General features: G+C 73.6%; 51 protein-coding genes (2 of these 51 only partly in view). 35 read left to right on the top strand and 16 right to left on the bottom strand.

Annotation, left to right across the window (positions count from 1 at the left end; genetic code table 11):
• From O7542_RS18445 to O7542_RS18415, 7 genes are all read left to right on the top strand, one after another.
• A protein-coding gene (locus O7542_RS18445; RefSeq protein WP_281604951.1) for an ornithine cyclodeaminase family protein crosses the window boundary here: on the top strand, positions 1 to 703 show its 3' portion. The gene continues 221 nt to the left of window position 1, outside the view; the window shows 703 of its 924 coding nt (coding positions 222–924); its start codon lies off the left edge, out of view; it ends in the stop codon at positions 701 to 703.
• Between the two features lie 50 nt (positions 704 to 753).
• Positions 754 to 2,256, top strand: coding sequence for a 30S ribosomal protein S12 methylthiotransferase RimO (gene rimO, locus O7542_RS18440; protein ID WP_043325775.1), 1,503 nt, complete (start codon positions 754 to 756; stop codon positions 2,254 to 2,256).
• Between the two features lie 47 nt (positions 2,257 to 2,303).
• Complete coding sequence (pgsA, locus tag O7542_RS18435) at positions 2,304 to 2,885, top strand: CDP-diacylglycerol--glycerol-3-phosphate 3-phosphatidyltransferase (protein ID WP_030503388.1); 582 nt, start codon at positions 2,304 to 2,306, stop codon at positions 2,883 to 2,885.
• A gap of 71 nt (positions 2,886 to 2,956) precedes the next feature.
• Positions 2,957 to 3,502: a CinA family protein gene (locus O7542_RS18430; RefSeq protein ID WP_166455493.1), complete on the top strand. Its 546-nt coding sequence runs from the start codon at positions 2,957 to 2,959 to the stop codon at positions 3,500 to 3,502.
• Positions 3,503 to 3,712: 210 nt separating this feature from the next.
• Complete coding sequence (locus O7542_RS18425) at positions 3,713 to 4,153, top strand: helix-turn-helix transcriptional regulator (protein ID WP_043325770.1); 441 nt, start codon at positions 3,713 to 3,715, stop codon at positions 4,151 to 4,153.
• Between the two features lie 127 nt (positions 4,154 to 4,280).
• The gene (locus O7542_RS18420; RefSeq protein ID WP_281604950.1) at positions 4,281 to 5,129 is read left to right on the top strand and encodes a PspA/IM30 family protein; all 849 of its coding nucleotides are present in this window, start codon (positions 4,281 to 4,283) and stop codon (positions 5,127 to 5,129) included.
• Positions 5,130 to 5,145: 16 nt separating this feature from the next.
• Complete coding sequence (locus tag O7542_RS18415; RefSeq protein ID WP_113971771.1) at positions 5,146 to 5,919, top strand: hypothetical protein; 774 nt, start codon at positions 5,146 to 5,148, stop codon at positions 5,917 to 5,919.
• Positions 5,920 to 6,467: 548 nt separating this feature from the next.
• Here the strand turns inward: O7542_RS18415 and O7542_RS18410 are convergent.
• Complete coding sequence (locus tag O7542_RS18410; protein WP_281604949.1) at positions 6,468 to 10,094, bottom strand: multicopper oxidase domain-containing protein; 3,627 nt, start codon at positions 10,092 to 10,094, stop codon at positions 6,468 to 6,470.
• Positions 10,095 to 10,263: 169 nt separating this feature from the next.
• Positions 10,264 to 11,055, bottom strand: a complete 792-nt coding sequence (locus O7542_RS18405) for a DNA-formamidopyrimidine glycosylase family protein (RefSeq protein WP_281604948.1) — start codon at positions 11,053 to 11,055, stop codon at positions 10,264 to 10,266.
• Between the two features lie 108 nt (positions 11,056 to 11,163).
• Between O7542_RS18405 and O7542_RS18400 the strand changes: the two genes are divergently transcribed.
• Complete coding sequence (locus O7542_RS18400; protein ID WP_281604947.1) at positions 11,164 to 12,414, top strand: hypothetical protein; 1,251 nt, start codon at positions 11,164 to 11,166, stop codon at positions 12,412 to 12,414.
• A gap of 103 nt (positions 12,415 to 12,517) precedes the next feature.
• Here the strand turns inward: O7542_RS18400 and O7542_RS18395 are convergent, their stop codons facing one another.
• Genes O7542_RS18395 through O7542_RS18385 form a run of 3 tightly spaced genes read right to left on the bottom strand, consistent with a single transcriptional unit; the run spans position 12,518 to position 18,633 of the window.
• Positions 12,518 to 13,351 (bottom strand): SAM-dependent chlorinase/fluorinase, encoded by an 834-nt coding sequence (locus O7542_RS18395; protein WP_064447099.1) that lies wholly within the window; start codon positions 13,349 to 13,351, stop codon positions 12,518 to 12,520.
• Positions 13,348 to 13,851 (bottom strand): GNAT family N-acetyltransferase, encoded by a 504-nt coding sequence (locus O7542_RS18390; protein ID WP_281604946.1) that lies wholly within the window; start codon positions 13,849 to 13,851, stop codon positions 13,348 to 13,350. Before O7542_RS18390 ends, O7542_RS18395 begins: the two co-directional genes overlap by 4 nt.
• A 30-nt stretch (positions 13,852 to 13,881) precedes the next feature.
• Positions 13,882 to 18,633 carry a DEAD/DEAH box helicase gene (locus O7542_RS18385; RefSeq protein ID WP_281604945.1) on the bottom strand — a complete coding sequence of 1,584 codons (4,752 nt, stop codon included), beginning with the start codon at positions 18,631 to 18,633 and terminating at the stop codon, positions 13,882 to 13,884.
• Positions 18,634 to 18,811: 178 nt separating this feature from the next.
• Between O7542_RS18385 and O7542_RS18380 the strand changes: the two genes are divergently transcribed.
• The 10 genes from O7542_RS18380 to O7542_RS18335 all read left to right on the top strand — a co-directional run bounded on the left by O7542_RS18380 (position 18,812) and on the right by O7542_RS18335 (position 29,081).
• Positions 18,812 to 19,132, top strand: coding sequence for a hypothetical protein (locus O7542_RS18380; protein ID WP_030504176.1), 321 nt, complete (start codon positions 18,812 to 18,814; stop codon positions 19,130 to 19,132).
• 231 nt (positions 19,133 to 19,363) lie between these two features.
• On the top strand, positions 19,364 to 22,198 hold the full coding sequence (locus O7542_RS18375; RefSeq protein ID WP_281604944.1) for a Na+/H+ antiporter subunit A: 2,835 nt from the start codon (positions 19,364 to 19,366) through the stop codon (positions 22,196 to 22,198).
• Entirely contained in the window at positions 22,195 to 22,674 is a 480-nt protein-coding gene (locus O7542_RS18370; protein WP_043325764.1) for a Na(+)/H(+) antiporter subunit C, read from the top strand. The genes O7542_RS18375 and O7542_RS18370 overlap by 4 nt, the downstream gene beginning before the upstream one ends.
• The gene (locus O7542_RS18365) at positions 22,671 to 24,176 is read left to right on the top strand and encodes a Na+/H+ antiporter subunit D (protein ID WP_043325762.1); all 1,506 of its coding nucleotides are present in this window, start codon (positions 22,671 to 22,673) and stop codon (positions 24,174 to 24,176) included. The genes O7542_RS18370 and O7542_RS18365 overlap by 4 nt, the downstream gene beginning before the upstream one ends.
• Positions 24,173 to 24,823 (top strand): Na+/H+ antiporter subunit E, encoded by a 651-nt coding sequence (locus tag O7542_RS18360; RefSeq protein ID WP_209960431.1) that lies wholly within the window; start codon positions 24,173 to 24,175, stop codon positions 24,821 to 24,823. Before O7542_RS18365 ends, O7542_RS18360 begins: the two co-directional genes overlap by 4 nt.
• Complete coding sequence (locus tag O7542_RS18355; protein WP_013284715.1) at positions 24,820 to 25,083, top strand: monovalent cation/H+ antiporter complex subunit F; 264 nt, start codon at positions 24,820 to 24,822, stop codon at positions 25,081 to 25,083. Before O7542_RS18360 ends, O7542_RS18355 begins: the two co-directional genes overlap by 4 nt.
• Positions 25,080 to 25,415 (top strand): monovalent cation/H(+) antiporter subunit G, encoded by a 336-nt coding sequence (mnhG, locus tag O7542_RS18350; protein WP_069089343.1) that lies wholly within the window; start codon positions 25,080 to 25,082, stop codon positions 25,413 to 25,415. Before O7542_RS18355 ends, mnhG begins: the two co-directional genes overlap by 4 nt.
• Before the next feature lie 163 nt (positions 25,416 to 25,578).
• Positions 25,579 to 26,934, top strand: coding sequence for a hemolysin family protein (locus O7542_RS18345; protein WP_043325755.1), 1,356 nt, complete (start codon positions 25,579 to 25,581; stop codon positions 26,932 to 26,934).
• Entirely contained in the window at positions 26,931 to 27,995 is a 1,065-nt protein-coding gene (locus tag O7542_RS18340) for a hemolysin family protein (RefSeq protein WP_043325753.1), read from the top strand. The genes O7542_RS18345 and O7542_RS18340 overlap by 4 nt, the downstream gene beginning before the upstream one ends.
• A 156-nt stretch (positions 27,996 to 28,151) precedes the next feature.
• Entirely contained in the window at positions 28,152 to 29,081 is a 930-nt protein-coding gene (locus tag O7542_RS18335; protein WP_166455485.1) for a sporulation protein, read from the top strand.
• A 61-nt stretch (positions 29,082 to 29,142) separates the two neighbouring features.
• On the opposite strand, the gene leuE is transcribed toward O7542_RS18335, so the two are convergent.
• Positions 29,143 to 29,805 (bottom strand): leucine efflux protein LeuE, encoded by a 663-nt coding sequence (gene leuE / locus O7542_RS18330; RefSeq protein WP_043325749.1) that lies wholly within the window; start codon positions 29,803 to 29,805, stop codon positions 29,143 to 29,145.
• Entirely contained in the window at positions 29,802 to 31,049 is a 1,248-nt protein-coding gene (locus tag O7542_RS18325; protein WP_281604943.1) for a bifunctional pyridoxamine 5'-phosphate oxidase family protein/GNAT family N-acetyltransferase, read from the bottom strand. The genes leuE and O7542_RS18325 overlap by 4 nt, the downstream gene beginning before the upstream one ends.
• A 38-nt stretch (positions 31,050 to 31,087) precedes the next feature.
• On the opposite strand from O7542_RS18325, the gene O7542_RS18320 reads away from it, so the two are divergent.
• Entirely contained in the window at positions 31,088 to 32,425 is a 1,338-nt protein-coding gene (locus O7542_RS18320) for an aminotransferase class I/II-fold pyridoxal phosphate-dependent enzyme (protein ID WP_281604942.1), read from the top strand.
• A gap of 81 nt (positions 32,426 to 32,506) precedes the next feature.
• Positions 32,507 to 33,205 (top strand): UdgX family uracil-DNA binding protein, encoded by a 699-nt coding sequence (locus O7542_RS18315; RefSeq protein WP_281604941.1) that lies wholly within the window; start codon positions 32,507 to 32,509, stop codon positions 33,203 to 33,205.
• 1 nt (position 33,206) lies between these two features.
• Here O7542_RS18315 and O7542_RS18310 read toward each other — a convergent pair whose 3' ends face one another.
• The gene (locus O7542_RS18310) at positions 33,207 to 33,857 is read right to left on the bottom strand and encodes a 4a-hydroxytetrahydrobiopterin dehydratase (protein WP_210869344.1); all 651 of its coding nucleotides are present in this window, start codon (positions 33,855 to 33,857) and stop codon (positions 33,207 to 33,209) included.
• A gap of 148 nt (positions 33,858 to 34,005) precedes the next feature.
• On the opposite strand from O7542_RS18310, the gene O7542_RS18305 reads away from it, so the two are divergent.
• The 9 genes from O7542_RS18305 (at position 34,006) to rny (ending at position 42,416) form a co-directional block, all read left to right on the top strand.
• Positions 34,006 to 34,464, top strand: coding sequence for a hypothetical protein (locus O7542_RS18305; protein WP_166455481.1), 459 nt, complete (start codon positions 34,006 to 34,008; stop codon positions 34,462 to 34,464).
• Between the two features lie 20 nt (positions 34,465 to 34,484).
• Positions 34,485 to 35,627, top strand: coding sequence for an acyl-CoA dehydrogenase family protein (locus tag O7542_RS18300; protein WP_166455480.1), 1,143 nt, complete (start codon positions 34,485 to 34,487; stop codon positions 35,625 to 35,627).
• Between the two features lie 67 nt (positions 35,628 to 35,694).
• Positions 35,695 to 36,993 (top strand): MFS transporter, encoded by a 1,299-nt coding sequence (locus O7542_RS18295; RefSeq protein ID WP_166455479.1) that lies wholly within the window; start codon positions 35,695 to 35,697, stop codon positions 36,991 to 36,993.
• 4 nt (positions 36,994 to 36,997) lie between these two features.
• A complete protein-coding gene (locus O7542_RS18290) occupies positions 36,998 to 37,198 on the top strand; it encodes a DUF3046 domain-containing protein (RefSeq protein WP_030504158.1) in 201 nt (66 codons plus the stop codon).
• Between the two features lie 185 nt (positions 37,199 to 37,383).
• On the top strand, positions 37,384 to 38,433 hold the full coding sequence (recA, locus tag O7542_RS18285) for a recombinase RecA (protein ID WP_013284729.1): 1,050 nt from the start codon (positions 37,384 to 37,386) through the stop codon (positions 38,431 to 38,433).
• Between the two features lie 11 nt (positions 38,434 to 38,444).
• Positions 38,445 to 39,137, top strand: a complete 693-nt coding sequence (locus O7542_RS18280) for a regulatory protein RecX (RefSeq protein WP_166455478.1) — start codon at positions 38,445 to 38,447, stop codon at positions 39,135 to 39,137.
• A gap of 88 nt (positions 39,138 to 39,225) precedes the next feature.
• Positions 39,226 to 39,618 (top strand): 3-keto-5-aminohexanoate cleavage protein, encoded by a 393-nt coding sequence (locus O7542_RS18275; RefSeq protein WP_281604940.1) that lies wholly within the window; start codon positions 39,226 to 39,228, stop codon positions 39,616 to 39,618.
• Between the two features lie 66 nt (positions 39,619 to 39,684).
• Complete coding sequence (locus O7542_RS18270; RefSeq protein ID WP_240925450.1) at positions 39,685 to 39,930, top strand: 3-keto-5-aminohexanoate cleavage protein; 246 nt, start codon at positions 39,685 to 39,687, stop codon at positions 39,928 to 39,930.
• A 719-nt stretch (positions 39,931 to 40,649) separates the two neighbouring features.
• Positions 40,650 to 42,416 (top strand): ribonuclease Y, encoded by a 1,767-nt coding sequence (gene rny, locus O7542_RS18265; protein WP_030504155.1) that lies wholly within the window; start codon positions 40,650 to 40,652, stop codon positions 42,414 to 42,416.
• A gap of 56 nt (positions 42,417 to 42,472) precedes the next feature.
• Here rny and O7542_RS18260 read toward each other — a convergent pair whose 3' ends face one another.
• Genes O7542_RS18260 through O7542_RS18245 form a run of 4 tightly spaced genes read right to left on the bottom strand, consistent with a single transcriptional unit; the run spans position 42,473 to position 45,868 of the window.
• Entirely contained in the window at positions 42,473 to 43,441 is a 969-nt protein-coding gene (locus O7542_RS18260; protein ID WP_104114431.1) for an amino acid ABC transporter permease, read from the bottom strand.
• Entirely contained in the window at positions 43,438 to 44,145 is a 708-nt protein-coding gene (locus O7542_RS18255; protein WP_043325733.1) for an amino acid ABC transporter permease, read from the bottom strand. The genes O7542_RS18260 and O7542_RS18255 overlap by 4 nt, the downstream gene beginning before the upstream one ends.
• Before the next feature lie 36 nt (positions 44,146 to 44,181).
• Positions 44,182 to 45,060, bottom strand: coding sequence for a glutamate ABC transporter substrate-binding protein (locus O7542_RS18250; RefSeq protein WP_043325728.1), 879 nt, complete (start codon positions 45,058 to 45,060; stop codon positions 44,182 to 44,184).
• A 52-nt stretch (positions 45,061 to 45,112) separates the two neighbouring features.
• Positions 45,113 to 45,868, bottom strand: a complete 756-nt coding sequence (locus O7542_RS18245) for an amino acid ABC transporter ATP-binding protein (protein WP_030504151.1) — start codon at positions 45,866 to 45,868, stop codon at positions 45,113 to 45,115.
• A gap of 198 nt (positions 45,869 to 46,066) precedes the next feature.
• Here O7542_RS18245 and selD point away from each other — a divergent pair, with 198 nt between their 5' ends.
• Both selD and O7542_RS18235 read left to right on the top strand, forming a co-directional pair.
• Positions 46,067 to 47,056 carry a selenide, water dikinase SelD gene (gene selD / locus O7542_RS18240; RefSeq protein ID WP_064447111.1) on the top strand — a complete coding sequence of 330 codons (990 nt, stop codon included), beginning with the start codon at positions 46,067 to 46,069 and terminating at the stop codon, positions 47,054 to 47,056.
• 212 nt (positions 47,057 to 47,268) lie between these two features.
• Positions 47,269 to 47,748: a hypothetical protein gene (locus O7542_RS18235; RefSeq protein ID WP_043325725.1), complete on the top strand. Its 480-nt coding sequence runs from the start codon at positions 47,269 to 47,271 to the stop codon at positions 47,746 to 47,748.
• A gap of 79 nt (positions 47,749 to 47,827) precedes the next feature.
• Here the strand turns inward: O7542_RS18235 and O7542_RS18230 are convergent, their stop codons facing one another.
• Entirely contained in the window at positions 47,828 to 48,055 is a 228-nt protein-coding gene (locus O7542_RS18230) for a DUF2277 family protein (protein WP_043325723.1), read from the bottom strand.
• 52 nt (positions 48,056 to 48,107) lie between these two features.
• Between O7542_RS18230 and miaB the strand changes: the two genes are divergently transcribed.
• Positions 48,108 to 49,607, top strand: coding sequence for a tRNA (N6-isopentenyl adenosine(37)-C2)-methylthiotransferase MiaB (gene miaB, locus O7542_RS18225; protein WP_064447112.1), 1,500 nt, complete (start codon positions 48,108 to 48,110; stop codon positions 49,605 to 49,607).
• Between the two features lie 94 nt (positions 49,608 to 49,701).
• On the opposite strand, the gene O7542_RS18220 is transcribed toward miaB, so the two are convergent.
• Together O7542_RS18220 and O7542_RS18215 are read right to left on the bottom strand one after the other, a co-directional pair.
• A complete protein-coding gene (locus O7542_RS18220; protein WP_210883302.1) occupies positions 49,702 to 51,324 on the bottom strand; it encodes a cellulase family glycosylhydrolase in 1,623 nt (540 codons plus the stop codon).
• A 331-nt stretch (positions 51,325 to 51,655) separates the two neighbouring features.
• Complete coding sequence (locus tag O7542_RS18215; protein WP_064447113.1) at positions 51,656 to 52,864, bottom strand: DUF349 domain-containing protein; 1,209 nt, start codon at positions 52,862 to 52,864, stop codon at positions 51,656 to 51,658.
• 205 nt (positions 52,865 to 53,069) lie between these two features.
• On the opposite strand from O7542_RS18215, the gene O7542_RS18210 reads away from it, so the two are divergent.
• The 3 genes from O7542_RS18210 to dapF are packed head-to-tail and all read left to right on the top strand — an operon-like array spanning position 53,070 to position 55,568.
• A complete protein-coding gene (locus O7542_RS18210) occupies positions 53,070 to 53,789 on the top strand; it encodes a hypothetical protein (RefSeq protein ID WP_210883300.1) in 720 nt (239 codons plus the stop codon).
• On the top strand, positions 53,786 to 54,691 hold the full coding sequence (miaA, locus tag O7542_RS18205) for a tRNA (adenosine(37)-N6)-dimethylallyltransferase MiaA (RefSeq protein WP_104114425.1): 906 nt from the start codon (positions 53,786 to 53,788) through the stop codon (positions 54,689 to 54,691). Before O7542_RS18210 ends, miaA begins: the two co-directional genes overlap by 4 nt.
• Before the next feature lie 7 nt (positions 54,692 to 54,698).
• Positions 54,699 to 55,568, top strand: a complete 870-nt coding sequence (dapF, locus tag O7542_RS18200; RefSeq protein ID WP_281604939.1) for a diaminopimelate epimerase — start codon at positions 54,699 to 54,701, stop codon at positions 55,566 to 55,568.
• A 350-nt stretch (positions 55,569 to 55,918) separates the two neighbouring features.
• Here the strand turns inward: dapF and O7542_RS18195 are convergent, their stop codons facing one another.
• Positions 55,919 to 56,785, bottom strand: partial view of an IS110 family transposase gene (locus O7542_RS18195; RefSeq protein WP_141707693.1) — the 3' portion only. It continues 357 nt past the right edge of the window; 867 of the gene's 1,224 nt are visible here — the last part of the coding sequence; its start codon lies off the right edge, out of view — the gene reads right to left on this strand; its stop codon occupies positions 55,919 to 55,921.

The raw sequence follows: 56,785 nt of genomic DNA, 5'->3' as shown, positions 1-56,785 counted from the left end.
GAGCGGTCAACTGGTCGTGCTGCACGACGCCACCACCGGCGCGGTACGCGCCATCGCCGTCGGCGAGGAGCTGGGCTCCCGGCGTACCGGAGGACTCGGTGGCGTGGCGGTGGACGCCCTGGCCCGCGCGGACGCCGCCACGCTCGGCGTGGTGGGCTCCGGCCGGCAGGCGTGGACCCAGGTCTGGGCCGCCGCGGCGGTCCGGCCGCTGCGCGAGGTGACCGTGTACAGCCGCTCGGCGGCCCGGCGGGAGGCGTTCGCCGCCCGGGTCCGCGCCGAGCTGGGCGTGCCGGCCCGCGCCGTCGGCTCGGCCGCCGCCGCGGTGCGCGACCGCGACGTGGTGGTGCTCGCCACCACCAGCACCGTCCCGGTGATCGACGCCGCCGACCTGGCCCCCGGCACGCACGTCAACACCGTCGGCTTCAAGCAGACCGACCGGCACGAGTTCGGCCCCGACCTGCTCGACGCCGCCGACCTGCTGGTCACCGACTCGCCCGGGCAGGCCGCCGCGTACGTGCCGCCGATGCTCGCCGCCGTCGAGCCGTACGCCGGTCGGTTGCGCGACCTGGGCGCGGTGCTGGCCGGGGCGGTCCCCGGCCGGACCGGCGCGGACCAGATCTCGGTCTTCTGCTCCACCGGTCTGGCCGGCACCGAGGTGTTCCTGCTCGACCGGCTGGCCCGCGTGGCCGCTCCCGTCCGCTGAGCGTGCCGGACGGGCGGCGTGGCGGTACGGAACCGGCCCGGTACCCTCGGATGGTGTCTGCCACCTCCTCCACCCCGCAATCCGACGGGCGCCGGGTCGCCCTGCTGACCCTCGGCTGCGCCCGCAACGAGGTCGACTCGGAGGAGCTGGCCGCCCGGCTGCACGCCGACGGATGGCAGGTCACCACCGACGGCGAGGGTGCCGACGTGGTGGTGGTGAACACCTGCGGCTTCGTCGAGAAGGCCAAGCAGGACTCGATCCAGACGCTGCTGGCCGCCGCCGACACCGGCGCGAAGGTCGTCGCCGCCGGGTGCATGGCCGAGCGGTACGGCCGTGAGCTGGCCGACAGCCTCCCCGAGGCGCAGGCGGTGCTCAGCTTCGACGACTACCCGGACATCGCCGCCCGGCTCGACTCGGTGCTCGCCGGTGAGGCGATCGGCGCGCACACCCCCCGCGACCGGCGGGAGCTGCTGCCGCTGACCCCGGTGAAGCGCCGCGACGCGGCGGTGTCGCTGCCCGGGCACGGCACCCCGGCCCGGGTCGCGCCGGAGACCGACGCGCACACCCCGGCGCACCTGCGGCAGGTGTTGCGGCACCGGCTCGACACCGGCCCGGTGGCCTCGCTGAAGCTCGCCAGCGGCTGCGACCGGCGCTGCGCGTTCTGCGCCATCCCGGCGTTCCGCGGGGCGTTCGTCTCGCGTACCCCGGACGAGCTGCTCGCCGAGGCCGAGTGGCTGGCCAAGACCGGCGTCCGCGAGCTGGTGCTGGTCAGCGAGAACTCCACCTCGTACGGCAAGGACCTGGGCGACCCGCGCGCGCTGGAGAAGCTGCTGCCGCAGCTCGCCGCGATCGACGGCATCGTGCGGGTCCGCGCCAGCTACCTCCAGCCCGCCGAGACCCGGCCCGGCCTGGTCGAGGTGATCGCCACCACGCCCGGCGTGGCCGCGTACTTCGACCTGTCGTTCCAGCACTCCAGCGAGCCGGTGCTGCGCCGGATGCGGCGCTTCGGCTCCACCGACCGGTTCCTGGAGCTGCTCGCCTCCGCCCGCGCGCTGGCGCCGGACGCGGGCGCGCGCAGCAACTTCATCGTCGGCTTCCCCGGCGAGACGAAGCAGGACGTGGCCGAGCTGGTCCGGTTCCTGACCGAGGCGCGGCTGGACGCGATCGGCATGTTCGACTACAGCGACGAGGACGGCACCGAGGCCGCCGGACTGGCCGGCAAGGTCTCCGCCGCCACGATCAAGCGGCGGTACGACAAGCTCAGCGCGCTGGCCGACGAACTCTGCTCGCAGCGCGCCGAGGAACGCCTCGGCGCGACGGTGGAGGTGCTTGTGGACTCGGTCGCGGACGGCGTGGTGGAGGGGCGGGCCGCCCACCAGGCGCCCGAGGTCGACGGCTCGACCACGCTCGTCGCGCCGGTCGGCGGCGGCGTCGACCTGGCCGCGTTGCGCCCCGGTGACCTGGTCCGGGCCACCGTCACCGCCACCGAGGGCGTGGACCTGGTCGCCGTACCGGATGAGATGATCTCGGCGGCGCCCGGCGCGGTACGGTGACGGCGGGCCCGGACGAAGCGGGGAAGCCACGTGGGGCGATGCGGGACATGACGGGAGCGGAGTCGACGGCGGCCGCCCCCGTACCGCTGCTCAACGCGGCGAATGTGCTGACCGGCGCGCGCCTGGTGCTGGTGCCCGTCTTCGCGGCCACCGTGGTCGCGTCCGCGATGACCCACGCGGGCTGGCGGATGGCCGCCTGCCTGATCTTCGTGGTGGCGTCGGCGACCGACCTGGTCGACGGCTGGATCGCCCGCCGGTTCGAGCTGGTCACCTCGCTGGGCAAGGTCGCCGACCCGATCGCCGATAAGGCGCTCACCGGCGCCGCGCTGGTGCTGCTCTCCGTCTACGACCGCCTGCCCTGGTGGGTGACTGTGGTGATCCTCGCCCGTGAGCTGGGCATCACCGCGCTGCGCTTCTGGGTGATCCGGCACGGCGTGATCGCGGCCAGCCGGGGCGGCAAGGTCAAGACGGCGCTGCAGATCCTGGCGATCACCTGGTACCTCTGGCCGATGCCGGAGGCGCTCGCCGCGATCGGCCCGTGGATCATGGGCGCGGCGGTGGTGGTCACCGTGGTCACCGGGTTCGACTACATCGCCCAGGCGTTGCGGCTGCGGCGTCCGGCCCGTTGACCCGGGCAGCCGGCTCGTCGCTCCGGGCGGCCGAAGAGTAAGCCGCCCTGGCGCGGGAAGAGAGGGCGGGCATGGACACCGACGAGAGACACCAGCGGCCCGCCGGCAACCCGGCGGCCTCCGTCGTGCACCGCCTGCACGAGTGCGGCCAGACGCTGGCCACCGTCGAGTCGCTGACCGGCGGGCTGCTCGCCGCGGCGGTCGTGGAGATCGCCGGGGTCAGCTCGATCTACCGGGGCGGCATGGTGGTCTACGCCACCGAACTCAAGGCGACGCTCGCCGGCGTACCGGAGGACCTGCTGGCCGAGCGCGGCCCGGTCGATCCCGACGTGGCCGCCGCCCTGGCCGAGGGCGGACGGCAGCGGTGCGGCGCGGACTGGGGCCTGGCCACCACCGGCGTCGCCGGGCCGGAGCCGCAGGACGGCAAGCCGGTCGGCCTGGTCTACGTGGCGGTCGCCGGGCCGGACGGCACGCAGGTGCGCCGGCTCGACCTCGACGGCGGCCGCGACCACATCCGCTCGGCCGTGGTGATCGAGGCGCTGCGGCTGCTCGCCGACCGCATCCAGCTCCCCGAGGACGCCGACGCCACCGAGGCGGCGGGGGTCGGCCCCCGATGAGCCGGCCCGGCGCCGACACGCCCGGCCGCGGGCCCGCCGGCCGGCCGATCCGCACGGATTTTCAGAGGCGGGGTGGGATGTCGTCGTGGCAACCAACGGGTACGGTTGCGGGAAGGCTCCGACGGTCGCCGTCGGCGCCGGAGCGGTCTCCGCGTCCGGTGCCCGGCGCGGCTCGGCCGGGCATGGTGGTCCCGTCCAGGGGGAGGTGCGATGGTCCTGCTACGCCGGGTGATCGGTGACGCGCTGCGGACACGCAGGCAGGGGCAGCACCGCACCCTCCGCGAGGTGTCGTCCGCCGCCAACGTCAGCCTGGGCTACCTGTCCGAGATCGAACGCGGCCAGAAGGAACCGTCGAGCGAGCTGCTGGCCGCCATCTGCGACGCGCTCGGCGCCCGCCTGTCGGAACTGCTGCGCGAGGTGAGCGACACCGTCGCCCTCGCCGAGCAGATGCCCGGCGTGCTGGTCCCGGTGGCCGACGAGCCGGCCCCGGTGGCCACGGCCGCCGTGCGTAAGGCGACCAACCGCGGTGTCCGGCAGGTCACCACCGACGGCGCGGTCGCCGTCCAGGTCCGGCAGGACTCGCCGCTCAAGGCCACGCTGCGCAGCACCCGGGTACGCCCCGCGGAGCGGGACGTGGTCTGCGCCGCCTGACCCCGGCTGTCGCGTCGTGGGCGGTGCTGGCGTCCGCGTCGTACTGTTGATCAGGAGCGTACGGGTGCCGGAGTGGCGTCCGGCTGGAACGATGTAGGCGCGACGCTACTGAGGGGACGAGGCGGAGATGGCTAACCCGTTCGTCAAGGGTTGGAAATACCTGATGGCGCTCTTCGGCGCGAAGATCGACGAGCACGCCGATCCGAAGGTGCAGATCCAGCAGGCCGTCGAGGAGGCGCAGCGCCAGCACCAGGCGCTGGTGCAGCAGGCGGCCGCGGTGATCGGCAACCAGCGCCAGCTGGAGATGAAGCTGTCCCGGCAGATGACCGAGGTGGAACAGCTCCAGGGCAACGCGCGGCAGGCGCTCGCAGTGGCCGACCAGGCCCGGGGCCGGGGCGACGAGGCCGAGGCCGGGCGCTACGAGCAGACCGCCCAGATGCTGGCCACCCAGCTGGTCTCCGCCGAGCAGGCCCTGGAGGACCTCAAGACGCTGCACGACCAGGCGCTCGGCGCGGCCGCCCAGGCCCGCAGGGCGGTCGAGAACAACTCAATGATCCTCCAGCAGAAGCTGGCCGAGCGCACCAAGCTGCTCAGCCAGCTGGAGCAGGCCAAGATGCAGGAGAGCGTGGCCCGCTCGCTGGAGTCGATGTCGTCGCTCACCGCACCCGCCAACACCCCGTCGCTCGACGAGGTCCGCGACCGGATCGAACGCCGCTACGCCACCGCCATGGGCCGCGCCGAGCTGGCCGGCAACTCGGTCGAGGGCCGGATGCTGGAGATCCAGAAGGCCACGCTCGACTCGGCCGGATCGGCGAGACTGGAACAGATCCGGTCGAGCATGGCCGGCGAGCAGCTCGGTGGCCGGCAGGAGACCCCCGCCGTCGGGCAGCCGGCCGACCCGGCCGCCGCCCGGCTCGACGAGATCCGGGCCAGCATGAGCCGGGAGCGCGGCACCGGGGAGAGCACGACCGGCTGACGGAGGGGCGAACACCATGGCCGACGAGCGGGCCCGATATTTCCGCAGGTTGCGCAGGCTGCGCAACTCGGCGCGACGGTGGAGCGTGCTGGCCGGCGGGCTCGGCGGCGCCGCGGCGGTGCTCACCCCGTACGCCGGACTGGGCCTGCCGGACGCGGCCTGGGCCGGCGCCGCGGGCAGCGCCATCGCGATCGCCGCCTGGCGCTGGGCCGACCACCGGGCGCTCGCAGCAGTGCCGGCGCCGCCCGCCCTCGACCCGGCGGAGGCCGCCGCCCGCTCCCGCGCCCGGCTGGTCGCCGCCGTCGAGCGGCTGCCCGTCGGGCCGGGTGTCCTGGCCGAGGTACGCCGGGTCCGCTCCCGCATGGCGCTGCGCGGCACCGCCGCGGCCGAGCCGTGGGCACGGCTGGACCGGGCCGCGCTCACCCTGGCCGGGCTCGCCGGACGGCTGACCGGTCTGGCCGAGCCGGCGGTCCGGGAGGCGGCCGAGGCCGATCGTTCGCTGCGTGAGCTGGCGAACCGGGTGGCGGGCGTGGAACGCGCGGCGAAGCTGACCCCGCAGAGCACGCTGGACGAGGTGCACGCCACGCTGGTGGCCCAGTTGGAGGACGGGGTGGCCGCGTACGAGCGGCTGGTGGTGGCCGCCGCCGGCTACGTCGCCGAGGACGCCCGTCCCGACACCGCGCACCCGGCCGCCGCGCGGCTGACCGAGGCCACCGACCTGCTGCACGGGGTGGCCTCCGCCCTGGCCGAACTCCGCACCCCCCTCCGAGCCCCCCAGCCCGGACGCTGACCGCCCCCGCCGCACGCCGATCCCCCGCGCGCTGATCGTCCCGCGCGATTGTCGTCCCGCGCGTTGATCAAGGAGTTTGTGTCCTGAGGCGGGCCGAATCCGTACACCAACTCCTTGATCACCGGCGCGGACAGGGGGCGGGCGGAGGGCTTCGGTCTGCCCGGGCGGGCAACTCGCGGTCAGGCACCCCCACACCCGCCCATCGCCCCGCCAGCGCCGGTGATCATGAGGTTGGCGGTGTTGTTGATCTCGGATTCCGCCGTCAACCTCATGATCGTGCGGCCCTCGTTCGGCTAGGGCGGGCTTCCTTTCCCGTGCTTTGACCCTCGTGCCTGTGGGCCGGTGATCAAGGAGTTCGTGTCCTGTGGAGGGCGGGAAATGGACACAAACTCCTTGATCAACGGGCGGGGTTGCCGACCGAGGCGGACCGGACCGTGTCGGGGTGAGCGCAGGGCGTTGCTCCCGCTCGCGCCGGTGATCATGAGGTTGGCGGTGTTGTTGATCTCGGAATCTGCCGTCAACTTCATGATCGACCCTGAGAGGGAGGGCTAGGTGGGGGTGGTTATGGGGGTTGGTGGGGTCCAGGGGGACGTGCCAACCACGTTCGTCGTGCGTACTCGGTAGTAGTAGGTGGTGGAGCGCGCCAGGCCGGTGTTGGTGAAGCCGCGGCCGGTGACGCGGAACGTGGCCGGCTCCCTGGTGAACGCGGCGTCGGTGGCGCGCTGCACGATGAAGCCGGCGCCCGGTCCGGCCGGCGTCTCGGCCGACCAGCTCAGCGTCACGGTGGCGGTGTCCGGTCCCGGCGCGCTCGCGATGACGCTCACCGCCGTGGGCGTCGTCGGCCGGGCCGGGGTGGTCACCCGGGCCACTGTCGACCAGGGGGACGCCGCGCCGAGGTACGTCGTGCGTACCCGGTAGTAGTACGTGGTGTCCGGCGCGACGGCCGGGTCCACGTGGTTCTCGCCCACGGCGATGGCAGTGGTCCCCGGGCCGCTGCTGAACGTCGGGTTGGTGGCGCGCTGCACGTCCACACCGGTGGCGAAGGAGTGGTTCGCCCAGCGCAGCGCCACCCGCAGTGGCGCGGTCGGCGGCACCGCCGCGGTGAGCCGGGCCGGCGCGGCCAGACGCACCGCCGCCGGTACGGCATTCGACCAGGACGAGCAGCTCACCGCGTTCTCGGCGCGGATCCGGTAGTGGTAGGTGACGCCGGGGGTGACTGTCGCGTCGGTGTAGCGGGTCGCGGTGGCGGCCACGGTGATCTCGGTCAGCCCGGCGGTGAAGGCGCTGTCGGTGGCGCGTTGCAGCAGGTGGCTGGTGGGCACCGGGCGGCTGCCGTTGCCGGTCCAGGTCAGCGCGATGGCGGGCAGCGCGGTGGCGCTGCCGGGCGCCGGGGTGGCGGTCAGCCCGGTGGGCGCCTTGGGTGCCACCCGCAGCACCAGTGGACGGCTCATGCCCTGGTCGCGCAGTCCCGCCGAGCGGGTCTGCCAGCGGTACTCCCAGCCCAGGTTGACGAGTTGGTTGACCACCGTGGCGGGGCGGCCGTCGGCCGGGCTGACCGGGCTCGCGTCCAGCCGCGCGCCGGCGGGCCGGGACGGGTCGAGCAGCCGTACGCTGTCGCTGATCTTGAACGGCAGGGGCGGCGGTACGGGACGCAGCGCCACCACGACGTCCTCCCGGGGGTTGACCCGGACGGTGTCCTTCCAGCCCAGCTCGCCCGGCTCGGGCGGGCGCAGCGTGCCGTCCCAGCCGACCCGGTTGACCAGTTGCACGTCGCAGCCTTCGATGTGCACCGGATGGGTGCGCGGCGCGTCGCCGACGATCCGCCACAGTTGCGTGCCGTCGCCCGGCGCGCCGACCGGTACGGCCGGGTCGGTGGCGTGCAGCACCTCGGTGGCGGGTTCCACCGGGCCCAGCGGCAGCGTGGCCGGCAGCAGCGGCCCGCTGACCGGGTGGCCGACTCCGAGCCGGCCCACCGCGCGGCCGTGCCGGGGCTCGAACACCTGCCCGACCGACTTCACCGCCAGCGGCAGCGTGACCGGGGCCGCCGCGCCGGGCGGGGTGAACGTGACCGAGCCGTCCCGCGCGCCGACGAGCGTCGGACGCGGGGTGTGGGTGCCGAACGCGGCGTCGTACGCCGGTTGCGGCACGATCGGCGGCGGCTGGCTGTGCGCGTACGCCCCGGGTAGCCGGTCGGCGAGCCGGCGCGTGTCGTACGGCTGCGCAGGGCTGCCGGTGACCCGGATCTGGAGCAGCGTGCGGGTGTTCGGGCCGTAGCCGGGCCGGGTCGGCGGCAGCCCGCCCGAGCCGGTCCGGTCGGGCGCGCCGGTGTGGTGGTCGTAGCGCGGGTCGAACCGGGGCAGCGGCGCGGGGCAGTCGTTGTAGAGGATCAGCGTGCTGCCCGGCGGCACGGTGGCGAAGTCCACGATCACGTCGGCCCGCTCGCCGGGGGCCAGCAGCAGCGCGTGCCCGTCCACGTTGAGCACCGTCGGGTCCTGCCTGTCGTAGCGGTAGTCCACCGGCCGGTTGGCGAGCACCACCGGGGCGGGGAGCAGGCCGCTCTCGTTGCCTATCTGGATCAGGTCGGGTCCGGCGGCGGCCGGGTCGGGCACGCCGCCGTCGCGCCCGTCCACCGGCCAGTACGCGGGCCGTCCGGGCGCGCGTACCGCCTCGACCATCGGCACCTCGCCGGCGTCCGGGTCGGCCGGGCTGCCGTCGTCGGCCCACATCGGGCCGTCCGAAGCGGCCCGGTAGAGCTGCAGGTTGAGTGCCCGGTCCGCGCAGGCGTTGAGGATCCGGAACCGGTACGCGCGCGGGGCGACCTCCAGGTACGGGTAGGCCACGCCGTTGACGAGCGGGGTGTCCCCGTACGCCTCGGGCACCGCCGACGGGTGCGGCACGGCGGGCGCCAGCGGCGGCTCGTCCGGGTCGGCGTCGGGGTCGTGGTGCGGGTTCGGCACCGGGGCGACCCACGGGCTGGCCCCGCCGTCCGGGTCGTGGGTCCACGGGCCGTAGTCCCAGCGGCCGGTGGGGTTGCCGCCGGTGATCCGGTACGGGTTCTGCCGGGGCTGGTAGACGTGCGGGTGCCAGAGGCTGCCCTTGGCGCCCCAGCGGTCCCGGTCCCAGGTCGGGTCCTGGGCGGCGAGTTGCGCGTCGTCGGGTACGAACGTCTTGTCCTCGATCACCAGCGGGAACTGTTCCGCGGGCAGCACGCCGTCGTCCACGAGGCGGTCCTCGGCGGGGTCGGTGAGCAGGTACAGCGCGATCTGCCCGGAGTAGACGGTGAGCCGGGACAGGCCGAGCGTGTTGTCGTGCAGCCACATCAGCCGGCCGCTCTGCTCGTTCGGGAAGTACAGCGTGGTGGCGCCCGCGCCGGGCGGCGGCATGTCCGGCACCGGGGTGACACCCACCCCGGCCGGGTACGGGGTGATCTCGCCGGCCGGGGTCACCCACTGCCACGGGTTGCCGGCGCTGATCCACCCGGTCTGCGCGCCGGACAGGTGCGGCACGGCCCGGTTCTGCGGGTACGGCGCGGGACCGTCCAGCGGGCCGGCGCCGGCCCCGTCGACGGTCTCGTCCACCGGCAGGAACAGCTCGCCCGCCCGTCCGGTGGGGAGTTGGTTGATGAACTTGATCCGGACCGGGCGGCCCCGCCGCGCGACGATCATCGGGCCGAGGTGCCAGGGGCGGTCCGGTGGGCTGACCGTGTTGTGGCCGGCGGCGTCGGTGCCCAGGTTGAGCTGCCGGTAGCCGCGCAGCCGGGTGGCCGGCAGGTCGCGGTGCAGGCGCTGCGCGTACTCCTGGAGGCCGATCTCGTAGTAGTCGCAGCCCGGCCAGGTGATGGTGTCCGGGACCGCTACCGGCAGGCGGGCGCCGAGCCCGTCGGTGGCGGGCTGCCCTGGTAGCGGCAGCGGGTCGACGAACTTGCGGATGCCGGTGCCCGGCGCCGGGCGGCCGTCGGCGTCGAGCGTGGGCAGCGGGCTGGCGGCGGTGTTCGGCACGGGGCCGAACAGGCGCGGGACGGCGGCCGGGTCCAGGCTCGCCGGGGTGGCCCCCGGCTCGTCGTCGCCGGCGCGCGCGGCGGGAACGCCCCGCGCCGCGGAACCGGCGAACGCGGTCTCCTCGGCGACTCCGGCCCGGTCCGGCCGTCCCGGCCGGAGTCTGCGGAACAGCACCATGGCTCTCCCCGGGGTCGGGGCGCGCCGGCCGACACCCCGGCGTGGCGGGCGTACGCGCTGCTGACGATCGGTGAGCGGTCAATCGCAGCATGCGACGCCACGGGGGTGGGACGGAAGTACCCAATCGTCCCTATCTCGGCGATCTTTGGCGTTTCGTGGAAGTTCCACGTCAGGAACGGTCGGGCTGGCAGACCGGGCACCAGTAGGTGACCCGTTCGCCCAGCTCCTCCTTGCGGATGGCCGTCCCGCAGCGCCGGCACGGCTGGGCCCGGCGGCCGTAGACGTAGCTGGTCCCGCCCCGGCGCAGCACCCCGGTCGTGCTCTGCGTCCAGCGGCCCCGGTTCGCCGCGAGCAGCCGCTGCGCCAGCGCGACGGTGCCCGGCAGGTCCGGCACCGCGCCCACCGGCGTCCACGGGGACACCCCGCGCAGGAACAGCACCTCGCACTTGTAGAGGTTGCCCACCCCGGCGAGGTTGCGCTGGTCCAGCAGCGCCTCACCGATGGTGCGTTCCGGCTCGGCCGCGAGGCGGCGTACCGCCTCGTCGGCGTCCCAGTCCGGGCCCAGCAGGTCCGGGCCGAGGTGACCGACGAGCGACAGCTCCTCGGCCGTCGGCACCAGCGCCAGCTCGTGCAGGTGGTAGCCGACGGCGACCGCGCCGGGGGAGCGGAGCACCACGCGGATCAGGTGCGCCGGCCGCGCCGTCCAGCGCTCACCCGGGGTGTACGCGCGCCATGCGCCGTCCATCCGCAGGTGCGAGTGCAGCGTCCACTGCGCTGCGGTGGGCGCGGTGAGGCGCAGCAGCAGGTATTTGCCCCGGCTGGCCGACTCGCGCACGGTCCAGCCGGTCAGGTCGGTGGCGGCGAGCTGCGGCACGCGGAAGTCGGACCCGGTGAGCCGGGCCCCGGCCAGCGCGCGATCCAGGACGCGCGCCGTGTTCCAGACGGTGTCGCCTTCGGGCACCCCGCCATTGTTCCCTACCGAACAGAATTCGCATGTGTCGCCATTTGTACTGAGGTTCCACTTGATCAGCGGAAACGCAACGATCAGGGGGTTCTGAGGAGAATGCTGATGGCTCATTCCGGACGTCGTATCGTCGTCGCCCTGACTGCCCTGCTCACCGTGGCCGCCGGACTGCCCGGCACGCCCGCGTCGGCCGCGCACCCGTCCACCGCCGTGCCGGCTCGCGCCGGCGCGCCCGACCCCGAACGCTGGTCCGTCGACCTCGCCGTCGCCGGTGGCGACGACGTCAACGTCGCCTGGCGTTCCGGCCGCCTCCGGCTGGCCGATCCCCGCCCCTCCGCCCGCACCCGCCCGGCCGCCGTGGGCGGTCCGGTCGCCGAGGGCATCCTGCTCTCCGCGCCGCGCGTCCTGGACCGGCCCGCCACCCGGGTACGCGCCCGGCTCACCGCCCGCACCGGCGACGGGGGTACGGCGGTGGCCCAGGTGCGCGGCTGGCGCGCCCGGGGCTGGACCGAGTGGCGCGACGCCGCCGAGGCCGTGTTCGACGAACCGGTCCGCCGGGTGCAGGCGCGCGTCGTGCTGACCACCCGGGACGCCGCCTCGGAGGCCACAGTCACCGGGCTGACGCTCGCCGCCGACTCGGCCGCCACCACTGCGGTCCAGCCGGCCGCTCCGCTCACCTACCGGGTGTACGCGACCCGGATCGGCCTGGTCGGCGGCACCACCGCGAACGGGCACACCGTACGCGCCCGGGACCACTTCGCGGCGCTGCCCAGCCGGCGCGGACTGTCCCCGCGTGGCACCGGCGACTACACGGTCAAGGTCTGCACCACCAGCGGAAGCCGCTGCGAGTACGCCCCGGTCTGGGACGTCGGCCCGTGGAACACCCGCGACGACTGGTGGAACCCGTCGTCGATCCGGGAGAACTGGAAGGACCTGCCGCGCGGGCGGCCCGAGGCCCAGGCGGCGTACCAGAGCAACTACAACGGCGGGCTGGACCAGTTCGGACGCACCGTGCGCAACCCGGCCGGGCTGGACCTGGCCGACGGGACGTTCTGGGACGGGCTGCGGCTCACCGACAACGCGTGGGTGGACGTGACGCTGCTGTGGACAGGTGGCGGGGCGCGAGCGGTCGTCGGCTCCGGGCCGCTGAACCTGCGCGCCGGGGCGGGCACCTCGTACGCGAGCCGTGGCCTGGCCGCCACGTACGCCCAGGTGCCGGTGCAGTGCTACGTGACCGGGCAGAAGATCACCGGTACCTATCGCACCACGACGAGGTGGTACCGCCTGGTCGGCGGCGCCTACGTCAGCCACGCGTACCTGTCCTCGATCTACGGCGGCACCGTCCCCCGCTGCTGACCCTGCCCTCTCGCCCCCTGACCCCCGTTGATCTTGCAGTTTCGGCCCTTTCGGTGGGGCATTTGTCCTCTGTGCCGGGGCGCCAACTGCAAGATCGCGGGGGTCAAGGGTGGGGGGTGGTGAGGGTGAGGAGGGCGCCGGGGGTGGTGTGGAGGGTTTCTGCGGCTCGGCCGCTGTTCACCGCTACGGCGACCAGGCCGGCGGAGTCGACGTAGACCACCAGGGCGCCGGGCGGGGCGTCGCCGAACGTGCGGCCGTGGACCGCCTCCCGGCCGTTCACCAGCACCCGGGGCGGCAGGCCGTCGAGCAGCGTGCCCGGCGCGGCGAGCTGGACGTTGCCGAAGTGGTCGACGGTCAGCACCTCGGCGGTGAGGCTGCCCGGCTCGGCGCGGACCACCGGTTCCGGCAGCCGGACCAGCGTGCCCGGATCCACGGCCGGACCGGCCTCGGCCAGTGGCGCGCCCAGCGCCAGCCGCGCGGCGACCGGCGCGAACACGTCCCGCCCGTGGAACGTGCGGGAGACGGCCGGGCCGAGCCAGTCCGGGTTGGTCAGCTCCACCGCCGCGCTCACCCCGCCGAGCGCCTCGGCGGCCGGAAGCAGCAGCCCGTTGTCCGGCCCGACCAGCAGCCCGCCGGGCGCGGCCAGCGCGATGCCTCGGCGTGCGGTGCCGACACCCGGATCGACCACCGCCACGTGCACGCCCCACGGCAGGTACGGCACTGTCTGCGCGAGCACGGCCGCGCCCCGGCGTACGTCGGCCGGCGGCACCAGGTGCGTCACGTCGATCACCCGGACAGCCGGGGCGAGCCGGGCCAGCACCCCGTGGCACGCCGCCACGAACCCGTCGGCCAGCCCGTAGTCGGTGGTCAGCGAGACACAGCTCGGAACGTCGCCCGGCGTGGCGCGGCCCTGGCCCGCGGAGACCGGGCCGCTCATCGCTGGTCCGCCCCGGTCAGGCGCCGGGCCAGGCGCAACTCGTCGTGCAGCGGGATGCCGTCCGCCCCGACCTCCGGGATCGTCGGCTTGACCGCGCGGGCCCGGTCGACAGCGCCCGCGTCCACAGCGACGATCCGCAGCCCCCGGCGCTGGTAGAAGCGCAGCGCGCCCAGGTTGTCGTTCGTCGTGACCAGCCAGATCCGGTCCGCCCCGGCGGCGGTGGCCGTCTCCTGCGCGGCGGCCAGCAGGGCGGTGCCCGCGCCGTTGCCCGGTGCCGCCGCGGCCAGGCTGACCACTTCCAGCCCGTCGGCGTCGACCCGGTACGCCAGCGCCCCGGCGAACCCGCCGGTCTCGTCCACCGCCACCAGCGCGGGCAGGTCACGCAGGTCGTAGCGGGTGTCGTGGACCACCACGATCGGCCCGCCCCACTCCCGTTCGTGCAACGCCGCCAGCGCCACGCGGTCCTCGTCGCGCGCCTGGCGTACCCGGATCGAGGCCATCGGCACACCCTAACCGGGGCGGCCGGGCCCTCAGCCGCGCAGCCGCAGGCCGCGCGGGGTGGCGCGGAAACCGGCGGCGGTGAGCGCGTCGCGCAGCGGGGACGCGTGCACGGCCTCGCCGTCGGCGCGTTCCACCGAGATCGCGCCGAGCGCGCCGGAGTGCACCGCGTCGGCGAGCGCCTTGCCGGCGGCGCCGAGCGTGTCGGTGTCGTCGGTGAACGACAGGATCGTCCGGCCGCCCCGCTCCACGTAGAGCACCACGTCACCACCGACCAGGACGACCAGCGCGCCCGCCTTGCGCCCGGCCCGGTGCCCGGTGGCCGGTGCCGCGCCGTCCCCCGAGTCGACCACGCGCTCGGGCCAGGGCAGCGCCGCGCCGTACGGGTTCGCCGGGTCGGTGGCCGCGAGCACCACCGCCGGGCCGCCCCGGCCCTGGGAGTCGTCGGCGAGCGCCCGGATCCGGTCGACCGCGCCGGGCACCGCGAACTGTGCCGCGCCCAGCCCCTCCACGAAGTAGCCGCGCCGGGCCGCCCCGCGTTCCTCCAGCGCGGACAGCACCGGGTAGACCCCGGCGAAACCACCGGTGACCTGTTCGGCCACGACCGCGCCCCGGGTCACCACGCCGTGCCGCTCCAGCAGCAGGTCGGCGAGCGCGGCGGCGCGCCGGGTGGGATCGCTGTCGCGTTCGGGCAGCCGGGACCAGCGACCGGCCATTGTGGGCGGGCCGCCCCGGCTGGGCAGCGCCACCCGGCCGGGCCGGCGGTAGCGGGTGCGCGGCGCCGACGGCCGGGACCGGTGCGCCCCGCCCGCGCCGAGCGCGGCCCGCAACGGGGCGAGCGTGTCGTTCGTGAGGTGACCGGCCCACACCAGGTCCCACACCGCGCCGGACAGGGCGGCGTCGTCGGTGGCGCCGACCCGGTCGGAGAGCGACCGGAAGAACAGCGCCTGCCCGTCGGCGAGCGCGTCGAGCACTGATTCGTGCAGCGGGGTCAGCGTCAGCGCCTCGTCCGGCGGGGGAAGCAGCAGCGGGGCGACGTCGGCGTACGCGAGCGTCACCCACCCGTCGCCGCCGGAGATCGCGCCCGCGCCGGCCCACACCACCTCACCACTGGCGCACAGCTCGTCGAGCTGGGCGGGGGAGTAGTCGGCGACCCGGGCGGGCAGCACCAGGCGTTCCAGCGCGGACGCCGGCACGTTCACGCCCTGCAACTGTTCGAGGGCGGCGGCGACCGCCTCGACGCCCCGGGCCGACGAGCCGACCTGCTGCCAGCGGGGCAGGAACGTGGCGAGCGCGCGCGGCGGCACCGGTTCGATCTCCCGGCGCAGGGCGGCCAGGGAGCGGCGGCGCAGCAGGCGCAGCACCTCCGCGTCGCACCACTGCGTGCCCACCGTGTCCGGGGCGAACTCGCCGGAGACCACCCGGCCGTTCGCCGCGAGCCGCCGCAGCGCCTGTTCCACCACGAACACGCCGAGCCCGAACCGGGCCGCACAGGTGGCCGCCGCGAACGGGCCGTGCGTGCGGGCGTACCGGGCGACCAGGTCGGTGAGCGGATCGGCCACCGGCGCGAGGTACGCCTCGGCGACCCCGACGGGCAGCGCCACGCCGAGCGCGTCGCGCAGCCGGGCGGCGTCCTCCACGACCACCCAGCGGTCCTCGCCGGCGATCCGGACCCGCAGCACCCGCCGCGCCGCCGCCAGCTCGTCGGCCCAGGACTCCGGCACGCCCCGCTCGGCCAGCTCGGCGCTGCTCAGGTCACCGACCACGCGCAGCAGCTCGACCACGTCCTCCGGGTCGCGGGGCCGACGCTGCTCGGTGCGCCAGCGCAGTTGACGGGCGGTCTCGGCGAGCACCTCCGGGTCGAGCAGCTCCCGCAGATCGACCCGGCCGAGCAGTTCGCCGAGCAGCCCGGAGTCGAGCGCCAGCGCGGCGGCCCGCCGCTCGGCCAGCGGGGCGTCGCCCTCGTAGAGGAACGCGCCGACGTACCCGAACAGCAGCGACCGCGCGAACGGCGACGGGCGCTCGGACTCCACCTCGACCAGGCGTACCTTGCGGGCGGCCAGGTCACGCATCAACTCGGCCAGAGCGGGCTGGTCGAAGACGTCCTGGAGGCACTCGCGGGCGGCCTCCAGCGTGACCGGGAAGTCGGCGTACTCGCGGGCCACGTCGAGCAGTTGCGCGGCCCGCTGGCGTTGCTGCCACAGCGGCTGCCGCCGCCGGGGGTCACGCCGGGGCAGCAGCAGCGACCGGGCCGCGCACTCGCGGAACCGGGACGCGAACAGCGCGGACGTGCCCACCGACTCCTCGACCAGCTGGGCGATTTCGTCCGGCTCGAACACGACCACGTCGGCGCCGGGCGGCGTCTCGGCGGTGTCCGGCAGGCGCACCACGATGCCGTCGTCGGAGGGCATGACCTGGGCGTCCACGCCGTACCGCTCGGCCAGCCGGCGGCCGATCGCGAGCGCCCACGGCCCGTTGACGCGCGCGCCGAGCACCGAGTGCACGGCGAGCCGCCAGTCGCCCAGCTCGTCGCGGAACCGTTCGACCACCACCGTCCGGTCGTCCGGCAGCGACCGGGTGGCCGCCTTCTGCTCGCGCAGGTAGTTCATCAGGTTGCCGGCGGCCCAGTCGTCCAGCCCACCGGCGCGCAGCGCCGCCACCGCGTCGGCGTCTGACTGCCGCAGCAGCGCCCGGACCCGGGCCCCGATCGCCCGGCCCAGCTCGACCGGACGGCCGAGCTGGTCGCCCTTCCAGAACGGCATCCGGGCCGCCTGCCCCGGCGCGGGGGAGACGAGCACCCGGTCCGGGGTGATCTCCTCGATCCGCCAGGACGACGAGCCGAGCAGGAACACGTCACCCACCCGGGACTCGTAGACCATCTCCTCGTCCAGCTCACCCACCCGGGCGGCCCGCTCGGCGCCGGCCAGGAACACACCGAACAGGCCCCGGTCGGGGATGGTGCCGCCGCTGGTCACGGCGAGCCGCTGGGCGCCGGGCCGGCCGGTCAGCACGTCGGTGGCGCGGTCCCAGACCAGCCGCGGCCGCAGCTCGGCGAACGCGGTGGACGGGTAGCGCCCGGAGAGCATGTCGAGCACCGCGTGCAGCGCCGAGTCGGGCAGCTCCGCGAACGGCGCCGCCCGGCGGACCAGCACGGCCAGGTCGCCGAGCCGCCACGGCTCCAGCGCCACCATCGCGACGATCTGCTGGGCCAGCACGTCGAGCGGGTTGCGTGGGTAGTGCAGCTCCTCGATCGCCCCGGCGCCCATCCGCTCGGCCACCACCGTGCAGGAGAGCAGGTCGCCCCGGTGCTTGGGGAAGACGACGCCGCGCGAGACCGCGCCCACCTGGTGCCCGGCCCGCCCGACCCGTTGCAGCCCGGCGGCCACGCTCGGCGGCGCCTCGATCTGCACCACCAGGTCGACGGCGCCCATGTCGATGCCCAGCTCCAGGCTGGACGTGGCCACCACGGCGGGCAGGCGCCCGGACTTGAGCGCCTCCTCGATCTGCTTGCGCTCCTCCCGGGACACGCTGCCGTGGTGCGCCCGCGCGATCACCGCCGGCGCCCCGGTCGCCGCGCCGGACTGCGCCATCACCTCGGCCGGCTGCCGCGGCGCGCGCACCGGCCCCACCGGCCCGCCGAACGCCTCCGCCCCGCGCCGGGCCCGGCTCCCGTCGGCCGGCCCGCCGCCGGACATCGGGCCGAGCCCGTCGGCGTCGTCGAGCCCGGCCTCGTCGCCGGCCGGCGGGCCGTCGACGCCGGGCAGCAGATCGGATACGCGCACCGGCTCCCCGCCCCGGGCCACGCGGCTGCCATCCGGGGAGGACGCCGCCTCCAACTCCTCGGCGGCCAGCTCGTTGAGGCGGGCGCAGAGCCGTTCGGCGCTGCGCCGGGAGTTGGTGAACACGATCGTGGACCGGTGCGCGCGGATCAGCGAGAACACGCGTTCCTCGACGGCCGGCCAGATCGAGGGGCGGCGGGGGGCGAGCCCGCCGAGGTCGTCCTCCGGTGGCTCCTGCTCGTCGAGGCGCGTCATGTCCTCCACCGGGACCTGGACGCTCACCTCGATGGTCTTGTCGGCCGGCGGCTGCACCACGTCGACCGGGCGGGCGCCGCCGAGGAAGCGGGCGCACACGTCGATCGGCCGGACCGTGGCGGAGAGCCCGATCCGCTGGGCGGGCCGCTCCAGCAGCGCGTCGAGGCGTTCCAGGGACAGCGCGAGGTGGGCGCCGCGCTTGGTGCCCGCGACCGCGTGCACCTCGTCCAGGATGACCGTGTCCACGCCGCGCAGCGATTCGCGGGCGGCGGAGGTGAGCAGCAGGAACAGGGACTCGGGCGTGGTGATGAGGATGTCCGGCGGGGTGCGGGCGAAGGCGCGGCGCTCGTCGGCCGGGGTGTCCCCGGTTCGCATGCCGACGGTGACGTCGGGCGGGGCCAGGCCGAGCCGGGCGGCGGCCTGGCGGATCCCGGTGAGCGGGGCACGCAGGTTGCGTTCGACGTCGACGGCGAGCGCCTTGAGCGGGCTGACGTAGAGCACGCGGCAGCGTCGGCGGGGGTCAGCCGGCGGCGGTTCCTTGGCGAGCCGGTCCAGTGACCAGAGGAAGGCCGCGAGCGTCTTGCCGGAGCCGGTCGGCGCGACGACCAGGGCGTTGCGCCCGGCGGCCACCGAGTGCCAGGCGCCCTGCTGGGCCGGGGTGGGCGCGGCGAACGCCGCGGTGAACCACTCCCGGGTCGCCGCGCCGAACTCCTGGAGCACCCCGCCCGACCGGGTCACCTCGTCCGCCACGACCCCATCCTGCCGCGCAGGTGTGACATCCGGCCGCCTCGCCGGAGCGATCTGTCCCGGCGACGACGCTCAGGGAGGGAAATGGGTGGTTATTCCGTTAAGTCTTACTTAACTGGTTGCTTGTGCACTGCAACATAAAGTAACTTCACTCGCGATGCGGCGTGGGCTGGAGGCGTGGATGACCGTCGAGGAACGAGGCTTCGGGCCCGGCACCGACCTGCTCCTCCGTCAGGTCGACGGCCGGCTGGCCGCGCTCCGCGCCGGGTTGCGCGGTCCCGACCTCGAACTGGCCGAGGAGCTGGCCCGGCGGCTGCGCGAGATGATCCTCGCCACCGCCCGTTCCAGTGCCGCCGACCGGGCGCGCGTGCGGGCCGCCGTGCACTACTTCGTCCAGCGCCGGGAGAGCCGCGACGCCCGGCTGCCGCTGCGGTCCCTCGCGGTCGCCCAGCGCGCCGTCGACCGGGCCGCCCGCCAGTTGGACTCCACCGCCCTGTCCTGACCGGCCCACCCGACCTGACCGGTGCCCGAACTCCGCGTTGATCAAGGAGTTCGTGTCACCGCACCAGCCTGCTCCGGACACAAACTCCTTGATCACCGCGAGAAGGCGGGTGGGGTGGGGGGGGAGATGGGTGGCTTTTGGGGAAAAGGGCGCGGTTGGGGTTGGTTGTGACGTCTGATCGGTTGTGTCCCAGCGTGTTCCGGCGCGCTGTCACCTCGACCGGGAGTACGCGTGCTCGTCCTGCTGATCGTGCACCTGGTGGCGGCGCTGCTCGCCCCGCTGCTGGTCCGCCGGTGGGGTCCACGCGCCTGCCTGCTGCTCGCGCTCGCCCCGGCCGCCACCGCGGTCTGGGCGGCGGCCCACACCGGGGCGGTACGCGACGGCGGCGCGGTCGTCGAGACGTACCAGTGGATCCCGGAGCTGCAGTTCGACGTGGCGCTGCGGGTCACCACGCTGTCCTGGCTGATGCTGCTGCTGGTCGGTGGCGTCGGCGCGCTGGTGCTCGTCTACTCCGCCCGCTACTTCGAACCCGGGTCGGTCGGGCTGGCCCGGTTCGCCGCCGTCATGGTCGCCTTCGCCGGGGCGATGCTCGGCCTCGTCGTCTCCGACGACCTGCTGCTGCTCTACGTCTTCTGGGAACTGACCACCGTCTTCTCGTACCTGCTGATCGGGCACAGCACCGAGCGCCGGTCCAGCCGGTGGGCGGCCGCGCAGGCGCTCACCGTGACCACGCTGGGCGGCCTGGCGATGCTCGTCGGGTTCCTGATGCTCGGTCACCACGCGGGCGGCTACCGCTGGTCGTCGGTGGCGTCCGCGCCGCTGCCCGGCGGCGGATACCTGGCGCTGGCGGTGCTGCTCGTCCTCGCCGGCGCGCTGGCGAAGTCGGCGGTGTTCCCGTTCAACGCCTGGCTGCCGGTGGCGATGGCCGCGCCGACACCGGTCAGCGCGTACCTGCACGCGGCGGCGATGGTGAAGGCCGGCATCTTCCTCATCGGACTGCTCGGCCCGGCGCTCGCCGCGGCCGGACCGTGGCGGCCGGTCACCGTCGTCGCCGGGCTGCTCTCGCTGGTCCTGGGCGGCTGGGCGGCGCTGCGGCAGACCGACCTGAAGCTGCTGCTGGCGTACGGCACGGTCAGCCAACTCGGACTGCTCGCCGTGCTGTTCGGGGCGGGCACCCCGAAGGCGGCGCTGGCCGGCGTGGCGATGCTGGCGGCGCACGCGCTGTTCAAGGCGGCGCTGTTCCTGGTCGTCGGCATCCTCGACCACGAGGCGGGCACCCGTGACCTGCGGGACCTGTCCGGGGTGGGCCGGGCCGCGCCGTGGCTGGCGATCGTCGCCACGCTCGCCGCCGCCTCGATGGCCGGCGTGCCGCCGCTGCTGGGGTTCGTGGCCAAGGAGTCGGTGCTCGCCGCGTTCACCGGCGACCCGCTCGTGCTCGTCGTGCTGGTGGCCGGCAGCGCGCTCACCGTCGCGTACAGCATCAGGTTCGTCTGGGGCGCGTTCGGCACCCGGCCCGGCGTCGCGGACACGGAGGTGGCCCGGCCACCGGCCGCGATGCTCGTACCCCCGGCGCTGCTCGCCGTGGCCGGGCTCGCCGCCGGTCCGGCCGCCGGGTGGCTGAGCGGCCTGTTCGAGCCGTACGCGGAGTTGTTCGGACCGGTCGAGGAGCATCTGGCGCTCTGGCACGGGCCGACCGCGGCGCTCGGCCTCTCCGCCCTCGTGCTGGCCGGCGGCGCGGCGCTGCACCTGGTCCGCGGCCCGCTCGCGCCCGCGCTGGCGCGGCTGCGCTCGCCGGTGAGCGGCAACCAGGGGTACGAGTGGGTGACGCACGGCTTCGACCGGCTCGCCATCGAGGTCACCGGCGCCACCCAGCGCGGCTCGCTGCCGCAGTACCTCGGTACGGTGCTGCTCGCGCTGGTGTTCGTGCCTGGCGGGGCGATGCTCGCCACCGCGCCGTGGCGGGTCGAGCTGGCGGTGTGGGACAACCCGGCCCAGCTCGTGGTCGCGGTGGTGATCGCGGTGGCCGCGCTGCTCGCGGTCGGCGCGCGTCGCCGGCTCACCGCGATGCTGCTGGTCGGGGTCACCGGCTACGGCACCGCGATGATGTTCGTCCTCTACGGCGCGCCGGACGTGGCGCTGACCCAGTTCCTGGTGGAGACCGCCACGATCGCCGTGTTCGTGCTGGTGCTGCGCCGGCTGCCGGAACGCTTCTCGGCGCGTCCGCTGCGCCGCAGCCGCTGGGTGCGGCGCGGCATCGGGATCGCCGCCGGCGTGGTGATGGCCGGCCTGGCGCTGACCGCGGCCGGAGCGCGCCGGGCGCCGTCGATCTCCGCCGACTTCCCCCAGCTCGCCCTCGTCGAGGGGTACGGCCGCAACGTCGTGAACGTGACCCTGGTGGACATCCGGGCCTGGGACACCATGGGGGAGATCTCGGTGCTCGTGGTGACCGCGACCGGTGTGGCCAGCCTGATCTACGAGCGTTCCCGCACCGGGCCGCGTCCGCGCCGCCCGCGGCCGGTCGCGATGCGCGCCGGTGACCGGCGCACGGTGTGGCTGCGCGGCGGGCAGACGCTGCCGGAGCGGCGGCGCTCGATCGTGTTCGAGGTGGTCACCCGGCTGATCTTCCACACCGTACTGATCTTCTCGCTGTTCCTGCTCTTCTCCGGGCACAACGCCCCCGGTGGCGGTTTCGCCGGCGGCCTGGTGGCGGGCCTCGCGCTGGCCCTGCGCTATCTGGCCGGCGGCCGGTACGAGCTGGCCGAGGCGGCGCCGGTCGGGGCCGGCACCGTGCTCGGCGCGGGTCTGGGCATCTCGGTCGGCAGCGGGGTGCTCGGGCTGGCGCTGAGCGGCGACGTGCTGCAGAGCGTCAAGGTCGGCCTGTGGCTGCCGGTGATCGGCGACTTCTACCTGGTCACGTCGCTCTTCTTCGACATCGGCGTCTACCTGGTGGTGGTCGGGCTGGTGCTGGACATCCTGCGCAGCCTGGGCGCCGAGGTGGACCGGCACGTGGAGGCCGCCGGTGAGGCGGGACGCGGGTTGATCGTCCAGCGGGACGGCCCGACATGACCAGGGGCGCGGCCGGTCCGACGCTGGTGCTGGTGCTGGCGGTCGGGGTGCTCGTCGCCGCCGGTGTCACGTTGCTGCTGGAACGCAGCCTGACCCGGATCCTGCTCGGCATCATCCTGCTCGGCAACGGCGTGAACCTGCTCATCCTGCTCGGCGGGCGAGCCGGCGCCGCACCGTTCGTGGGCTCCTCCCCGCAGGGTGAGATGAGCGACGCGCTGCCCCAGGCCATGGTGCTCACCGCAGTGGTGATCACGTTCGGGCTGACCGCGTTCCTGCTCGCCGTCGCGTACCGCAGCTGGTACACCAGCGGCGACGACGAGGTGCAGGACGACCTGGAGGACCGGCAGATCGTCCGGCTCGCCGAGAGCAACGAGGTGTCGACCGCGGACCACGGCGGCGAGGGCCCGGACGACGACCCGGAGCAGGTGGACCCGGAGCCGGCCCGCCGGCGGCTGCGCCGGGACGGTGAGACATGAGCGGGCTCGTGCCGCTGCCGGTGGTGGTGCCGCTGCTCGGCGCGGCGCTCACCCTCCTGCTGTCCGGGCGGCCCCGCCTGCAGCGGTCGATAAGCGTGCTCTGCCTGTCCAGCGTCCTGGTGGTGGCGGCGGTGCTGCTGGTCGAGGCGTACCGGTTCGGGCCGGTGGTGGTGCAGGTGGGCGGCTGGCCGGCGCCGGTGGGCATCGTGCTGGTGGCCGACCAGCTGGCGGCGCTGATGGTGCTGGTCTCCTCAGCGGTGACCTTGTGCGTGCTGCTCTACTCGATCGGCCAGGGCCGCGGGGAGACCGGCGAGACCGCGCCGGTGAGCATCTACCACCCCACGTACCTGGTGCTCACCGCGGGCGTGACGAACGCCTTCCTGGCCGGGGACCTGTTCAACCTCTTCGTCGGCTTCGAGATCCTGCTCGCCGCGAGCTTCGTGCTGATCACGCTGGGCGGCACCGAGGTGCGGCTGCGCACCGGCTCGACGTACGTGGTGGTCAGCATCCTGTCGTCGCTGCTGTTCCTGTCCGCGGTGGGGCTGGTGTACGCGGCCACCGGCACGCTGAACATGGCGCAGCTCGCCGGCCGGCTGGACGCGCTGCCGTCGGGCGTACGCCTGACGCTGCAACTGATGCTGCTGCTCGCGTTCGGGATCAAGGCGGCGGTGTTCCCGCTGTCGGCGTGGTTGCCGGACAGCTACCCGACCGCGCCCGCGCCGGTGACCGCTGTCTTCGCCGGCCTGCTCACCAAGGTCGGCGTGTACGCGATCATCCGCACCGAGACGCTGCTGTTCCCCGGCGGCCAGGTCGCCGGCCTGCTGATGGTGGTGGCCGGCCTGACCATGGTGGTCGGCATCCTCGGCGCGGTGGCCCAGTCGGACCTGAAGCGGCTGCTGTCGTTCACGCTGGTCAGCCACATCGGTTACATGATCTTCGGGGTGGCGCTGAGCAGCGTCGCCGGCCTGTCCGGGGCGATCTTCTACGTGGTGCACCACATCACCATCCAGACCACGCTGTTCCTGGTCGCCGGCCTGGTCGAGGAGCGGGCGGGCAGCACCGACCTGCGCCGTATCGGCGGGCTGGCGCGGGTCGCCCCGATGCTCGGCGTGCTCTTCTTCGTCCCGGCGATGAACCTGGCGGGCATCCCGCCGTTCTCCGGCTTCCTCGGCAAGCTGGGTCTGCTCCAGGCCGGCGTGGCGGCGGGCGGGACGCTGCCCGCCGTGCTGGTCGGGGCCGGCACGCTGACCAGCCTGCTCACGCTCTACGCGGCCTCCCGGGTGTGGAACATCGCGTTCTGGCGGGCGCCCCGGCTGGCCTCCACCACCGTGCCGGCCCGGCTGCCCGGCCTGATGGTCGGCGCCACCACCGCCCTGGTCGCGCTCGGCGTGCTGTTCACGCTGGCGGCCGGGCCGCTGTTCCAGGTCACCTCGAACGCGGCCACCGACCTGCGCGAACGCACCCCGTACGTGCGGGCGGTCCTGCCCCGGGACGTGCCATGACCGACGACCTGCCCCCGGGCGGGGGCGCGACCGGGGAGCCGACGGGCGTACCCCGGGCCGCGCCCGAGCCCGACGTGCCGATTCAGGTGGTGGGCCGGGGTGGGCGGCGCCGCGACCAGGCGCTCGCGCTCGGCTGGCTGGTCGCCGCGTGGCTGCTGCTGTGGGGCGACGTGTCAGTGGGCAACCTCATCGCCGGGCTGGTGGTCGGCGCGGCCGTGCTGCTGTTCTTCCCGCTGCCGCCGGTCACGTTCGGCGGCCGGTTCCGCCCCCGCGCGCTGCTGGTCTTCCTGATCACCTTCATCGCGGAGCTGGTGAGCGCCAGCCTGCACGTGGCCGCCGTGGCGCTGCGCTTCGGTTACCGCCCGCGCGGCGCCATCATCGCGGTGCCGCTGCGCGTGCGTACCGACCTCAACCTGGCGCTCACCGCCGAGGTGATCTCGCTGGTGCCGGGCACGCTGATCATCGACGTCGACCGGGCCGCGGGCGTGCTCTACGTGCACGTGCTCGACGTGCGCGGCCCCGAGGACATCACCGGCAGCCGCGAGCGTGTGCTCGCCGTCGAACGGCGCATCGTCCGCGCCATCGGATCTCCCGCCGAGGTACGCCGGCTCGACCTCGAACCCGCCGAACGGAGGAACCACCCGTGACAGTCCTGCTCGCCGTCGCGCTCACCGTGCTGCTCTCGGCCACCGCGCTGCTCGCCCTGGCCCGCATCTACCGCGGCCCGTCCCTGCTCGACCGGGTCGTCGGCGCCGACCTGCTGCTGTCGGCGATGCTCGCCGCGGTGGGGGCGGAGGCCGCCGTGAACCGGCACGCCACCACGCTGCCCGTGCTCGTGGTGCTCTCCCTGCTCGGCTTCATCGGTTCGGTGTCGCTGGTGCGCTTCGCGGTCCGGGCCGAAGCATGAGTGCCGGCACGATCGCGGACTGGGCGGGCGGGGTCCTGCTGCTGGCCGGGGCGGTGCTGGGGCTGATCGCCGGCATCGGGCTGGTCCGCTTCCCGGACGTGCTGGACCGGATGCACACGGCCACCAAGCCGCAGGTGCTGGGCGTCCTGCTGCTGCTGGCGGGGCTGGCGCTGCGTCTGCGTACCCCCTCGGACCTGGGCATGCTGGTCCTGGTGGCGATCTTCCAGCTCTCCACCGCGCCGGTCGCCGCGCAGATGATCGGCCGGGCGGCCTACCGGTCCGGCCGGGTCGACCGGAGCCTGCTGGACGTGGACGAGCTCGCCGGGCGGTGAACCGGACGTGGGGGAGGGTTCCCGGCACCCTCAGCGGACGTCCAGCCGGTACCGATAAAATGGGCCGCATGATCGACTCTCCTGCCCCGGAGGGCAGCAGTAGCCGGCCGGGTCATACCCGGCGAATTCCCTCCCCGACGACCCCGGGAGCACTGAACCTCCCGTGCTGATCCTCGTCGGTCTCCTTCTCATCATCGTGCTCACCGCCGCCACCGGTTACTTCGTGGCCCAGGAGTTCGGTTACGTCGCCGTGGACCGGGGCAAGCTCAAGCAGCTCGCCGACGGTGGCGATCGTGCCGCGGCCCGGGCCCTGGAGGTCACCGCGCGGCTCTCGTTCATGCTGTCCGGCGCCCAACTGGGCATCACCGTGACCGCCCTGCTCGTCGGTTACGTCGCCGAGCCGTTCCTCGGCGCCGGGCTGGCCGACCTGCTCGGCCTCACCGGCATCTCCAGCGCGGTGGCGTTGCCGCTGTCGGTGGCGCTGGCCCTGGTCATCGCCACAGTGGTGCAGATGGTCCTGGGTGAGCTGGCCCCGAAGAACCTGGCCATCGCCCGCGCCGAGCCGCTGGCCCGGGCGCTGTCCCGGTCCACCCTGATGTACCTGAAGATCGCCGGCCCGCTGATCACGCTCTTCGACCGGGCCGCGGTACGGCTGCTCCGCCGCATCGGCATCGAGCCGATCGAGGAGCTGCCCAGCGGCGCCACCCCGCAGGACCTGGAGCAGATCATCGCCGAGTCCCGGGAGGAGGGGCACCTCGACGCCGAGATGTCCGACCTGCTGGACCGGGGCCTGGACTTCCGGGAGCTGACCGCCGGCGAGGCGATGGTGCCCCGCGTCGACGTGCACACCGTGCGGGCCGACGAGCCGGTCAGCCGCATCGTCGAGCTGCTGGACACCGGCCACTCCCGGTTCCCGGTGCGCGGCGCCGAGGGCGTCGACGACCTGATCGGCGTGGTCGGCATCGCCGACGTGCTCGGGGTGCCCCCGGCGCAGCGCGCGACCACCCGGGTCGACGCGGTGGCCGTACCCCCGTTGCTCGTGCCCGAGACGCTGCCGCTGCCGACGGTGCTCGACCGGCTGCGGTCCGGGCACCGGCAGCTCGCCTGCGTGGTCGACGAGTACGGCGGCTTCGCCGGCGTGATCACGCTGGAGGACCTGGCCGAGGAACTGGTCGGGCCGATCCGCGACGAGGACGACCCGCCGGACCGGGCCGCGGCGCGGCAGGAGGACGGCTCCTGGGTCGTCCCGGCGCGCTGGCGCATCGACGAGGTCGCCGACAGCACCGGCATCGAGCTGCCCGAGGCGCCCGAGTACGACACGCTCTCCGGTCTGGTGATGCGGGAGCTGGGCCGGGTGCCCGAGGTCGGTGACCGGCTGGAGATCCCGGTCGCCGCCGACGGCGACGAGCCGGCCTCCGGCCCGCGGGTGCTGGTCGAGGTGCTCGCCGTGGACCGGCACGTGGCCGACTCGGTACGGCTGCGGTCCACCGCCGACGTGTCCGGGGAGGGTGCGGCATGACCCCCGGGTTCGCGTTGTTCTTCTCCGTGGTGCTGCTCGCGCTCAACGGATTCTTCGTGGCCGCCGAGTTCGCGCTCGTCGCGGCCAAGCGGTACCGGCTGGAGCAGTCGGCCGCCGGTGGCGGCCGGGCCGCCCGCGCGGCGCTCGACGGCGTCCGCGAGCTGAGCCTCATGCTGGCCGGCGCGCAGCTCGGCATCACGCTGTGCACGCTGGGCCTGGGCGCGCTGGCCGAACCGGCCATCGAACGGCTGATCAGCCCGCTGCTGCACGCGGTCGGCCTGCCCACCGCGGCCAGTCACGTGGTGGCGCTGGTGTTCGCGCTGTCCCTGGTGACGTTCCTGCACCTGGTGGTCGGCGAGATGGCCCCGAAGTCGTGGGCGATCACCGACGCGGAGCGTTCGGCGACGCTGCTGGCGCTGCCGTTCCGGGCCTTCGCCCGGATCGTCCGGCCGGTGCTCTCCGTGCTCAACGGGCTCGCCAACGCGATGCTGCGGCTGTTCGGCGTGCAGCAGCAGGACCAGCTCGCCCAGGTGCACGGCCCGGACGAGCTGCGCATCCTGCTGGAGCAGTCCCGGGAGCACGGGCTGCTCGGCGCCGAGCAGCACCAGCTGCTCAGCAGCATGCTGGAGCTTCAGGGCACCACTGTGGCGCAGGTGATGGAGCCGTTCGACCGGATCGTCACGGTGGGCCGCGACGAGACCGCCGAGCGGATCGAGCACGTCTCCCGCGACAGCGGCCGGTCCCGGCTCGCCGTGGTTGACGCCGGTGGCGAGGTGTGCGGCCTGGTGCACGTACGCGAGGCGGTGCGTGCCGTCACCACCGGCCGCCCGGCGACCGCGGACGAGCTGATGACCAACGCCTTCACGCTGCCGGCCGAGGCGTCGGTGACCGAGGCGGTGGCCGCCATGCGGGCGCAGCAGGCGCAGCTCGCGCTGGTGAGCAACGGTGGCGGGCCGACCCGGCCGATCGGGTTCGTCGCGCTGGAGGACCTCTTGGAGGAGGTCATCGGCGAGTTCGACGACGAGACCGACCCGGTGCCGCGAGGCCGCCGGATGCGCTGACCGTCATGATCCGTACCGGCCCGGCGAGGTGGGAGACCACCTCGCCGGGCCGGCGTCCGTTGCGGCGTCTGGCACCCGGCGTCCGGCGTCCGGCAGCCGGCGTCCGGCGTCCGCTTCGGTCGGGCATGGCCCGGCGGGCAGCGGGAATGCCCCGGCATGCGGTTGACCGGGGTGTCGCGGGACTCCGCCTGGACCGGGCTCTCCGTGAGCACCACCCTGCCCAATCCGAGCACCCGGCCGGGCCTGCGCCTGCCGGGCCGGGTGACGCTCAGCGCCGGCGGATCGGACGTACCGGTCCGGCACATCCGGCTCGGCCTGGTCACCCAGGTCGAACCGGAGGACCCGGAGGCGCCGCGCCGCCTGGTGCAGTTCCAGACGTGGACGATCGCGGGCCGGTTCGTGGTGCCGGCCGGACGACGGCGCGCCGTCGAGTTCGCCGTGCCGCTGCCGTGGGAGTCACCGGTGACCACGTACGGCGGGGTGCCGCTGCTGAGCCTGCGTACCGGGCTGCGTACCGAGGTGTCGGTGGACCCGGAGGTCGACCAGGGCGCGATGGTGCCGGTGCTGATCCACCCGCTGCCCTCCCAGGAGCACGTGCTCGCCGCGCTGGACACGCTCGGCTTCGCGATCCGGCAGGCCGGGCTGCGCGAGGGACGCCTGCCGGGGGTGGATCAGACGCTGCCGTTCCAGCAGTGGTACGGCTTCTGGGCCGCCCCGCTCTACGCCGGCCCGATGACCGAACTCGAAGTGATCATGCTGACCGACTCGGCCGGCATGGAGGTGCTGCTCTGGCTGGACCGGCGGCTCTCCCTGGCCGGGATCACCCACCAGAGCATCAGCCGGTTCCGGATCTGGCACGCCGGGGTCGACCAGCGGGACTGGGTGGCGACTGTGGACGGCTGGCTGCGGCACGCCATCGACCGGCACGCGGCCGCGGCGGCGCACGCCGACTGGTCGGCCACGATCCGCGAGTCGGCGCACGTCAGCCGCCCGCCCGACCGGCCGGTCGCGCCCGGCTACGGGCTCGGCGGCACGGCCGGCGGCGCGGGCATCGGCGGCGGTGGCGGTGGGGGCGACGGCACGTGATCTTGTTAAGAAGGGGCCCTTCCTCTACCGGAGGCGTTAAGAAGGGGCCCTTCCTTACACCTCAGCCGGCGGCGAGCTTGAGGCTGAAGCCGAGGAACAGCATCGCCACCGCCGTGGTCCCGGTCGCGGCCAGCCGACGGCGCTGCCGGAACTGGGCCGCCAGGAACGTGCCGGTGAAGATCAGCGCGGTCAGGTAGAGCGCGCTGGCGACCTGCGCGATCAGCCCGAGCAGCAGGAACGACAGCGCCGGCCAGGCGTACCCGGGGTCGACGAACTGAATGAAGAACGAGACGAAGAACAGGATCGCCTTCGGGTTGAGCAGGCTGATCACCAGCGCCCGCCGGAACGGCTCCTGCGGCCCGGCCGGCTCGACCTCGTCGATCAGGCGCGGCGTGGCCGGGTCGTTGCGGTCGCGCCAGCGCCGCCACGCGCCGCGCAGCATGGCCAGCCCCAACCACCCGAGGTACGCCGCGCCGGCGTACTTGATCACCAGGTAGAGCGGCGGGTACGCCTGGAGCAGCGAGGCCACCCCGGCGGCGGAGAGGAACATCAGCACCGCGTCGCCGACGAACACCCCGGCCGCGGCCCGGTAACCGGTGGCCACGCCCCGGCGGGCGGCGGTGGCCAGCACGAAGAGCGAGTTCGGTCCGGGCAGCAGCACGATCGCCACGGTGCCCAGCACGTACGTCCAGATGTCGGTGATCCCCAGCACGCCGGACATCATGACGCCACGGGGGCCGCCGCGCGAAGACGTTCCCGCAGGCTGGCCTGTGCGCTCGGCCACTCCTGCGCGAGCATGGAGTACTGCACGGTGTCCCGCCAGGAGCCGTCGGCGCGCTGCTTGTGCTGCCGCAGCACGCCCTCCCGGCTCGCGCCGAGCCGTTCGATGGCCCGCTGGGAGCGCTCGTTGCGGATGTCGGTGTGCCAGACCACGCGCACCGCGTCCAGCTCGTCGAAGGCCCGGCCCAGCAGCAGCAGCTTCGCCTCGGTGTTGACGCCGGTACGCCACCAGGGGCGGCCCAGCCAGGTGTAGCCGATCGCCAGCGACCGGCGGACCGGGTCGATCTCGTAGTACGAGGTGGTGCCGATGACCGCGCCGGTGGTGGCGCAGCGCTGCGCCCAGCACACCTGCTCGCCGCGTTCCTGCGCGTCCAGGTAACTGGCGACAACCTGGCGCATCTCGTCGGCGTCGGCGGGCCGCGTACCGCCCAGGTGCTGCCACACCTGCGGGTCGTCGGTGGCGGCGTACAGCTCGTCGGCGTGGGCGAGGTCGAGCGGCTCCAGCACCGCGTGCTCGCCGCGCAGCACCGCGGGCTCGTGCCACGGCGAGCGGGCCGCCCGCAGGTACGCCGGCACCGGCGCGCTCACCCCGGGGGCGGGCTCGGGGCGGCCCGGCGTGAGCCGCAGCGGCACCACACCGGCCCAGTACGGCAGCGCCTCGTCGGCCGGGTCGTCGTTCACTCCGCCGGTGCGCACCCGTACCGACACTTCCCGCAGCGGCAGCGCCAGCACCGCCGTCTCGGCCAGCTCGCGCCGGTTCGGCGGGCGGCTCTCGGCGGAGCGCCCGGTGGCCACCTTCTCGATCAGCGCGGTCATCACCGCCGCCTTCTCGTCCGTGTCCTCGACCAGCCGGGCGGTGCCGTGCGCCACCACGGACCGGTAGTTGGCGCTGTGGTGGAACTGCGACCGCGCGTAGACCAGCCCGTCGAGGTGGGTGACGGCGACGCAGACCGGCAGCCCGGCCTCGCCCCGGGCGGCCAGCAGTGGCCGGCTGCCGGTGGAGCCGTGCAGGTAGAGCGTGTCGCCGACGCGCACGTGCAGGGTCGGTAGGACGCGCGGCTCGCCGTCGACGGTGAACGACAGCGCGCAGTGGTACGCCTCGTCGAGCAGCGCGTGCGCGGTGGCCGCGTCGTAGCGCATCCGGTCGCGGACGCGGCTGGCTGTGGTGCGGGGGGTCGGAGGGTACATGTGACATCCCACCTTTGTTCTAGTACAATCGCCAAACTGTGGCAGCACATTATCAGGTCAGCGGCTCGACCTCCGCCGCGATTTCGGCCAGCGTCGAATCGGGCATCCGCAGCGGCGCGCTCGCCCCGGGCGACGCCCTGCCCGCCGTCCGGGCGCTCGCCGCCGACCTCGGCGTCAGTCCGGCCACCGTCGCGAAGGCGTACCAGGAACTGCGGCAACGTGGCCTGGTCGCGACCGCCGGCCGGCACGGCACCCGGGTCCGCCCCCGCCCACCGGTGGCCGCCCGCCGCGCCGCGCTGCTGCCCCCGCCGCTGCCCGGCGGTCGCGACGTCTCCGCCGGCCAGCCCGACCCCCGGCTGCTGCCCCCGCTCGGGCCGCACCTCGCCGCGCTCGCCGCCGACATCGGACCCCCCGGCGGGTACGCGACCGACGCCGTGCTGCCCGACCTGGCCGCCCTGGCGAGGGACCGGCTCGCCGCGGACGGGGTGCCGCCCGGCGAGCTGACAGTCACCGGAGGCGCGCTCGACGGCATCGAACGGCTGCTCGCCGCGCACCTGCGCCCCGGCGACGCGGTGGCGGTGGAGGACCCGGGCTGGGCCAACCTGCTCGACCTGATCGCCGCGCTCGGGCTGCGTACCGTCGGGGTGCCGGTGGACGACGACGGCCCCACAGTCGGCGGCGTCCGCGCGGCGCTGGCCGCCGGGGTCCGGGCGCTCGTGGTGACCAGCCGGGCGCAGAACCCGACCGGCGCGGCCGTCTCCACCGACCGGGCCGACGCGCTGCGGACACTGCTGGACGGCCGCGCCGACCTGCTGCTGATCGAGGACGACCACGCCGCCGAGCTGGCCCGCGTACCCCTGAGCCCGCTCGCCGGGGCGACACCGGCGTGGGCCTTCGTCCGGTCGGTGAGCAAGCCCTACGGGCCCGACCTGCGGCTCGCGGTGCTGGCCGGCGACGAGGCCACAGTGGCCCGGGTGGCCGGCCGGGCGCGGGTCGGCGCCGGCTGGGTGTCCACGGTGCTGCAACGGCTGGTCGTGTCGCTCTGGCGCGACCCGGCCACCGCCGGGCTGGTACGGCGCGCGGCGGACAGCTACGACCGGCGGCGCGACGGGCTGGTGGCCGCGCTTGCCGCGCGCGGGGTGGCCGCGCACGGGCGTACCGGGATCAACGTCTGGGTGCCGGTGCCCGACGAGACGGTGACGGTCACGACGCTGCGCGACGCCGGATGGGCCGTGGCGCCCGGCCGGCTCTACCGGATCGCGGCCGACCCCGCCGTGCGCGTCTCGGTGAGCGCGCTGGATGAGGCCGACATCCCCGCGCTCGCCGACGCGCTCACCGCCGGAAGGAAGGGCCCCTTCTTAACGCATTCGGTATAGGAAGGGCCCCTTCTTAACACCTCCGGGCGAGCGCGGCGGGCCACTCGCGTGCGCGCCGCCGGACGGGGTAGAACGATCGGCATGGCCGAGACCGAGAGCGCACCCGGAGCGCAGGAGTTCATCCCGCCGTCGGCGGACACCATCGACGAACTGCGCGCCGCGGCGGGCGACTGCCGGGGCTGCGAGCTGTACCGGGACGCCACCCAGACCGTCTTCGGCCGCGGCGACGAGCACGCGCGCGTGGTCTTCGTCGGCGAACAGCCGGGCGACATCGAGGACCAGAAGGGCCTGCCGTTCGTCGGCCCGGCCGGGCGGCTGCTGCGCAAGGCCGTCGACGACGCGGCGCTCGACCCCGCCCAGATCTACCTCACAAACGCGGTCAAGCACTTCCGGTTCGAGCTGCGCGGCAAGCGGCGCATCCACCAGACCCCGGACCGGGTGCACGTCACCGCCTGCCGGCCCTGGCTGGTCGCCGAGTTCGCCCGGCTGCGCCCGGAGATCGTGGTGGTGCTCGGCGCCACCGCCGCCAAGGCGCTGCTCGGCCCGAGCTTCCGGGTGACGAAGCAACGCGGCGAGCTGCTGCCCTGGCCCGCCGCCGCCCAGCGCCCGGAGGACTTCGAACGGGTGCCGGTGGACCGGACGGGCGCGGTCGCCGACGCCCCGGCGGCCCGGCTGCTCGCCACCATCCACCCGTCGGCGGTGCTGCGCGCCGACAACCAGGACGTCGCGTACGAGGGCCTGGTCGCCGACCTGAAGGTGGCCGCCGAGGCGCTGCGCTGAGTCAGGCGCGCTGCTGCCAGGTGCACAGGCACACCCGGTTGCCGTCCGGGTCGGCCAGCACCCAGAAACTCGGCGCCTCCGCGTCGCTGACCAGCGTCCCGCCTGCCGCCAGCGCCGCCGCGATACGCGCGTCCACCTCGGCCGGGTCGACCCACACGTCCGGATGCCACCGCTGCCGGGGCTCGTCCCGGCCGGAACGCTGGAACCAGACCGTGGGCAGCGCGCCGTCCGGGTCGCGTACCTCGTCGGCGCCCGGGCCGGGCGGCGCGCCAGGCGCCAGCACCGCCCGCCAGAACGGCAGCACCGCCGCGTGCTCCGGGGTGTCGAGCGCGAGCTCCAGCCGGGCCAGCCCGGCGGCCGAGAGGGTAAGCCCGGAGTCCGCGGCCAGCCCCGAGATGAACCGGGCCAGCCGCAGGTCACGCTGCGTCACCCCGCCCGCGTCGTGCGACCACAGCCGCACGTCCACGTGGGTGTAGCGCAGGTCCAGATCGGGATGATGATCGACCCGCTCGGCCTCCGCGCCCACCGCGGCCACCAGCGCCAGCCCGGCCGCGAAATCGGGGGTACGGATGCGCGTCTGCAACGCCCCCAGCAGGTACGTCCACCCGTCCAGCCCGGCCTCGGCCACCTGCTTCCCCGTGAGTGTGCCCATCCGGCCATCCTGGCCTGCGCTTCGCCCGGTCGCCACCCTCCATAGAGGATTGCCCAACGGTGCGTGTGGGTACGGCTCCGGCATGGCGGAACCCCGGCCTCGCGTGGAGCTTCTCCGGTTCGGCGCTCCCGGCCCCTACGTGACCTCCATGGCGTTCTCCGGAGCCGTGTGGCTGGCCATCCGGCTCTGGGAGCGGGACGGGTCCGTGCAGGTCGCGGTGGTCCGCGCCGGGCTGGGCGCGGTGATTTACGGGTTCATGTTCTTCGGGGTGAACTGGCTTCAGAAACCACGCGGCGCCGAGGCGGAGCGGGCCGCCGCCTGGGCGATCGCCGAGACCGCGCTGCGGCGGGGCGAACCGCCCGCCGACGAGGAGGGGCGTGCGGCGGTGGCGGACAACCTCGCCGCGATACGCCGGGGCGCGCTGTTCGGGGCGGCCGGTGGCGTCGTGTTGCTCGGCCCGCTGATCGTGCTCGCGCTCCGCATCGGGTGGGAAGCGACCGCTGCCGGGTTCGGGCTCGCCCTGGTCGTGGTGCTGGCGGTGGCCGTACGCACCGGCTGGCGGGAGCGCCGGCTGCGAGCGGCGCTCGTCTCTGTCCAGGGCGGGTGAGCGGTGCCAGACTTGCCGGCATGGAGCAGCATCTCTACGAACCCGTCCACGACGAGTTCCGTGACCTGTGCCGCCGGTTCCTGACCCGGGAGGCGGTGCCGCACCACGAGCGCTGGGAGGCCGACGGGATCGTCGACCGGGAGGTGTGGCGGGCCGCCGGCGCGGCCGGGCTGCTCGGCCCCGACGTCGACCCCGAGTACGGCGGCGGCGGGCAGCGCGACTTCCGGTTCAACGCGGTGCTCGACGAGGAGATCGTCGCGTCCGGGTGCTCGGGCCTCGGGTTCGGGCTGCACAACGACGTGGTCGCGCCGTACCTGACCGAGCTGACCACCGACGACCAGCGCAAGCGCTGGCTGCCGGGCTTCTGCTCCGGCGACCTGGTCACCGCGATCGCGATGAGCGAGCCGGGCGCGGGCAGCGACCTGGCCGGCATCCGCACCGGCGCGGTGCGCGACGGCGACAGCCTGGTCCTCAACGGGCAGAAGACTTTCATCACAAACGGTGAGATGGCCGACCTGGTGGTCGTGGTGGTCAAGACCGCGCCGGACCAGGGTGCCCACGGGGTGAGCCTGGTCGTGGTGGAGAGCGGCACGCCGGGTTTCAGCCGGGGCCGCCGGCTGGCCAAGGTCGGCCTGAAGGCCAACGACACCGCCGAGCTGTTCTTCGACGACTGCCGGGTGCCGGCGGAGAACCTGATCGGCACCGAGAACCACGGCTTCTACCACCTGATGGCCAACCTGCCCCGGGAGCGGCTGAGCATCGCCGTCGCCGCGGTGGCGGCCTGCGAGAAGCTGCTCGCGCTCACCATCGAGTACGCCCGCTCCCGGGAGGCGTTCGGGCGGCCGATCGGCCGGTTCCAGCACAACCGGTTCCTGCTGGCCGAGCTGGACACCGAGGTCACCATCGCGCGCACGTTCGTCAACCACTGCGTCGCCGAGTTCAACGCGGGCCGCCTGTCGGTGACCGACGCGGCGAAGGCCAAGTGGTGGACCACCGAGCTGCAGACCAAGGTGGCCGACCGGTGCGTGCAGGTGCACGGCGGCTACGGCTTCATGGCGGAGTACCCGGTGGCGAAGGCGTGGCTGGACAGCCGCGTGCAGACCATCTACGGCGGCACCACCGAGATCATGAAGGAGATCATCGGCCGGGGCCTCGGCCTGTAGCGAAACCGGGTGCCGGCCGGGCGGGCCGGTGCGGGAGGATGGGGCACCCGTCCCACCAGGAGCGCGCATGTCCACCGACCTGACCGCGCCGGCCCCGCCCCGGCCCGACGTCGCCGGCATCCAGCGGCGTACCGTCCGGCTGCTGTTCCTCACCCAGATCATCGGCGGCATCGGCGTCACCATCGGCATCTCGGTGGGCGCGCTGCTCGCCGCCCGGGTCGCCGGCACCGCCCTGGCCGGGCTCGCGCAGAGCGCCGGGGTGGTCGGCGCCGCGCTGCTCGCCGTCCCGGTCACCCGGCTCATGGCCGCGCGTGGCCGGCGACCGGGCCTGGTTCTCGCGTACGCGGTCGGCGCGGTCGGCGGCGTGCTGGTGGTGGTCGCCACCGTGACGCGCCTGGTGCCGCTGCTCTTCGTCGGCATGCTGCTGTTCGGCGGCGGCACGGCGGCCAACCTCCAGGCCCGCTACACGGCGGTGGACCTGGCCGAGCCGCAGCGCCGGGGGCGGCAGCTCTCGCTGGTCGTGTGGGCCACCACCATCGGCGCGGTGGCCGCGCCGAACTTCGCCGCGCTCGCCGACGAGACCACCCGGGGCTGGGGCCTGCCGGCGCTGTCCGGCCCGTTCGCGTTCAGCGCCGTCGCGTTCACGCTGACCGCCGTCGTACTCCTGGTCCTGCTGCGGCCGGACCCGCTGCTCACCGCGCGCCGGCTGGCGGCGGCCGAGCCGGCGCCGGGCGCCGCGCCGGCGGTCACCCGCCGCGGTGGCATGGTCGCCGCGTGGCGCACGGTACGCGGGCGGCCGGCCGCCCGCCTCGGCATCGCCGCTGTCGCGGTGGGGCACCTGGTGATGGTCGCTGTCATGTCGATGACCCCGGTGCACCTCGGCGAGTGGCATTCCGACGAGGACGTGCTGCCGGTGGTCGGCCTGGTGCTGAGCCTGCACATCGCCGGCATGTACGCGCTGTCGCCGGTGGTGGGATGGCTCACCGACCGGGTGGGCCGCCGGCCGGTGATCCTCGGTGGGGTGGCGCTGCTGCTGGCCGCGTGCGCGGTCTCCGGCACCGCCGGGCACCACACGGCATCGCTGTCGGTGGGGCTGACGCTGCTCGGGCTGGGCTGGTCGGGCACGATGGTGGCGGGCTCGACGCTGCTGTCGGAGTCGGTGCCGACCGCCGACCGGCCCGGTGTGCAGGGGCTGTCCGACCTGCTCATGGGGCTGGCCGGGGCGGGCGCCGCGGCGGCGAGCGGGTTCGTGATGCGGGCCGTGGGGTACCCGACGCTCACCCTGCTGGCGGCGATCGCCGTGGTGCCGCTGGTGGCGCTGGCGCTGCGCCGTCCCGGCCCGGCGCCACTCGACGAGGAGGACTGAACACGTGCGGCTGACCGACTTCTGGACGCGGCTGGAGGAGGCGTTCGGGCCCGGCTACGCGGCCAGCATCGCCCGGGACCAGGTGCTGTCCCAGCTCGGTGGGCGGACCATCGAGCAGGCGCTCGCGGCCGGTGAGCAAACGCACGTGGTATGGCGCGCCGTGGTCGCCGCGTACCCCGACCGGGTGCCCGCCCGACTACGCTGAGCAGCCTTTTCATCGATCCCGCGTGTCGCTTGCCCAGTCGTACACCTGTTCGGCTATTGTCCACAGCGGGGTGCTCGTCCACAGCTCACGGCCCGTCGGCTGGTTTTCTGTCGGACCCAGCGCCTAGCGTGTCCCGCGTGACGCGAAGCTCAGGAAAGACGCCGGCGAAGGCAGGGGTGGCAACGATGGCAGCAGGGCCTGACCGGGAGAAGGCGCTCGACCTTGCTCTCGCTCAGATCGACAAGCAGTTCGGCAAGGGTTCGGTGATGAGGCTGGGGGAGCGGCCCGTCGTGCAGACGGCTGTCATCCCGACCGGCTCCATCGCGCTCGACGTGGCGCTCGGCGTGGGCGGTCTGCCGCGCGGCCGGGTGGTCGAGATCTACGGTCCGGAGTCCAGCGGTAAGACCACAGTCGCGCTGCACGCGGTCGCGAACGCCCAGCGGGCCGGCGGCATCGCCGCGTTCATCGACGCGGAGCACGCGCTCGACCCGGAGTACGCGCGGGCCCTCGGCGTCGACACCGACGCCCTGCTGGTCTCCCAGCCGGACACCGGCGAGCAGGCGCTGGAGATCGCCGACATGCTGGTCCGCTCCGGCGCGATCGACATCATCGTGATCGACTCGGTGGCGGCCCTGGTGCCGCGCGCCGAGATCGAGGGCGAGATGGGCGACAGCCACGTCGGCCTCCAGGCCCGGCTGATGAGCCAGGCGCTGCGGAAGATCACCGGTGTGCTCAACAACACCGGCACCACCGCGATCTTCATCAACCAGCTCCGCGAGAAGATCGGCGTGATGTTCGGCAGCCCGGAGACCACCACCGGTGGTCGGGCGCTGAAGTTCTACGCCTCGGTCCGGCTCGACGTGCGCCGCATCGAGAGCCTCAAGGACGGCACCGACGTGGTCGGTAACCGCACCCGGGTCAAGGTCGTGAAGAACAAGGTCGCCGCGCCGTTCAAGCAGGCCGAGTTCGACATCATGTACGGCAAGGGCATCTCCCGCGAGGGCTCGCTGATCGACGTCGGCGTGGAGCAGGCGATCATCCGCAAGTCCGGCGCCTGGTACACCTACGACGGTGACCAGCTGGGCCAGGGCAAGGAGAAGGCCCGCGAGTTCCTCCGCGAGAACCCGGACGTGGCGGCCGAGATCGAGAAGAAGATCCTGGAGAAGCTCGGCGTCGGCACCGGTGGTGCCGGTGACGCCGCCGGTGGCCCGGAACTGCCGCCGGTCGACTTCTGATCCGCTGACCCGTGGCAGGACGACGCGCCCGTACGGGCCGGGGCTGGGATGCCAGTCCTCCCCGTACGGGCGACGCCACAGGTACGCCCCGGCCCCGCCGGGGACGCCGTGATCGCGCGGCGGAGTCCGACGCAGGGGAAGCTCCGGCTCCGCCGCGCGACGAGGCCGAGCTGGCCCGGGAGATCTGCCTTCGGCAGCTCGCGGTGCGCCCGCGCACCCGGGCCGAGCTGGCCGGCGCGCTGGCCCGGCGCGGCATCTCCGAGGAGATCGCCGAGCAGGTCCTCGACCGGTACGACGAGGTGGGCATCGTCGACGACGCGGCCTTCGCCCGTGCCTGGGTGAGCAGCCGGCATACCGGCCGCGGGTTGGCCCGCCGGGCGCTCGCCAACGAGCTGCGCCAGCGCGGCGTCGACGGCGAGGTGGCCGGCGCTGCCCTGGACGACCTGGACGAGGAGACCGAGGCGGAGACCGCCCGTGCCCTGGTGGACCGCAAACTGCGCAGCACCCGGGGTGAGCCGGACGCGGTGTTCCGGCGTCTGGTCGGCATGCTGGCGCGCAAGGGCTATCCGGCCGGGGTGGCGATCCGGGCGGTGAAGGACGCGCTGGCCGCGCAGAGTGCCGAGGCGGCCGAGTTCGCCGAGCACATCGACGCCGACGCGATGGCCGACGCCGAGCACGATCTCGACTCCCGCCGGCTCGACTGACCGACCGCCGACCGGCCGTCGACTGACCGACTGACCGACCGACCGGCGGTCGGTGTCGCGGCCGCCGTCCCGAGGGGAGGCGCACACCGTGCTGAAGGCGTGTCTCAACGGCACCCGGCGGCGGGACGAGCACCCCGCCGTGCCGCTCACCCCGGCCGAACTGGCCGCCGACGCGGTGCGCTGCGCGGCCGCCGGGGTGGCGGCGGTGCACGTGCACCCGCGCGACGACGCCGGAGCCGAGTCGCTCGACCCGGCGGTGATCGCCGCTGCGGTCACCGCCATCCGGGCTTCCCGTCCCGGCCTGCCGGTGGGCGTGAGCACCGGCGCCTGGATCGTCCCGGACCCGGCCGAGCGGGTCGCCGCCGTCCGCGCCTGGACGGTGCTGCCCGACTTCGCCTCGGTCAACGCCCACGAACCCGGGGCGGCCCAGGTCGCCGCCGCCCTGCACGAGCGTGGCGTGATGGTCGAGGCCGGCCTGTAGACGCCGGCGGCGGTCGACGCCTGGGGCCGCTGGTCCGCGCCCACCGGGCGGATCCTGGTCGAGTGCATGGCCGAGCAGGTCGAGACGGCGCTCGCCGACGCGGCGGCGATCCTCGCCGCGCTGCCCAACCAGCGCCCGCCGGTGCTGCTGCACGGCGAGGGGCCCGCCACCTGGCCGGTCTACGCCGAGGCGGTCCGCCGGGGTCTGCACACCCGGATCGGCCTGGAGGACACGCTGCTGCTGCCCGACGGCACCCAGGCCCGCGACAACGCCACCCTGGTAACCACAGCCCGCACCCTCGCCCCCCACTGACCCACCCACTGACCCACCCACCCCGACCGCCCCTGCCCCGTTGATCATGAAGTTGACGGCACTTCCCGTCCGTTTTGTCCAGGCCAACTTCATGATCGCGCCCGTCAACCTCATGATCGTGCGGGGGAGTGGTGCGCGGCGTCGATGGGGGAGGTGGCCTGAGCAGGTCGGGAGCGGCGAGGGGCGGTGTCGGACGGCGAGGTTTGTCCGGGCCTGTCCGGCATCTGATCACCACTGAGTGACGCTGCAACTTCTCTCCGTCCGGGTGGTTTGATCATGACTTCTTGACCGAACGGCCCCTCGCGACCTAGCCTCGCCATACAGGCTCACTTTGCCCGACCAGCGCAGGCTAAGCGCACAACATAGATCTCGTAACAGAACAGCATCACTTTGGCCAGCTACACCGGCCCTTGACGGAAGCTCCGGAACCTTTCGGGGCCTCCGACAACTGCAACCGGCCGCCAGCGGTGCCCCTCGCGGGTCACCGCCGACGGAAAGCTGCCCAGAACCAGCCGCTCCGGTCGGGCGTACAGAGCCGCAGGCGCGTGTCCTTCGCGCGTGTCCTGCGGCGCCGACGTTCAGGGGGAGGCGGCCATGGCGGGGCGGCACAGGTTCACCGGCGGTCTGCCACACGGCCCCGACCCCGCATCGGCGGGCGACAGCCCGGCCACCGGGTATCGACGAGCCGGCAACGCCGGCCGGGCCGGCGGAGCGGTTCGATGAGCGCCTTCGACATCGTTCTCCTCGTGGTGGTGCTGCTGCTCGTCGTGGTGGTGGTCGGCGCCGTGCTGTTCGGCGTGCGTACCCTCAAGCGGCTCAGCCTGGCGCCCGCGCCGGAGGATCCGGCCTTCATCGCGGAGAAGGACCGGCAGGAGCAGTCCCTCGCGGCGCTGCGGACCGCCGCCAGCGAGGCCAACAGCACCATCGACGTGGCGAAGTCCGCGGCCGCGGCGGCGCGGGCCGAGGCGGCCGCCGCGAAGGCGGAGGCGAAGGCGGCCCGGGCCGAGGCGCGGCGGGTGCTCGACGACGCCCGCGCCGAGGCGGACACCGTGCTGGAGCGCGCGCACAAGCAGGCCGAGGCGGACGCCGAGCAGCTGCGCGCCACCGCGCGGCGCAGCGGCGAGCGTGAGGTGGCGGTGCTGGCCGCCACCACCCGGGAGCAGGCGGCCGAGGTGGAACGCCGGGCCGCCCGGATGGACGAGCGGGAACGGCTGCACACCGAGGAGGTGGAGCGGCTGGCCGAGCGGGAACGGCAGCTCACCGCCGCCACCGCGGCGCTCGCCGCCCGGGAGGCAGCCCTGGCCGAGCGGGAGCGGACGCTGACCGAGGTGGAGGAGCAGCGCCGCCGGGAGCTGGAGCGGGTGGCCGGCCTGACCGCCGACGCGGCCCGCGCCGAGCTTGTCGAGTCGATCGAGGGGCAGGCGAAGCGGGAGGCCGCGCTGCTGGTCCGGGAGATCGAGGCGGACGCGCGGGGTAGCGCCGAGCAGCGCGCCCGCAACATCGTGGTGGACGCCATCCAGCGGGTCGCCAGCGAGCAGACCGCGGAGAGCGTGGTCAGCGTGCTGCACCTGCCCGGTGACGAGATGAAGGGGCGCATCATCGGCCGGGAGGGGCGCAACATCCGCGCCTTCGAGTCGGTCACCGGCGTCAACCTGATCATCGACGACACGCCCGAGGCGGTGCTGCTGTCCTGCTTCGACCCGGTACGCCGGGAGGTCGGCCGGGTCACGCTGGAGAAGCTGGTCCTGGACGGCCGGATCCACCCGCACCGGATCGAGGAGGTCTACGACCTGGCCCGGCAGGAGGTGGAGGAGCTGTGCCACCGGGCCGCCGAGGACGCGCTGGTCGAGGTCGGCATCACCGAGATCCACCCGGAACTGGTGACGCTGCTGGGCCGGTTGCGCTACCGCACCTCGTACGGGCAGAACGTGCTCAAGCACCTGGTGGAGACCGCGCACATCGCCGGCGTGATGGCGGCCGAGCTGCGGCTGGACGTGCCGACGATCAAGCGGTGCGCGTTCCTGCACGACATCGGCAAGGCGCTCACCCACGAGGTGGAGGGCAGCCACGCCATCATCGGCGCGGACGTGGCCCGCAAGTACGGCGAGAGCGAGGACGTGGTGCACGCCATCGAGGCGCACCACAACGAGGTGCCGCCGCAGACCATCGAGGCGGTGCTGACGCAGGCGTCGGACGCCTGCTCGGGCGGGCGGCCGGGCGCGCGGCGGGAGAGCCTCGAGGCGTACGTGAAGCGGCTGGAGCGGATCGAGGAGATCGCGGCCGGCAAGCTGGGCGTGGAGAAGGTCTTCGCCATGCAGGCGGGCCGGGAGATCCGGGTGATGGTCAAGCCCGACGACGTGGACGACATCGGCGCGGCGGTGCTGGCCCGGGACGTGGCCAAGCAGATCGAGGAGGAGCTGACCTATCCGGGTCAGATCCGGGTGACTGTGGTGCGCGAGTCCCGGGTCACCGAGATCGCCCGCTAGACCGGGGAACACGAAAGGGCTGGCCGTTCACGGCCAGCCCTTTCACGTGTGGCGGGTCAGACGCCGCCGGCACCCTCGGCCTGCGAGGTGAGCGCGGCCGGTGGCGGGGCCGGCGCCGGGGTGCCGGCGCTCTTGCGGCCCTGGGAGAGCCGGTGCTGGACGTACTGGGCCAGCTTCGACAGCGAGTAGTTGATGGCGATGAACAGCACGGCGATCACCACGTACACCTGGATCGGGTTGCCCAGGACGCCGATGATCTGCTTGCCGATGTTGAGCGTCTCCTCGTAGCTGATGATGAAGCCCAGCGAGGTGTCCTTGAGCACCACCACGAGCTGGCTGATCAGCGCCGGGAGCATGATCCGGAAGGCCTGCGGCAGCAGGATCAGCCCGGTGGTCTGGAACGGGGAGAGCCCGATCGCCGAGGCCGCCTCGGCCTGCCCGGAGGGCAGGCCCTCCATGCCCGAGCGCAGGATCTCGGCGATGACCACGGAGTTGTAGATGGTCAGGCCGATGACGAGGTACCAGAGGTTGTCGAACGAGGCGCCGAACTCGGGGAAGCCGCGCGCCACGAAGAAGATGGTGATGACGACCGGCAGGCCGCGGAACACCTCGACGCAGACCCGGGTCACGGCGGCCAGCACCCAGCTCAGCCCGCGCAGCAGGTACGCCACAGGTGCGGCGGCTCCGGTGAAGCGCCGCCGGGTCAGGCTCTTGAGCTGGATCCGCAGGACGGCGAGCAGGGTGCCGACGACGAGCGACGAGACGATGGCCAGCGCGGCGGCGATCAGGGTGTTCTTGAGGCCGTACCCGATCCGGTCCCAGACGAGCGGGAAGTTCTCGTTCGAGGGGTCGACCAGCGGCCCCCACAGCTCCATCGAGAACTGGCCTTTGTCAGCAAGCGGCCGGTAGATGAACAGGTAGGCGCCGGCCAGCACCACCACGACGGCGACCAGGCTGCTGATGAGCGTGACGCGTCGCTGGCGCGGCCCGGGAACGTCGTAGAGGACGCTGCTCTGCTGGCTCATCGGGCCACCGCCTGTCGCTTCTCGATCCGGTCCAGCAGGGCGCCGAGCGGGACCGTCATGATCAGGTATCCGACGGAGATGCCGATCGCCACCGGAATGAAGGGGTAGCCGCCGGCGGAGGTGAGCTGATCGGCGGTCTGCGAGAGGTCACCGACCACGCCGAAGAAACCGACGAGCGCGGAGTTCTTGATCATCGCGATGATGACCGAGCCGAGCGGCACCACCGAGGCCTTCCAGGACTGCGGGAGCACGACGTGCCGCAGGTTCTGGCCGAAGGTGAGGCCCAGCGAACGCGCCGCCTCGGCCTGCCCGGGCGGCACCGCGTTCACGCCGGAGCGCAGGGCCTCGCAGACGAACGCGGCGGTGTAGAGGACCAGCGCGATCAGGCCGAACCGGAAGTAGGGCAGGTCGGTGCCGAGCCGGCTGAAGATCGAATCCAGGCCCGGGATACGCAGGAAGTCGGCGTTGGAGCCCAGCGCCGGCAGGCCGAACGCGGCGAAGAACAGCACCACTGTCAGCGGCAGGTTACGGAAGATGTTCACGTACGTGGTGCCGACCGCGCGCAGCGGCGGCACCGGCGAGATCCGCAGCACCGCCACGACGGCGCCCAGGATCAGGGCGCCGATCGCGGCGAGAAAGCAGATCTGGAGGGTGAGCCAGAACCCGCCCGCGAAGACGTCGAACTTGTCGATGAGCACATTCACGGGTCGGTTTCCTCCCCACCCTCCGGATCTAGCGGATCAGTAGCGGTTGACGGCGGGCGGGTCGCCCAGGGTGGCGCCGAACTTGCCGGCGGTGTCGTCCCACGCCTTCTTCCAGCTGCCGTCCTGGAACGCCTTGTCGAGCGTGTCGTTGATGAAGTTACGGAAGTCGGTGTCCTCCTTCTTGACACCGATGCCGTAGGGCTCCTTGGTGAAGTTGTCGCCGGCCATCTTGAAGGACGCCTCGTCCTTGGCGATGTAGCCGAGCAGGATGACGTTGTCGGTGGTGACGGCGTCGACCTGCTTGCCCTTCAGGGCGTCGCGGCACTTGTCGTAGGTGTCGAAGAGCACCAGCTGGGTGCCGACGTCCTTGACGTACTTCTTGATCTCCTCGGCCGGGGTGGAGCCGGTGACCGAGCAGACCTTCTTGGTGCCGTCCTTGAACGAGTCGGGGCCGGTGATGGCCGCCTCGTCCTTGCGGACCATGATGTTCTGGCCGGCCTCGTAGTACGGCCCGGCGAAGGCGATGCGCTCCTTGCGCTTGTCGTTGATCGTGTAGGTGGCCGCGACCAGGTCGACGGTGCCGTTCACGATGACGTCCTCGCGGACCTTCGACGGCGTCTCGACGTACTCGATCTTGTCCTCGGGGATGCCGAGTGCCTTCACGATCAGCTTGGCGACCTCGACGTCGAAGCCCTCCGGCTTGCCCGACAGGCCCTTCTGGCCGAAGCCCGGCTGGTCGAACTTGGTGCCGACCTTGATCTTCTGGGCCTTGCTCAGCCGCTCCATGGTGCTGCCGGCCGCGAAGTCCTTGCTGCCGGCGCCGGTGCCCTCGTCGTCGCTGTCGCCACCGCAGGCGGACAGGCCGAGCGCCAGAGTCGCCGCCGCGGCAACCGCCGCCACGCGCTTGTAACGCATACTCAATCTCCTTCTTCGACGGAGCCGCCGGGACGACTCCAACTACGGACGCTCAGTGAGTGAGGATCTTGGAGAGGAAGTCCTTGGCCCGCTCGCTGCGCGGGTTCGCGAAGAACTCGGCCGGCGGCGCGTCCTCGACCAGTTGCCCGTCGGCCATGAAGACCACCCGGTTGGCGGCGTGCCGGGCGAAACCCATCTCGTGGGTCACCACGACCATGGTCATGCCCTCGCTCGCCAGGGACGTCATCACGTCCAGCACCTCGCCGACCATCTCCGGGTCCAGCGCGCTGGTCGGCTCGTCGAAGAGCATCGCCTTGGGCTGCATGGCCAGCGCGCGGGCGATCGCCGCCCGCTGCTGCTGACCGCCGGAGAGCTGCGCCGGGTACTTGTCCGCCTGGTTGGCGATGCCGACGCGGTCGAGCAGCGCCAGGCCGCGCTCGCGGGCGGCGGCCGGCTTCTCCTTGCGCACCTTGACCGGCCCCAGCGTGACGTTCTCCAGGATGGTCTTGTGGGCGAAGAGGTTGAACGACTGGAAGACCATGCCGACCTCGCTGCGCAGCTTGGCCAGGGGCTTGCCCTCGGCCGGCAGCGGCTGCCCGTCGAACGTGATGGTGCCCTTGTCGATGGGCTCCAGCCGGTTGATCGTGCGGCACAGCGTCGACTTGCCGGAGCCGGACGGGCCGATCACCACGACCACCTCGCCCCGGCCGACGGAGAGGGACACGTCGTCGAGCACGTGCAGCGGCCCGAACCACTTGTTGACCCCGTCGAGCACGATCAGCGGGTCGCCCGTCGTCACGTCGTCCACCGTCCCTGTCGTCCATGCCGGAATTGGGGGTCGATCGACCCCCGGTTGGGCAACTGTAGGCGGGGTGATGTGGCAGTACGCAACTCAGATGGTCACGGAGCGGTAACACCGGTCACCTGCATACCGGCACGTCCGAATTTTGTCGCCGTCCGGGTGGGCCGAGTGGCGCCGAAGGCGCTGGCCAGAGATCATGAGGTGATGACCGACGCGATCCGGCTGACCGACTACGCCCGCGGTGGCGGCTGCGCCTGCAAGATCCCTCCGGGCGAGCTGGAGGCGATGGTCGCCGGCCTCGGCGCGACCGGCGGCTCGGCCGACCTGCTGGTCGGCCTGGAGAACGGCGACGACGCCGCGGTGGTCCGGCTGGACGAGCGTACGGGCCTGGTGAGCACCGCCGACTTCTTCACCCCGGTGGTCGACGACGCCTACGACTGGGGGCGCATCGCCGCCGCCAACGCGCTCTCCGACGTGTACGCGATGGGCGGCACCCCGCTTGTCGCGTTGAACCTGCTCTGCTGGCCGCGCGGCGTGCTGCCGCCGGAGATGGCCCGGGAGGTGCTGCGCGGCGGTCTGGACGTGGCCCGGGAGGCGAACTGCCACCTGGCCGGCGGGCACAGCGTGGACGACGACGGCCCGAAGTACGGCCTGGCGGTCACCGGCGTGGTCCGGCCGGAGGAGCTGATCACGCTGGACGCCGGGCGGGCCGGGCTGCCGCTGTCGCTGACCAAGCCGCTCGGCGTGGGCGTGCTCAACACCCGGCACAAGCAGACCGGCCAGCGTTTTCCCGAGGCGGTCGAGTCGATGGCCCGGCTCAACCGGGACGCGGCCCGCGCGGCGGTGGCCGCCGGCATCCGCTGCGGCACCGACGTGACCGGTTTCGGCCTGCTCGGGCACGCCTCGAAGCTGGCCCGCGCGAGCCGCCTCACGGTGGCGATCGACGCAGCGGCGGTGCCGTACCTGCCGGGCGCGCGGGAGGCGATGCGCGACGGGTACGTCAGCGGCGGCACCCGGCGCAACCTGGAGTGGGTCAACCCGTGGACGGACTTCGGCGACGCGGACGAGGGGGAGCGGCTGCTGCTGGCCGACGCGCAGACCTCGGGCGGCCTGCTGGTCGCCGGTGAGGTGCCCGGTGGGACCGTCATCGGTGAGTTGCTGCCGGCCTCGGAGCACCTGATCCGGGTTCGCTGAACGCGCCGGTGGGCGCGGCGGGAACGCGAACGCGGCACCGTACCCGATAAACTGTCATCTTCCAGCTACTCTGGGCAACGTCGCCCGAGGGAATTTTGCCCGGAATGGTCACAGACCGGTAACTTGCGCCCGGCTGAGGGCAAATGCCCCCCACCATCGTCAGTAGGGCCCGATCCGGAGGCCGGTGGAAACGAGCGCGGCGAGGAGGCGGCATGACCGAGCTGTGGAACTGGAGAATCGACGGCGGCGAGCCGGTGGAGGTCTACCCGGCACTGGCCGAGGCGCTCGGCCGGGTGGTGATGCCCATGGCCGTCGCCGACCCGATGCGGCTCCCCGCGTACGCGGTGGTCTGCGACGTGTGGGAGGCGCCCGGGCTGTACGGCACCGTGGTCGACTGTTACGGCGTGCCCGAGAGCCTGGCCGAGCTGCCCGCGCTCGCGGCGCTGGCCCGGCTGCTGGGCCGCAACTGCCTGATGCGCGACGACACCCTCGACGCCGGCCGGCACCTGCTGTTCGCGCCGGACGGCACGATCCGCCCGGTGCACTTCGACGTGGCCGACACCGACGACGGCGAGGTGCTCAGCCACCACCGGCTCTGCACCCAGGCCGACCCGCGCTGCCGGGGCTGGTCGCAGTGCCACCGCTCCCGCTGGGCTCCCGACACGGTCGCCCCGGCGCTCGCCGCCGCCTGACCGCGAGCGCCGGCCGGAGGCGGTGACCGGCGCTCGCCGCCGTGCCCCCGCCCGGCGGCGAGCCGTGGCGGCCCCGGGCTCAGTCCCGGGTCGCCGGCTGCTGGCCCCGCACCACGAGCTGGTCGAGCAGCGTCGCGGTGGCGGCGGCCACGGCGTCCACCGCGGCGTCGAACGCGGCCGCGTTGTGCGCCGCCGGGGTACGGAATCCGGAGATCTTCCGGACGTACTGCAACGCGGCGGCGCGGATGTCCTCCTCGGTCACCACCGGGACGTACGGCTCACGCAGGGTCTTGATGCTCCGGCACACGGCTCCTCCTCGTTCGATCCGATCAGCTCCACCCGGATACGCTGTCCGGGTCATGACTACCGCAGCCGCGGGCAGCCCGCGCACCTACCAGGTGCGTACGTACGGCTGCCAGATGAACGTGCACGACTCCGAGCGCATCTCCGGCCTCCTCGAGGACGCCGGGTACGTGCGCGCCGCCGAGGCCGACGAGCAGCCCGACGTGGTGGTGTTCAACACCTGCGCGGTCCGGGAGAACGCCGACAACCGGCTCTACGGCAACCTGGGTCATCTGCGCCCCGTGAAGGCCAAGCACCCCGGGATGCAGATCGCCGTCGGCGGCTGCCTGGCCCAGAAGGACCGCGGCGACATCGTCCGCAAGGCGCCCTGGGTGGACGTCGTCTTCGGCACGCACAACATCGGCTCGCTGCCGGCGCTGCTGGACCGGGCGCGGCACAACACCGCGGCCGAGGTGGAGATCCTGGAGTCGCTGGAGGTCTTCCCCTCCACGCTGCCGACCCGGCGCGAGTCGACGTACGCCGGGTGGGTCTCGATCTCCGTCGGCTGCAACAACACCTGCACGTTCTGCATCGTGCCCTCCCTGCGCGGCAAGGAGAAGGACCGCCGCCCCGGCGACGTCCTCGCCGAGGTGCGCGCGCTCGCCGACGCCGGCGTGCTGGAGGTGACGCTGCTCGGGCAGAACGTCAACTCGTACGGCGTCGAGTTCGGCGACCGGTACGCCTTCGGCAAGCTGCTGCGCGCCTGCGGCGACATCGACGGGCTGGAGCGGGTGCGGTTCACCAGCCCGCACCCGAAGGACTTCACCGACGACGTGATCGCCGCGATGGCGGAGACGCCGAACGTCTGCCACTCGCTGCACATGCCGCTGCAGTCCGGCTCGGACGACGTGCTGCGGGCGATGCGCCGCTCGTACCGGTCGGAGAAGTACCTGGGGATCATCGAGAAGGTCCGGGCGGCGATGCCGGACGCGGCGATCACCACCGACATCATCGTCGGCTTCCCCGGCGAGACCGAGGCAGACTTCGCCCGCACGCTCGACGTGGTCCGGGAGGCGCGGTTCTCGTCGGCGTTCACGTTCCAGTACTCCAAGCGCCCCGGCACCCCGGCCGCCACGATGGACGGGCAGCTGCCCAAGCAGGTCGTGCAGGAGCGCTACGAGCGGCTGATCGCCTGCGTCGAGGAGATCACCTGGGCGGAGAACAAGAAGCTGGTCGGGGAGACCGTCGAGGTGCTGGTGGCGGTCGGCGAGGGCCGCAAGGACGAGCGCACCGGCCGGATGTCCGGCCGTGCCCGCGACGGCCGGCTCGTGCACTTCGCCACCGGTGAGCTGGCCGGGCAGATCCGCCCCGGCGACATCGTGCACACAGTCGTCACGTACGCCGCCCCGCACCACCTCAACGCCGACGGCGCGCCGCTGGCACATCGGCGTACCCGGGCCGGTGACGCGGCCGAGGCGGGACAGGTTCCGCGTACCCCCGGGGTGCTGCTCGGACTGCCGACGATCGGCGCGCCGGCCGCGGCGCCCGCCCCCACCGGCGGCTGCGCCGCCCACTGACCGGATGCAAGGAAGGGCCCCCTTTTAACACTCGGTGTTAAAAGGGGGCCCTTCCTCTACCGCAGGCGTTAATAAGGGGCCCTTCCTTGCACGGTCAGCAGGCGGTGCCGTTGAGCTTGACCGTGGCGGGGGCGGCGGCGGTGCCGTTGGCGGTGAAGCCGACGGTGACCGACGCGCCCGCCGCCAGCGACGACGCCCAGCCCGGCGCGGCGGCCGTCACAGTGGTGCCGGACTGCGTGACAGTGGCGTTCCAACCGCTCGCCAGCGTCACCCCGGACGGCCAGGTCCAGGTGGCCGACCACGGGTTCACCGCGGCGGTGCCGGTGTTCTTGACCGTCAGCTCACCCTGGAAGCCGCCCGCCCAGGAGTTGATCTGCTTGTAGGTGGCGGTGCAGCCACCGGTCACCGGAGGCGGCGGGGTGGTCGGCGCCGGTGACGTGTTCGGCGTGCCGGTCGGGGACGGGCTGGTGGTGCCGCCACCACCGGTCGGCGGGATCAGGTACGGCGTGAGGATGTCCTGCTTCGGCTGGTTGATAGTGGTCCAGTCGTCGTTGGCGATGCCGCCGGTGTCACCGGAGTTCGGGTTCCACGACCAGTACGTGAACGACATGCCGTTCACGCCGGTGCCGGTGTACGCCATCAGGTTCTGCAGCCAGATCTTGTCCTTGGGGTCCTGCAGCGTGGTGCCGAACTCGCCCATCATGATCGGCGCGATGTTCTGCTTGTACAGGTAACCCCAGTACTTGTCCCAGATGGCCGGCATGTTCGCCGGGTACGTCGGGTCGTCGAACCATGCCTGCCGGTAGACCGACGTGGCGTACTCGTGCGGCGAGTAGACCAGCCGGTTCGCCACGTTCAGCCGGACCGGGAACTGCCCGGCCTTGGACAGGTTGCCGCCCCACCAGCCGCAGTCCTCGTCGTTGCTGGGGTCGTTGTCCCAGACGTTCGACAGGCCGCCGCTCGGGCAGCTCACGCCCTCCACGAAGATCAGCCAGTTCGGCTGCACGCCGAGGATCGCGTTGCCGGCCCGCTCGGCGGCCAGCCGCCAGTCCCGCGCGGTGTCGCCGCAGCCCCAGCAGGCGCCGGTGGCGGCCGGGTTGGTGCCCTCGGCGTGCGGCTCGTTGTGCAGGTCCGCGCCGATCACTGTGGTGTTGCCGGCGTACCGCTGGGCCAGCATCTTCCAGTCGTTGATCCAGGTCGCCTCGGAGACGGTCGAGGTGTACCAGAGCGGCGACTGCCCGGCCGACGTGGGCCGGTGCCGGTCCAGGATGACCCGCATCCCCTTGCTGCCCGCGTAGTCGATGACCTTGTCGAGGATCTGCAGCGGGGAGAGCCCGATCAGGTCCGGGTTGACGAAGTCGTTGATGCCGGTGGCTGTCGCGCCGGACTTGAGCGCGTCGTTCGAGTACGGAATCCGCAGCGTGTTGTAGCCCAGCCGGGCCATGGTGTCGAGCTGGCCGCGCCACGGGTTGCTCGACCACAGCCCGTGGAACGTCTTGTTGTCGGTCTCCATCCCGAACCAGTTGATGCCGGTCAGCCGGACTGTCGCGCCGGTACTGTCGACGATCTTGTTGCCGCTGGTGTGCAGGTAACCGGTGCCGGTGCCACCGGCCGCCGCGGCGGCCGGTGTGGTGGAGACGGCGGCGGCGACGAGAACGCCGGCCGCAGCGGTGGCGAGCGCCGTCAGGGCGCCGCCGAGGGCGGTGCGTCGGTGCATGGGAGCTCCACTTCGGATGCCCGCGCCGCGCAGGCGCCGCGGGCGGCAGGACCAGGAGGCACGTCCCGCTCGTCATCGAGTACGCGCGCAGCGCGCGCCGGGCCGTGTCGTGTGGACGGCCAACCGCGAGATGTCGCACCGGCGACCGTCGACGGCGGGATCAGCCGTCGGTGCCCTCGTGCCGGTGCCTGAACCTGGCTCCGCCGCTCATTCTGATCAGCCCGCCTCGATGCGTCAACCCGGCCCGGACGCAGGTGAGCCCCCGGGCCGGAACGGCCGGGGGCTCACCCGATGTGTCTGTCCGCCGGCCTGCCCGGCCGGGGTGCGTGCGTCAGCCGGCCTGCTCGGCGAGCTGGAGGAACTGCCGCTTCGACGCGAGCGCCTGCTCGGCCTCCTTGATCCGGCGGGCGTCACCGGCGGCCTGGGCCCGGGCCAGCCGGTCCTCGGCCTCGGCGACCTGGGCGCGCATCTGCGCCAGCAGCGGGTTGTCCTCCTTGGAGGTACGCCGCCACGCCGAGTCCATCACCTCGCGGACCTTGTCGTCCACGGCCCGCAGCCGGCGCTCCAGCCCGGACGCGGCCTCGCGGGGCACGCGACCGGCCTCGTGCCACTGCGCCTGGATCTCCCGCAGCTTCGCCTGGGCGCCCTTCGGGTCGGCGTCGACGTCGAGCGCCTCGGCCTCGGCCAGCAGCGCCTGCTTGCGCTCCAGGTTGGCGCGCTGCTCGTTGTCGCGTGCCGAGAAGACCTCGCTGCGCCGGCTGAAGAACTCGTCCTGCGCGGCCCGGAACCGTTCCCAGAGCTTCTGCTCGGCCTCCTTGGCGGCGCGCGGCGCGGCCTTCCACTGGGCCATCAGGTCCTTGAGCTGCCCGGCGGTGACGCCCCAGTCGGTGGAGTCCTTGAGCTTCTCCGCCTCGGCGACCAGCTCCTCCTTGACCGTCTGCGCCTGCTTGCGCTGCTGGTCCAGGGAGGCGAAGTGGGCGCCCCGGCGGCGGGTGAAGCCGTCCCGCGCGGCGGCGAACCGCTTCCACAGCTCACCGTCGGTCTTCTTGTCGACGCCGCGGATGGTCTTCCACTCGTCGAGGATCTCCTTGAGCCGGTCCCCGGCGGTCTTCCAGCCGGTCGACTCGGCCGCCAGCTTCTCGGCCTCCTCGACCAAGGCGGTCTTGCGCGCCAGCGCCTCACCGCGGGCGGCCTCGCGGGCCGCCTTGGCCTCGCCGGCCTTCTCCTCGGCGACGACGGCGAGCTTGTCCAGCCGGGCGGCCAGCGCGTCGAGGTCACCGACCACGTGCGCCTCGGCCAGCGAACCGCGGATCCGCCGGATCGTGGTCAGGGAGTGGCCGGCATCAGCCGCGCCCGAGTTGAGCCGGGCCTCGGTCAGGTCGACCTCGGTCACCAGATCGGCGTAGCGCCGGGCGAAGTGGGCGAGCCCTTCCTCCGGTGCGCCCGCCTGCCAGGATCCGACCACCCGCTCGCCCTCGGTCGTCTTTACGTAGACGGTGCCGTCCTCGTCCACCCGTCCGAAGGCAGTCCAGTCGCTCATGTGCCCATCCTCGTTCTCCCGGCGTCGAGGGGACAGTCCCCTCGAATCGCCGCCACGGCGCAGCAAACTTTCTCCCGGCATTGTCACAGGTCCGACCCGGTCCGTGTCGAGCGCCTGCCGTCGACCGTGACCATACGGTGTCGTACGCCCTCGATGACCGGATCGGCGCGGGGACGCACCGGCGGATCCCGATAGGTTTGGGGGCGTGCCACTGGTCGCCGCCGCAGTCTGCCCCCATCCGCCGCTTATCGTGCCCGAGCTGGCCGGCGCCGCCGCGCCCGAGCTGGACGACCTGCGCGCCGCCGCCGACGCCGCTGTCGCACGGCTGCTCGCCGCCGGGCCCGAGGCGGTCCTGCTCGTCGGAGCAGGGCCGGAGACCGTCCGGTTCAACGCCGCCGACTGGGGTTCCCTGCGCGGCTTCGGGCTGGACCGGCCGGTGCGGCTGTGGAAGATCTCCTGCTCCGGCGCGGAGCGCCTGCCGCTGAGCCTGACCGTCGGCGCCTGGCTGCTCAACCGTTCCGGCACCGAGCTGCCCCGCCTGGCCCGGTCGGTGGCCCACGACGCCACACCGGCGGAGTGCGCGGCGTTCGGCGCGAGCCTGATCGCCGACGACGATCCGCGGGTCGCGCTGCTCGTGCTCGGTGACGGGTCCGCCTGCCGCGGCGTCAAGGCGCCGGGGTACGACGATCCGCGCGCCGAGGCGTACGACGAAGGGGTTGCGGTTGCCCTGGCCGGCGCGGACACGGCGGCGCTGCGCGACCTGGACCCGGTGCTGTCGGCGCAGCTGCGGGTTGCCGGGCGCGCGCCGTGGCAGGTGCTGGCCGGCGCGGTCGACGCGGCCGGCGGCGACTGGCGGGGTGAGCTGGGTTACCACAGCGCGCCCTACGGCGTGGCCTACTTCGTGGCGAACTGGGAGCGGGCATGACCGTCGTGGCGGTGGTCGGGCCGACCGCGGCCGGGAAGTCGGCGCTGAGCATCGCGCTGGCGCACGCGCTCGGCGGCGAGGTGGTCAACGCCGACTCGATGCAGCTCTACCGGGGCATGGACATCGGCACCGCGAAGCTGACGCCGGCCGAACGCGAGGGTGTGCCGCATCACCTGCTGGACATCTGGCCGGTGACCGAGCCGGCGAGCGTCGCGGAGTACCAGGCGCTGGCCCGCGCGGCCGTCGACGACATCCTGGCCCGGGGGCGGGTGCCGCTGCTGGTCGGCGGCTCCGGGCTGTACGTGCGGGCGGTGCTCGAACAGTTCGAGTTCCCCGGCACCGACCCGGCGCTGCGGCAGCGGCTCGAGGCGGAGCTGGCCGCTGTCGGCCCGCTGCCGCTGCACGCGCGGCTGGCCGAGGCGGACCCGGGGGCGGCGGCGAGCATCCTGCCCACGAACGGACGGCGGATCGTGCGGGCGCTGGAGGTGATCGAGCTGACCGGCGCGCCATTCACCGCGTCGCTGCCGTCGCCCACGCCGTACTACCCATCGGTGCAGCTCGGCGTCGACCTGGACACCGCGTCGCTGGACGAGCGGATCGCGCTGCGGGTGGACCGGATGTGGGCCGACGGCCTGGTCGACGAGGTGCGGGCGCTGGTCGGCGAAGGGCTGCCCGAGGGCCGTACCGCCAGCCGCGCGCTCGGCTACCAGCAGGTGCTGCGGTTCCTGGCCGGGGAGCTGACCGAGGCGCAGGCGCACGAGGAGACCGTCCGCGCCACCCGCCGGTTCGTCCGCCGGCAGCGCTCCTGGTTCCGGCGCGACCCGCGCGTGCACTGGCTGGACTCGGCGTCGCCCGGGTTTCTCGACACTGCCCTGCGGGTGGTCGCCGAGCATCGGCCATGATGGGGGCGTGGAGTTCACAAAGGGTCACGGCACCGGCAACGACTTCGTCATCCTGCCCGACCCGGACGGCACCCTCGACCTGACACCCGGCCTGGTCGCCGCGCTCTGCGACAGGCGGCGCGGCCTCGGCGGCGACGGCGTGCTGCGCGTCGTACGCGCCGCCAAGCACCCCGAGGGCGTCGCGCTCGCCGGCGAGGCCGAGTGGTTCATGGACTACTGGAACTCCGACGGCTCGTTCGCCGAGATGTGCGGCAACGGGGCCCGGGTGTTCGTCCGCTACCTGCTGGACCGTTCGCTGGCCGCCGCCTCGTCCTCGTCGTCCTCGTCCTCGTCGGGCGGGACGCTGCCGATCGCCACCCGCGCCGGCCTGGTGCGGGCCCGGGTCGAGGGCGCGGACGTGGCGGTCGAGATGCGCCGCCCCCGGCTGTACGACACGGCGACCGCCACGCTCGGCGGGCTGACGCTGCCCGGTGCCGCAGTGGACGTCGGCAACCCGCACCTGGTGTGCGCGCTGCCCGCCGCGCTGGAGCTGACCGGCCTCGACCTGACCCGCGCGCCCGAGGTGGACGCCGGGACCTTCCCGGCCGGGGTGAACGTGGAGTTCACCACGCCCGGCGAGCCGGTGACCGGCACCGACGCGCACGTGCTGATGCGGGTCTACGAGCGCGGCTCGGCCGAGACACTGTCCTGCGGCACCGGCGCGTGCGCGGTCGGCGCGGTGGCGTTGCGCGACGCGGGGCTCGACACCGGCACGGTGGCGGTGGACGTACCGGGCGGACGCCTGACGGTCACCGTGACAGCCGACTCCTGCTGGCTGTCGGGCCCGGCGGTCCTGGTGGCGACGGGCACCCTGACCCCGTCCGCCCTGACCCCCTGACCGCGCCCTCTCCGTCTGCGGCACCTCCCCTTCGCGGTTGATCAAGGAGTTTGCGGGGGATTTCCGGCGTCCCAGTGACACGAACTCCTTGGTCAACTTGGGATGTTCGCGGCCCTGGCGCGCGGGGCCTTGTCCGTACCATCCCGCCCTGGCGCGCTGCCGCCCGGCATGATCAACACCAGCTCGCCGAAGTGGTGGTGTCGCGGAGCCTCTGATGGCACCACTTCGGGGAACTAGTGTTGATCAAGGGCGATGATGCCGCCACTTCGGGGAAGTGGAGTCGAGCAAGCCGGGGTGAGGGGGCATTTGTCCGACTTGCCCCCCCGGGGGGGGTGTCCCTATGGGTTTGGTCAAGCGGGGACGGGGCTGGTGGGGCGTGGTTGGTAGGGGATCTTGTCGCGGAGCATGGCGTATAGGACGTCGCAGCGGCGGCGGGCGAGGCAGATGAGGGCGGCGTTGTGGCGTTTGCCTTCGGCGCGTTTGCGGTCGTAGTAGGCCCTGCTCACGGGGTCGGCTAGGGCGGCGAAGGCGGCGAGGAAGAAGGCGCGTTTGAGGTTCTTGTTCCCGCCTCGGGGCGGATGCTCGCCGCGGATGCTGCTGCCGGATCGTCGGGTGATGGGGGCCAGGCCGGCGTAGGCGGCGAGGTGGCCGGGGGTGGGGAACGCGGTGCCGTCACCGACTTCGAGCAGGATCCGGGCGGCGGTCCTGACGCCGATGCCTGGCATCGAGGTCAGGACCGGGGCGAGAGGGTGAGCATCGAGGATCCTCTCGACCTCGCCGGCGACTTGGCCGCGCTGGCGCAGGACATCGCGGAGGCTGTCGGCGAGGCGGGGCAGGATCGTCTCCGCCGCCTGGGTGCCGGGGACGGTGACGGTCTGCTCGTCGAGGGCGGTCATGATCTGCTCGACCAGTCGTTCGCCCATGCGTGGTGCGTGGACGGCGACGATCGAGAGCAGCTTGCGGCGGCCGGCCTTGCGCAGTCCGACGGGGCCACCGCAGCGGGACAGCAGTTCAAGGACCGCCTTGTGGTGGACCTTGGGGCCGAGGACTCGTTCCAGAGCGGGATGGATCTGCGTCAGCAAGCCACGGATCCGGTTGGACACGCGGGTGGCTTCGCCAGCGAGGTCGTCATCGAAGCCGACCAGGACTTCCAGCTCGGCCAGGGCCTCGTCGCCGACGTCGACCCGTCGCAACGTGTGGGGCAGGGTGCGGGCGGC

This window comes from Micromonospora sp. WMMC264, assembly GCF_027497275.1.
GTDB classification, from domain to species: domain Bacteria; phylum Actinomycetota; class Actinomycetes; order Mycobacteriales; family Micromonosporaceae; genus Micromonospora; species Micromonospora chalcea.
The sequence above is the reverse complement of the archived record's forward strand: the minus strand, read 5'-3'. Positions and strand labels throughout refer to the sequence as shown.

Coding starts and splice junctions, on each gene's coding strand:
- rimO (WP_043325775.1), top strand. CDS start 754: ATGGTGTCTGCCACCTCCTCCACCCCGCAATCCGACGGGCGCCGGGTC.
- O7542_RS18365 (WP_043325762.1), top strand. CDS start 22,671: ATGAGCGGGCTCGTGCCGCTGCCGGTGGTGGTGCCGCTGCTCGGCGCG.
- miaA (WP_104114425.1), top strand. CDS start 53,786: ATGACCGTCGTGGCGGTGGTCGGGCCGACCGCGGCCGGGAAGTCGGCG.
- O7542_RS18400 (WP_281604947.1), top strand. CDS start 11,164: ATGGCTCATTCCGGACGTCGTATCGTCGTCGCCCTGACTGCCCTGCTC.
- O7542_RS18415 (WP_113971771.1), top strand. CDS start 5,146: ATGGCCGACGAGCGGGCCCGATATTTCCGCAGGTTGCGCAGGCTGCGC.
- O7542_RS18260 (WP_104114431.1), bottom strand. CDS start 43,441: ATGAGCCAGCAGAGCAGCGTCCTCTACGACGTTCCCGGGCCGCGCCAG.
- selD (WP_064447111.1), top strand. CDS start 46,067: ATGACCGACGCGATCCGGCTGACCGACTACGCCCGCGGTGGCGGCTGC.
- O7542_RS18420 (WP_281604950.1), top strand. CDS start 4,281: ATGGCTAACCCGTTCGTCAAGGGTTGGAAATACCTGATGGCGCTCTTC.
- O7542_RS18310 (WP_210869344.1), bottom strand. CDS start 33,857: ATGGGCACACTCACGGGGAAGCAGGTGGCCGAGGCCGGGCTGGACGGG.
- miaB (WP_064447112.1), top strand. CDS start 48,108: ATGACTACCGCAGCCGCGGGCAGCCCGCGCACCTACCAGGTGCGTACG.
- O7542_RS18370 (WP_043325764.1), top strand. CDS start 22,195: ATGACCAGGGGCGCGGCCGGTCCGACGCTGGTGCTGGTGCTGGCGGTC.
- O7542_RS18430 (WP_166455493.1), top strand. CDS start 2,957: ATGGACACCGACGAGAGACACCAGCGGCCCGCCGGCAACCCGGCGGCC.
- O7542_RS18395 (WP_064447099.1), bottom strand. CDS start 13,351: ATGAGCGGCCCGGTCTCCGCGGGCCAGGGCCGCGCCACGCCGGGCGAC.
- O7542_RS18250 (WP_043325728.1), bottom strand. CDS start 45,060: ATGCGTTACAAGCGCGTGGCGGCGGTTGCCGCGGCGGCGACTCTGGCG.
- O7542_RS18315 (WP_281604941.1), top strand. CDS start 32,507: ATGGCCGAGACCGAGAGCGCACCCGGAGCGCAGGAGTTCATCCCGCCG.
- O7542_RS18425 (WP_043325770.1), top strand. CDS start 3,713: ATGGTCCTGCTACGCCGGGTGATCGGTGACGCGCTGCGGACACGCAGG.
- O7542_RS18295 (WP_166455479.1), top strand. CDS start 35,695: ATGTCCACCGACCTGACCGCGCCGGCCCCGCCCCGGCCCGACGTCGCC.
- O7542_RS18360 (WP_209960431.1), top strand. CDS start 24,173: ATGACCGACGACCTGCCCCCGGGCGGGGGCGCGACCGGGGAGCCGACG.
- O7542_RS18220 (WP_210883302.1), bottom strand. CDS start 51,324: ATGCACCGACGCACCGCCCTCGGCGGCGCCCTGACGGCGCTCGCCACC.
- O7542_RS18390 (WP_281604946.1), bottom strand. CDS start 13,851: ATGGCCTCGATCCGGGTACGCCAGGCGCGCGACGAGGACCGCGTGGCG.
- O7542_RS18270 (WP_240925450.1), top strand. CDS start 39,685: ATGGCCGAGCAGGTCGAGACGGCGCTCGCCGACGCGGCGGCGATCCTC.
- recA (WP_013284729.1), top strand. CDS start 37,384: ATGGCAGCAGGGCCTGACCGGGAGAAGGCGCTCGACCTTGCTCTCGCT.
- O7542_RS18380 (WP_030504176.1), top strand. CDS start 18,812: ATGACCGTCGAGGAACGAGGCTTCGGGCCCGGCACCGACCTGCTCCTC.
- O7542_RS18305 (WP_166455481.1), top strand. CDS start 34,006: ATGGCGTTCTCCGGAGCCGTGTGGCTGGCCATCCGGCTCTGGGAGCGG.
- O7542_RS18235 (WP_043325725.1), top strand. CDS start 47,269: ATGACCGAGCTGTGGAACTGGAGAATCGACGGCGGCGAGCCGGTGGAG.
- O7542_RS18335 (WP_166455485.1), top strand. CDS start 28,152: ATGCGGTTGACCGGGGTGTCGCGGGACTCCGCCTGGACCGGGCTCTCC.
- O7542_RS18325 (WP_281604943.1), bottom strand. CDS start 31,049: ATGTACCCTCCGACCCCCCGCACCACAGCCAGCCGCGTCCGCGACCGG.
- mnhG (WP_069089343.1), top strand. CDS start 25,080: ATGAGTGCCGGCACGATCGCGGACTGGGCGGGCGGGGTCCTGCTGCTG.
- O7542_RS18300 (WP_166455480.1), top strand. CDS start 34,485: ATGGAGCAGCATCTCTACGAACCCGTCCACGACGAGTTCCGTGACCTG.
- O7542_RS18410 (WP_281604949.1), bottom strand. CDS start 10,094: ATGGTGCTGTTCCGCAGACTCCGGCCGGGACGGCCGGACCGGGCCGGA.
- O7542_RS18215 (WP_064447113.1), bottom strand. CDS start 52,864: ATGAGCGACTGGACTGCCTTCGGACGGGTGGACGAGGACGGCACCGTC.
- pgsA (WP_030503388.1), top strand. CDS start 2,304: ATGACGGGAGCGGAGTCGACGGCGGCCGCCCCCGTACCGCTGCTCAAC.
- O7542_RS18340 (WP_043325753.1), top strand. CDS start 26,931: ATGACCCCCGGGTTCGCGTTGTTCTTCTCCGTGGTGCTGCTCGCGCTC.
- leuE (WP_043325749.1), bottom strand. CDS start 29,805: ATGATGTCCGGCGTGCTGGGGATCACCGACATCTGGACGTACGTGCTG.
- rny (WP_030504155.1), top strand. CDS start 40,650: ATGAGCGCCTTCGACATCGTTCTCCTCGTGGTGGTGCTGCTGCTCGTC.